General features: G+C 61.9%; 54 protein-coding genes, 3 tRNA genes and 1 riboswitch (1 of these 58 running past the window's edge). Of the genes, 39 read left to right on the forward strand and 18 right to left on the reverse strand.

Annotated features, from left to right (window positions below):
• Window positions 1–190 precede the first annotated feature (190 nt).
• Window positions 191–718 (forward strand): hypothetical protein, encoded by a 528-nt coding sequence (locus ENJ54_09115; protein ID HFC09991.1) that lies wholly within the window; start codon window positions 191–193, stop codon window positions 716–718.
• Between the two features lie 42 nt (window positions 719–760).
• Window positions 761–1963 carry a murein L,D-transpeptidase gene (locus ENJ54_09120; protein HFC09992.1) on the forward strand — a complete coding sequence of 401 codons (1203 nt, stop codon included), beginning with the start codon at window positions 761–763 and terminating at the stop codon, window positions 1961–1963.
• Between the two features lie 2 nt (window positions 1964–1965).
• Here ENJ54_09120 and ENJ54_09125 read toward each other — a convergent pair whose 3' ends face one another.
• The 3 genes from ENJ54_09125 to ENJ54_09135 are packed head-to-tail and all read right to left on the reverse strand — an operon-like array spanning window position 1966 to window position 4124.
• A complete protein-coding gene (locus ENJ54_09125) occupies window positions 1966–2592 on the reverse strand; it encodes a ribonuclease HII (GenBank protein HFC09993.1) in 627 nt (208 codons plus the stop codon).
• Window positions 2573–3307, reverse strand: coding sequence for a glycosyltransferase family 2 protein (locus ENJ54_09130; GenBank protein HFC09994.1), 735 nt, complete (start codon window positions 3305–3307; stop codon window positions 2573–2575). The genes ENJ54_09125 and ENJ54_09130 overlap by 20 nt, the downstream gene beginning before the upstream one ends.
• Before the next feature lie 31 nt (window positions 3308–3338).
• Complete coding sequence (locus ENJ54_09135; GenBank protein ID HFC09995.1) at window positions 3339–4124, reverse strand: hypothetical protein; 786 nt, start codon at window positions 4122–4124, stop codon at window positions 3339–3341.
• A gap of 145 nt (window positions 4125–4269) precedes the next feature.
• On the opposite strand from ENJ54_09135, the gene ENJ54_09140 reads away from it, so the two are divergent.
• A complete protein-coding gene (locus ENJ54_09140) occupies window positions 4270–4722 on the forward strand; it encodes a D-tyrosyl-tRNA(Tyr) deacylase (GenBank protein HFC09996.1) in 453 nt (150 codons plus the stop codon).
• Window positions 4723–4823: 101 nt separating this feature from the next.
• Window positions 4824–6437 (forward strand): NAD(P)H-hydrate dehydratase, encoded by a 1614-nt coding sequence (locus tag ENJ54_09145; protein HFC09997.1) that lies wholly within the window; start codon window positions 4824–4826, stop codon window positions 6435–6437.
• A 92-nt stretch (window positions 6438–6529) separates the two neighbouring features.
• Here ENJ54_09145 and ENJ54_09150 read toward each other — a convergent pair whose 3' ends face one another.
• Genes ENJ54_09150 through ENJ54_09165 form a run of 4 tightly spaced genes read right to left on the reverse strand, consistent with a single transcriptional unit; the run spans window position 6530 to window position 9921 of the window.
• Window positions 6530–7522, reverse strand: coding sequence for a DegV family protein (locus tag ENJ54_09150; protein HFC09998.1), 993 nt, complete (start codon window positions 7520–7522; stop codon window positions 6530–6532).
• Window positions 7491–8384, reverse strand: coding sequence for a methyltransferase domain-containing protein (locus ENJ54_09155; protein ID HFC09999.1), 894 nt, complete (start codon window positions 8382–8384; stop codon window positions 7491–7493). The genes ENJ54_09150 and ENJ54_09155 overlap by 32 nt, the downstream gene beginning before the upstream one ends.
• Before the next feature lie 2 nt (window positions 8385–8386).
• Complete coding sequence (locus tag ENJ54_09160; GenBank protein ID HFC10000.1) at window positions 8387–8956, reverse strand: 3'-5' exonuclease; 570 nt, start codon at window positions 8954–8956, stop codon at window positions 8387–8389.
• Window positions 8953–9921 carry an aldo/keto reductase gene (locus tag ENJ54_09165; GenBank protein ID HFC10001.1) on the reverse strand — a complete coding sequence of 323 codons (969 nt, stop codon included), beginning with the start codon at window positions 9919–9921 and terminating at the stop codon, window positions 8953–8955. Before ENJ54_09165 ends, ENJ54_09160 begins: the two co-directional genes overlap by 4 nt.
• 201 nt (window positions 9922–10122) lie before the next feature.
• On the opposite strand from ENJ54_09165, the gene ENJ54_09170 reads away from it, so the two are divergent.
• The 5 genes from ENJ54_09170 (at window position 10123) to ENJ54_09190 (ending at window position 11992) form a co-directional block, all read left to right on the forward strand.
• Complete coding sequence (locus ENJ54_09170; GenBank protein HFC10002.1) at window positions 10123–10416, forward strand: hypothetical protein; 294 nt, start codon at window positions 10123–10125, stop codon at window positions 10414–10416.
• A gap of 6 nt (window positions 10417–10422) precedes the next feature.
• Window positions 10423–10809: a response regulator gene (locus ENJ54_09175; GenBank protein HFC10003.1), complete on the forward strand. Its 387-nt coding sequence runs from the start codon at window positions 10423–10425 to the stop codon at window positions 10807–10809.
• A gap of 18 nt (window positions 10810–10827) precedes the next feature.
• The gene (thpR, locus tag ENJ54_09180; GenBank protein HFC10004.1) at window positions 10828–11430 is read left to right on the forward strand and encodes an RNA 2',3'-cyclic phosphodiesterase; all 603 of its coding nucleotides are present in this window, start codon (window positions 10828–10830) and stop codon (window positions 11428–11430) included.
• 88 nt (window positions 11431–11518) lie between these two features.
• Window positions 11519–11851 (forward strand): ribosome silencing factor, encoded by a 333-nt coding sequence (gene rsfS, locus ENJ54_09185; GenBank protein ID HFC10005.1) that lies wholly within the window; start codon window positions 11519–11521, stop codon window positions 11849–11851.
• 66 nt (window positions 11852–11917) lie between these two features.
• A tRNA-Gln gene (locus ENJ54_09190) sits at window positions 11918–11992 on the forward strand.
• A 34-nt stretch (window positions 11993–12026) separates the two neighbouring features.
• Here the strand turns inward: ENJ54_09190 and ENJ54_09195 are convergent.
• Genes ENJ54_09195 through ENJ54_09205 form a run of 3 tightly spaced genes read right to left on the reverse strand, consistent with a single transcriptional unit; the run spans window position 12027 to window position 15884 of the window.
• Window positions 12027–12797 carry a TrmH family RNA methyltransferase gene (locus ENJ54_09195; GenBank protein HFC10006.1) on the reverse strand — a complete coding sequence of 257 codons (771 nt, stop codon included), beginning with the start codon at window positions 12795–12797 and terminating at the stop codon, window positions 12027–12029.
• Window positions 12798–12813: 16 nt separating this feature from the next.
• Window positions 12814–14298 (reverse strand): hypothetical protein, encoded by a 1485-nt coding sequence (locus ENJ54_09200; GenBank protein ID HFC10007.1) that lies wholly within the window; start codon window positions 14296–14298, stop codon window positions 12814–12816.
• A gap of 11 nt (window positions 14299–14309) precedes the next feature.
• Entirely contained in the window at window positions 14310–15884 is a 1575-nt protein-coding gene (locus tag ENJ54_09205; protein HFC10008.1) for a hypothetical protein, read from the reverse strand.
• 81 nt (window positions 15885–15965) lie between these two features.
• Between ENJ54_09205 and ENJ54_09210 the strand changes: the two genes are divergently transcribed.
• The 8 genes from ENJ54_09210 to ENJ54_09245 all read left to right on the forward strand — a co-directional run bounded on the left by ENJ54_09210 (window position 15966) and on the right by ENJ54_09245 (window position 23423).
• Window positions 15966–17162 carry a glycine C-acetyltransferase gene (locus tag ENJ54_09210; protein HFC10009.1) on the forward strand — a complete coding sequence of 399 codons (1197 nt, stop codon included), beginning with the start codon at window positions 15966–15968 and terminating at the stop codon, window positions 17160–17162.
• A gap of 556 nt (window positions 17163–17718) precedes the next feature.
• Window positions 17719–18363 carry a peroxiredoxin gene (locus tag ENJ54_09215; GenBank protein ID HFC10010.1) on the forward strand — a complete coding sequence of 215 codons (645 nt, stop codon included), beginning with the start codon at window positions 17719–17721 and terminating at the stop codon, window positions 18361–18363.
• A gap of 145 nt (window positions 18364–18508) precedes the next feature.
• Window positions 18509–19753: a beta-ketoacyl-[acyl-carrier-protein] synthase II gene (gene fabF / locus ENJ54_09220; GenBank protein ID HFC10011.1), complete on the forward strand. Its 1245-nt coding sequence runs from the start codon at window positions 18509–18511 to the stop codon at window positions 19751–19753.
• A 12-nt stretch (window positions 19754–19765) separates the two neighbouring features.
• Complete coding sequence (locus tag ENJ54_09225) at window positions 19766–20881, forward strand: ketoacyl-ACP synthase III (GenBank protein ID HFC10012.1); 1116 nt, start codon at window positions 19766–19768, stop codon at window positions 20879–20881.
• Between the two features lie 74 nt (window positions 20882–20955).
• A tRNA-His gene (locus tag ENJ54_09230) sits at window positions 20956–21028 on the forward strand.
• Between the two features lie 66 nt (window positions 21029–21094).
• A complete protein-coding gene (locus tag ENJ54_09235) occupies window positions 21095–21553 on the forward strand; it encodes a response regulator (GenBank protein ID HFC10013.1) in 459 nt (152 codons plus the stop codon).
• Between the two features lie 114 nt (window positions 21554–21667).
• Window positions 21668–22036, forward strand: coding sequence for a DUF192 domain-containing protein (locus ENJ54_09240; GenBank protein ID HFC10014.1), 369 nt, complete (start codon window positions 21668–21670; stop codon window positions 22034–22036).
• On the forward strand, window positions 22026–23423 hold the full coding sequence (locus ENJ54_09245; GenBank protein ID HFC10015.1) for a LysM peptidoglycan-binding domain-containing protein: 1398 nt from the start codon (window positions 22026–22028) through the stop codon (window positions 23421–23423). Before ENJ54_09240 ends, ENJ54_09245 begins: the two co-directional genes overlap by 11 nt.
• A 12-nt stretch (window positions 23424–23435) precedes the next feature.
• On the opposite strand, the gene ENJ54_09250 is transcribed toward ENJ54_09245, so the two are convergent.
• Complete coding sequence (locus tag ENJ54_09250; GenBank protein HFC10016.1) at window positions 23436–23684, reverse strand: DUF2007 domain-containing protein; 249 nt, start codon at window positions 23682–23684, stop codon at window positions 23436–23438.
• A gap of 91 nt (window positions 23685–23775) precedes the next feature.
• On the opposite strand from ENJ54_09250, the gene ENJ54_09255 reads away from it, so the two are divergent.
• From ENJ54_09255 to ENJ54_09340, 18 genes are all read left to right on the forward strand, one after another.
• The gene (locus ENJ54_09255; protein HFC10017.1) at window positions 23776–25332 is read left to right on the forward strand and encodes a hypothetical protein; all 1557 of its coding nucleotides are present in this window, start codon (window positions 23776–23778) and stop codon (window positions 25330–25332) included.
• 13 nt (window positions 25333–25345) lie between these two features.
• Window positions 25346–25786 carry a hypothetical protein gene (locus tag ENJ54_09260; protein HFC10018.1) on the forward strand — a complete coding sequence of 147 codons (441 nt, stop codon included), beginning with the start codon at window positions 25346–25348 and terminating at the stop codon, window positions 25784–25786.
• A 9-nt stretch (window positions 25787–25795) separates the two neighbouring features.
• Window positions 25796–25868: transfer RNA gene (locus ENJ54_09265), tRNA-Arg, on the forward strand.
• A gap of 73 nt (window positions 25869–25941) precedes the next feature.
• Complete coding sequence (locus ENJ54_09270) at window positions 25942–26466, forward strand: thiol peroxidase (protein HFC10019.1); 525 nt, start codon at window positions 25942–25944, stop codon at window positions 26464–26466.
• 63 nt (window positions 26467–26529) lie between these two features.
• Complete coding sequence (locus ENJ54_09275) at window positions 26530–26937, forward strand: Hsp20/alpha crystallin family protein (protein ID HFC10020.1); 408 nt, start codon at window positions 26530–26532, stop codon at window positions 26935–26937.
• Window positions 26938–26981: 44 nt separating this feature from the next.
• On the forward strand, window positions 26982–29573 hold the full coding sequence (gene lon / locus ENJ54_09280; protein ID HFC10021.1) for an endopeptidase La: 2592 nt from the start codon (window positions 26982–26984) through the stop codon (window positions 29571–29573).
• Window positions 29566–29937, forward strand: coding sequence for a response regulator (locus ENJ54_09285; GenBank protein HFC10022.1), 372 nt, complete (start codon window positions 29566–29568; stop codon window positions 29935–29937). The genes lon and ENJ54_09285 overlap by 8 nt, the downstream gene beginning before the upstream one ends.
• Before the next feature lie 39 nt (window positions 29938–29976).
• Complete coding sequence (locus tag ENJ54_09290) at window positions 29977–31716, forward strand: PHP domain-containing protein (GenBank protein ID HFC10023.1); 1740 nt, start codon at window positions 29977–29979, stop codon at window positions 31714–31716.
• A complete protein-coding gene (locus tag ENJ54_09295; GenBank protein ID HFC10024.1) occupies window positions 31713–32171 on the forward strand; it encodes a GNAT family N-acetyltransferase in 459 nt (152 codons plus the stop codon). The genes ENJ54_09290 and ENJ54_09295 overlap by 4 nt, the downstream gene beginning before the upstream one ends.
• Before the next feature lie 48 nt (window positions 32172–32219).
• The gene (locus ENJ54_09300) at window positions 32220–32717 is read left to right on the forward strand and encodes a MogA/MoaB family molybdenum cofactor biosynthesis protein (protein HFC10025.1); all 498 of its coding nucleotides are present in this window, start codon (window positions 32220–32222) and stop codon (window positions 32715–32717) included.
• A gap of 58 nt (window positions 32718–32775) precedes the next feature.
• A complete protein-coding gene (locus ENJ54_09305; GenBank protein ID HFC10026.1) occupies window positions 32776–33834 on the forward strand; it encodes a bifunctional phosphoglucose/phosphomannose isomerase in 1059 nt (352 codons plus the stop codon).
• A 66-nt stretch (window positions 33835–33900) separates the two neighbouring features.
• The gene (locus tag ENJ54_09310) at window positions 33901–36126 is read left to right on the forward strand and encodes a hypothetical protein (GenBank protein ID HFC10027.1); all 2226 of its coding nucleotides are present in this window, start codon (window positions 33901–33903) and stop codon (window positions 36124–36126) included.
• A 33-nt stretch (window positions 36127–36159) separates the two neighbouring features.
• A complete protein-coding gene (locus tag ENJ54_09315; protein HFC10028.1) occupies window positions 36160–40974 on the forward strand; it encodes a hypothetical protein in 4815 nt (1604 codons plus the stop codon).
• Window positions 40971–41456, forward strand: a complete 486-nt coding sequence (locus tag ENJ54_09320) for a Cys-tRNA(Pro) deacylase (GenBank protein ID HFC10029.1) — start codon at window positions 40971–40973, stop codon at window positions 41454–41456. The genes ENJ54_09315 and ENJ54_09320 overlap by 4 nt, the downstream gene beginning before the upstream one ends.
• 171 nt (window positions 41457–41627) lie before the next feature.
• Entirely contained in the window at window positions 41628–42734 is a 1107-nt protein-coding gene (locus ENJ54_09325; protein HFC10030.1) for an amino acid ABC transporter substrate-binding protein, read from the forward strand.
• A gap of 84 nt (window positions 42735–42818) precedes the next feature.
• A complete protein-coding gene (locus ENJ54_09330) occupies window positions 42819–43997 on the forward strand; it encodes an ABC transporter permease subunit (GenBank protein HFC10031.1) in 1179 nt (392 codons plus the stop codon).
• A gap of 5 nt (window positions 43998–44002) precedes the next feature.
• Window positions 44003–45211, forward strand: a complete 1209-nt coding sequence (locus tag ENJ54_09335; protein HFC10032.1) for an amino acid ABC transporter permease — start codon at window positions 44003–44005, stop codon at window positions 45209–45211.
• A 67-nt stretch (window positions 45212–45278) separates the two neighbouring features.
• On the forward strand, window positions 45279–46052 hold the full coding sequence (locus tag ENJ54_09340; protein ID HFC10033.1) for an amino acid ABC transporter ATP-binding protein: 774 nt from the start codon (window positions 45279–45281) through the stop codon (window positions 46050–46052).
• Window positions 46053–46303: 251 nt separating this feature from the next.
• On the opposite strand, the gene ENJ54_09345 is transcribed toward ENJ54_09340, so the two are convergent.
• The 5 genes from ENJ54_09345 to ligA all read right to left on the reverse strand — a co-directional run bounded on the left by ENJ54_09345 (window position 46304) and on the right by ligA (window position 52655).
• Window positions 46304–47251 (reverse strand): SH3 domain-containing protein, encoded by a 948-nt coding sequence (locus ENJ54_09345; GenBank protein HFC10034.1) that lies wholly within the window; start codon window positions 47249–47251, stop codon window positions 46304–46306.
• Window positions 47252–47360: 109 nt separating this feature from the next.
• A complete protein-coding gene (locus tag ENJ54_09350; protein ID HFC10035.1) occupies window positions 47361–48815 on the reverse strand; it encodes an RtcB family protein in 1455 nt (484 codons plus the stop codon).
• Window positions 48816–48907: 92 nt separating this feature from the next.
• Window positions 48908–49321, reverse strand: a complete 414-nt coding sequence (locus tag ENJ54_09355) for an archease (GenBank protein ID HFC10036.1) — start codon at window positions 49319–49321, stop codon at window positions 48908–48910.
• Window positions 49322–49408: 87 nt separating this feature from the next.
• Window positions 49409–50599 carry a methyltransferase domain-containing protein gene (locus tag ENJ54_09360; protein HFC10037.1) on the reverse strand — a complete coding sequence of 397 codons (1191 nt, stop codon included), beginning with the start codon at window positions 50597–50599 and terminating at the stop codon, window positions 49409–49411.
• Between the two features lie 34 nt (window positions 50600–50633).
• On the reverse strand, window positions 50634–52655 hold the full coding sequence (gene ligA, locus ENJ54_09365) for an NAD-dependent DNA ligase LigA (GenBank protein ID HFC10038.1): 2022 nt from the start codon (window positions 52653–52655) through the stop codon (window positions 50634–50636).
• Between ligA and ENJ54_09370 the strand changes: the two genes are divergently transcribed.
• Window positions 52602–53279, forward strand: coding sequence for a PaaI family thioesterase (locus ENJ54_09370; protein ID HFC10039.1), 678 nt, complete (start codon window positions 52602–52604; stop codon window positions 53277–53279). The two genes, ligA and ENJ54_09370, sit on opposite strands and share 54 nt — an antisense overlap.
• Window positions 53280–53342: 63 nt before the next feature.
• On the opposite strand, the gene ENJ54_09375 is transcribed toward ENJ54_09370, so the two are convergent.
• On the reverse strand, window positions 53343–53540 hold the full coding sequence (locus ENJ54_09375; GenBank protein ID HFC10040.1) for a hypothetical protein: 198 nt from the start codon (window positions 53538–53540) through the stop codon (window positions 53343–53345).
• 12 nt (window positions 53541–53552) lie between these two features.
• The gene (locus ENJ54_09380) at window positions 53553–54485 is read right to left on the reverse strand and encodes a DMT family transporter (GenBank protein HFC10041.1); all 933 of its coding nucleotides are present in this window, start codon (window positions 54483–54485) and stop codon (window positions 53553–53555) included.
• A 209-nt stretch (window positions 54486–54694) separates the two neighbouring features.
• Between ENJ54_09380 and ENJ54_09385 the strand changes: the two genes are divergently transcribed.
• From ENJ54_09385 to ENJ54_09395, 3 genes are all read left to right on the forward strand, one after another.
• A complete protein-coding gene (locus ENJ54_09385) occupies window positions 54695–55105 on the forward strand; it encodes a ferredoxin family protein (protein ID HFC10042.1) in 411 nt (136 codons plus the stop codon).
• Between the two features lie 190 nt (window positions 55106–55295).
• Window positions 55296–57098 (forward strand): DNA mismatch repair endonuclease MutL, encoded by a 1803-nt coding sequence (gene mutL, locus ENJ54_09390; protein ID HFC10043.1) that lies wholly within the window; start codon window positions 55296–55298, stop codon window positions 57096–57098.
• A 140-nt stretch (window positions 57099–57238) separates the two neighbouring features.
• Window positions 57239–57381: riboswitch (SAM riboswitch) on the forward strand.
• Between the two features lie 100 nt (window positions 57382–57481).
• Window positions 57482–57671 carry the start of a methionine adenosyltransferase gene (locus tag ENJ54_09395; protein HFC10044.1) on the forward strand. Its footprint extends 1022 nt past the window's final position, so only the first 190 of its 1212 coding nucleotides appear in the window; the start codon lies at window positions 57482–57484; its stop codon lies beyond the right edge, outside the window.

Here is a 57671-nt window from a genome sequence, read left to right on the forward strand (position 1 = left end):
CAGTGATGGTGTAGCCGGAAAGGGGTTCGCTGCCGGTGATGGCCACCACGGCGCTATCGCGGCACCAGCCGCCGCTGCTGCTGCACTGCAACTGGGCCGCGACGGTGGCCGGAGGGAGGGATTCGTTGTGGCATGAATCCTCAACTCGAAGGTAAGGAAGGCCGATAGCGAGGATTGAGCCAACCAGTTTTTGCACCTCTCAATAACAAGGCCCACTGCTCAGGCTCCGCCCACGTGGGGAAAAGTGGTATTATTTTACCGGAAGGGAGGGCAGAACGTGCGAAGCAAATCTGACTTTGCCGCCGAAATTCGCCGCTGGGTGGGAGAAACTGCCTACCGGCGCGGCGAGGTTTACGCACGCGAGGGGCGCGTGCGCCATCCACGGCGGCAAGAGCGTGTGTTAGAAGCCCTGTGCCAGGGACAAGCCGTTTTGCCCTATCAGGTAGAGGTGCGTCTGGGCGAAGACGGCAGCATCCTCCACGCCCGTTGCACATGCCCCGTGGGCAGCGCGGGGCGCTGCAAGCATGTGGCCGCGGTGCTGCTCCTGTGGCATACTCACCCCGAAGCCTTTGCCCCCGCGCCACCGCTGGCCGCCACCCTTGCCCACTGGAAAAAAGAGGACCTCATCCGCCTCATCCTACGCATGGTGGCCCGCTACCCCGACCTGGCGCTGTGGGTCATGCACGAGGGCCAAGACCATCCACCGCCCCCAGGGTGACTTCCGGCAAAGCGCTATGCGCCACATGGTATAATCCCCCGCATGAAAGCCCACCACTGGTCAACAGCCGCCCTGCTGGGGACGGCTTTTCTTTTCCTCGCTGTGCTGTTTTCCCAAACGGCTGTGGTGCGCGCGGTCCCTCCTACACCCACGCCAACCCCTACGCCGGCGACTTCCCCCACCGTGCCGGTGCTGTGCTCCCCCGGCGTTTACCCTGCCGATTATGCCGTGGATTGCGCGCCCTGGGGTCCTTCAGCCTACCTCAGCCACATGGCCGCACTGGGTTACACCTATCCCCCGCAACCTCTGCCTGCCCATCCGCTTCCCTCTTCGTGGGATAGCCTCCCCGGCAAATGGCATTACGCCCAGGTGCTGCGTGACGGTGGGCGGACGCTTTACCCCAGCCTGAAAGACGCCGCCGCGGGCACCCGCGGGCGTCAACTTCCACCAGGGTTTGTGTACGTTTCCTACTACCGCACTGCTTCCTATCAGGGCAAACTCTTCTACCTGGTGGACGAAGAAGGCTGGTGGATGCGCAAAAACGACCTGTGGGCCGTCGCACCTTCCAAATTCCGCGGGGTGATTCTGGGACGCACGCCTTCACACCCCTTTGGATGGGTGTTACAGCCCCTCAAAACCAAGCAGACCCCCGGCTACACCCACGAAGATTACACCCACCACCGGCTTAACCGCTACGACATCGTGCAGGTTTACGACACACGCGAAGCCAACGGGATGAAATGGTACATGATTGCCCCCAACGAATGGATTCCGCAGCGGCTGCTGGCGTTGGTTTTCCCCCGGCAAAGCCCACCGGAAGACGTGAGCGGCGAGCGATGGATTGAAGTCAATCTCTTCGAGCAAACGCTGGCGGCTTACGAGCACGGTCGGATGGTTTTCGCCACGCTGGTATCGACCGGCCGTCCACCGTTTTGGACCAGGCCCGGCGTGTTCCATATCTACAAAAAACTTCCAAGCACGCGTATGCGGGGGGCTTTTGCCGCTGACCGTTCCGATTATTATCAGTTGGACGATGTGCCGTGGACGATGTATTACGACGAAAGCCGGGCACTCCACGGCGCATATTGGCATGACTATTTCGGCTATCGTACTTCTCATGGCTGCGTCAACCTGACGATCGCTGACGCTCACTGGCTATACGAATGGGCGCATATCGGCGACATGGTGTACGTCTGGGATCCTTCCGGCAAAACGCCCCTGGAAGGCGGCGGGGGCGGGCCGTAGCCTCAGGGCTTGCGCCGCCGGTTGCCGGTAAAAGTGTGCCGATGCACGGGGGAAAAGCCATATTGCGCCAACGCCGCACGATGCTGTGCCGTGCCGTAACCTTTGTGTTGCGCCAGCCCGTATTGTGGGTAACGCTTGCCCAACCGTTCCATCCAGGCATCGCGATGGGTTTTTGCCAGCACCGAGGCCGCGGCAATGCTCAGCACCTGCTGGTCGCCCCGCACCACCCCCACCTGAGGCAAAACGCACGTCGGCAGCCGCAAATAATCCAGCAGCAAAAAATCGGGCGCGGGGCGCAGCCACCCCAACGCCCGCTGCACCGCGACGTAAAGTGCGGGCAAAATGCCCCAGGCATCAATCTCGGCTGGCGAAGCATAGCCCACCGCCCAGGCCAGCGCCTTTTCTTGCACCTTCCGGGCCCAGAATACCCGCTGGGCGGGGGTCATCATCTTGGAATCAAACACGCCCGCGAGCGCATCGGGTTCCAGCGAGGGGGGCAGAACCACCACTGCCGCCGCAACCGGCCCCGCCAACGCCCCCCGGCCAGCCTCATCAACGCCCGCCACATAGCGATAACCGCTTTCCCACAACGCTCTTTCGAGGTGCAAATCAGGTCTCGGGCGCGTCATACCGTCCCCTCAATGCCCGCCAGCGGATGGTCAACAAATCGACCGCCATACCCAACGAATCGTGCACCAACCGCACCCGGCTATCGGGGTCGAAATACCAGGTAATGGGCACTTCCACCACGCGATAGCCGCGCCGCCGGGCAATGAACAGAATTTCAACATCGAAAGACATGCCTTCCAGCGTCTGATGACGGAAAAGGTCTTCCGCCACGGCGCCACGAAAGCACTTGAAGCCACACTGGGTATCGCGGAAACCCGGCAACGCCAGCGCCTGCACCATAAGGTTGAAAGCCCGGCCGACGATATGCCGATAGGCCGGCTCTCCCACCCGCCGGGAAGCCGGCAACTCGCGCGAGGCAATCGCCACATCGAAATCGCTCAACTGGGGCGGCAGAAAGCGCGGCAATTCCTCAATGGGCATCGACAAATCGGCGTCGGCCAAAAAGCGATACTCGCCGCGCGCTTCCAGCATCCCGCGACGCACCGCCAGCCCCTTCCCCCGCCGCGTTTCGTGGAACACGCGGACGACCTCAGGGTGGGCTTCCTGAAAACGGCGGGCCAGCGCCAAGGTAGCGTCGGTCGAGCCGTTTTCCACGATTACCACCTCGGCGTGATAGGGCTGTTGCGCAAGAAAACCCAGCACCTTCTGCAAGGTGCCGGGAAGTCGACGGGCCTCATTGTGTGCCGGAATGACAATGGAGAGAAATGGGGGCATAAGGCACGTGTGGGCAGGGGGCAAACCACCATCAGGTGGCGGTGGCAAGGATGTAGAGGATAGCGCACATGAACGTCAGAAGCACCAACGCTGCCAGTACACCCAAAACAGCCCACTGGCGCGGGGTAAAGTTGAAATACCGCTCGGCCTTGCGCACAGCCTTAGGGGGCGCAGCGGCCTTGCGGCGACGCTGCGGCTTGGGGCGTGTAGCCACCAGGGGTTTAGGGCGAAAAGCGTCGGTCAGGTTCAGCAAATCGGTGGGGGTGAGCACAGTCTCGGCCTTGGTCAACTTGAGAGCATGGCGCTTCAAGCCATCCAGCAGCAAAGGCGTCACGTCGGGACGCACAGCATCTACATCGGCGCCGGTGTTTGCGAACACCATTAGCGGCGTCACCTTGACGGGTTGGCCGGTCTTCTTTTCCAAAAAGGCCGCCACCCCCGCGCTCAAATCTTTGATCACCTGCACCATATTCGGTTTGCCGGGGCGATAGCGACGATTACCACCCTGCATCACCTCCCACTGGCCTTCCCGAATGCGGAAAAAACCCGCTTTCGGCCAAACGTAGAGCAAAAACACACCCGGCGGCCCCAGCACGACCGGCGGCAACGGCGTTTCTTCGCCCGGAAGGCGAAACCCCCGCACCACCGTAAAGCGGTTATCCAACACGCCAGCCAGCACCCGCAAAACGGTATCTTCAGCCTGATGGCGCTGGTACCACTTCCAACCGTGCTTCAAAATCGCCTGCAAACGGGTTGCCCAGTCCGCCTTTTGCTGCCCCCGCTTGGGCTTGAGCGGTGAAAGGTCAATGAGTTTCATGGCATATTCCTCGCGAGAAAAGGCCTCGGTGTGCTGCTCGTATTATAGCAGAAGAAGGCAATACGCTCCGCTTTTGGGTACAATACAGAAGTCCGGGCAGCAAAGCCCGCATTTCTCTCGTTCCACCCCACTCCAGGAGGCCAAAATGCGCGTCTTACTTCAGCGTGCAAAATGGGGGCGCGTGCTGGTTGGCGGGCACCCCATTGCCGAAATCGGGCCAGGCGTCGTGCTGCTGGTGGGCATCACCCACAGCGACACCGAAGAAGAGGCCCGTTATCTGGCGCACAAAATTGCCCATCTTCGCATTTTCGAAGATGAAGAAGGCAAACTCAACCGTTCTTTGTTGGACACCCAGGGCGAAGCCCTCGTCGTTTCCCAATTCACCCTCTATGCCGACACCCGCAAAGGTCGCCGGCCGGCCTTTGTCGCGGCCGCGCGGCCGGAACACGCCCGCCCGCTGGTGGAACGCTTTGCCGCACTGCTTCAGGCCGAAGGCGTGCCCGTGCAAACCGGCGAATTTGGTGCCCACATGCATGTGGAACTCTGCAACCACGGCCCGGTGACCATTTGGCTGGAACGGGAACACCCTCAGCCGTAAATGGAGAACCGGCTTCTCCGAAAAGCCGCATCCTCTCTTTCCAATTCCTCCAGCGTGTGGTACAACAACACCGCAAGGCTCAACCTTGCCGGGAGGCAGTCATGAAACTGGTTACAGTGGAAGAAATGCGCGCCATCGAACAACAGGCCGATGCCCACGGCTGGACCTACGCCCAAATGATGGAAGCCGCAGGGGTGGGTCTGGCGCGCGTGGTGGCCGAAGCCTACACCCAACTGGCCGAGCACACCGTTTTAGGGTTGGTCGGCGGCGGCAACAACGGCGGTGATACGCTGGTCGCGCTGGCCGAATTACAGCGCCTGGGATGGCAGGTGGCCGCCTATCTCGCACGGCCACGCCCCAATGACCCGCTCGTGGCGCGCGTCGCCCACGGTGGCGGGTGGATTCTGGAAGCCGCCGACGATCCGCGTCAGGAAACCCTCCGCCGCGCCATTGCCGACCATGCCGTGCTGCTCGACGGCCTGCTGGGCACCGGAGCACGCCCCCCACTGCGCGCAGAAACCGCCCGCATTTTAGCCGCGGCCAAAGAAGCCGCCACGGCTCACGGCGTCATCGTCGTGGCTGTTGACGTACCCTCCGGTATTGACAGCGACACCGGCGAGGCTGCCGAAGCCACCTTGCCCGCCGACTTGACCGTTACCATGGCTGCCGCCAAGGTCGGCATGGCCCAGATGCCAGCGTTAGGGCTGGTGGGGAACGTTGTGGCCGTGGATATTGGCCTGCCCGAAGGGCTGCCTGCCTGGGAAGCCATCCACCGTTATTGGGCCGAAGCCGAGATGGTGCGCGCCCTCCTTCCACCGCGCCCTGCCGAAGCCCACAAAGGCCTCTTCGGCCACGCGCTCATTGCAGCGGGCTCGGTCAACTTCGCCGGCGCGCCCCTGCTGGCCGGAAAAGCCGCCTACCGCGCCGGTGCAGGGCGCGTGACCCTGGCCGCTCCAACCCCACTCCACAATGCGCTGGCCGGCGCTTTGCCAGAAGCCGCCTGGCTGTTACTGCCTCACGAAATGGGGGTTTTGGCCGAAGATGCGGCCGACGTGCTGCAAAAAGCCCTGCCGCGCGCCACCGCACTGCTGCTTGGGCCCGGGCTGGGGCAAGAGCAAGCCACCGCCGATTTTCTGGCGCGGCTCCTGGGCGCCAAACGCCAGGGGCGGGGAACGCTGGGCTTCGTGCCCGCCGAGAACAACGCCAAAGCCAGCGAGAACCACCTGCCGCCGCTGGTGGTCGAAGCCGATGCGCTCAAACTGCTGGCCCGCCTGCCCGATTGGCCGCAGCGCCTGCCCGGTCCGGCAGTTTTGCTGCCTCACCCCGGCGAAATGGCTACCCTCACCAACAGCACCCCTGAAGCCATCCAGGCCGACCGGTTGGCTGCGGCCGAAAAATACGCCAAAGCGTGGGGGCACATTGTGGTGCTGAAAGGCGCGGGCACCGTGGTCGCCAGCCCCGACGGCCAGACGGCGGTCATTCCGGTAGCCACACCGGCGTTAGCGCGCGCGGGCAGCGGCGACGTGCTCGCGGGCATGGTGGTGGGGCTGCTGGCGCAAGGGCTGTCGCCGTGGGAAGCCGCCGTTGCCGGGGCCTGGCTACATGCCCAGGCCGGGCTTTTCGCGTGGGAAAACACAGGCACCACGGCAAGCGTGCTGGCGCGGGAAGTCGCCGACGCCCTGCCGCGCGTGTTCAACGCCATCGGTTACGGCTAATCGCCGCGATCAGGCTTTGCCCTCTTGAGCAGCGAGGCGCCCTTGGGAAGAAAGGCGCCTCGCTGCGTTCCCATGAAAAAACTGCTGCCCGTTTATTCCCATTGCACTGTCACGCCCAGCAAACCAGGGCCGAAGTGCACGGCCAAAGCCGGGCCAAAATCCACCACCAACGGGTCGCCCTCAAAGCCCAGCGCCGCAGCGGCTTCCGGCGCCCAGGCGCGCGCCTTGGCCTCGATGCCACCATGCACCACCGCCATCCGCTTGACGGGGCTTTCCCCCTTAGCCGCCTGCAGCAACGCCAACACTCGCTTCAACGCGCCGCGGTAAGTGCGCTCGGTGGCCACAGCCTTGGGCACGCCATCCAGCAAGCCGACAATTGGCTTCACCTGCACCGCGGCCTGGGCAGCGGCCTCCGCCCCCTGGGTACGGCCTGAGGCCGTCAGGTGCTCCACTTCGGTCACCGTGAAAAACAAACGGGAATGCGCTTTGACCGCCGCGATGGCCGCCAGGGCTTCTTCGAGGCCGCCGCCCGCTCGCACGGCTTCCACGGCCTCGATGAGCATGAAGCCCATCTGCATCGAGGTTGTTTCGCTATCCACCACGTGTACCCGAATGCGGTCAGAGACCATCTGCGCGGCCAGTTCCGCCGATTGGCAGGTGCCCGAAGCCTTGGCCGTGACATGGATGGAGATCACGTCGGTGTAACCTTCCTCAGCCAGGCGTGCGTACACCCGCCGGAAGTCCTCCGGCGAAGGCTGCGAGGTCGTCGGCATGTTGCCGGTTTCCTGCTTGAAGGTTTGCAGCCGACGATAGAACTCGTCTGGCGCGATCTCCTCATAATCCTTCAGGGCTGTTTCCCCAAACATCACATACACGGGAACGACCTCAATGCCATAAGCAGCGGCCATTTCCGGTGGCATATTGACGGTGCTATCGGTTACAAATGCAATAGTCATGGGTTTCTCCTTCCAAAGGGTCTGCAAAGAAAAACACCGCATCCCGTCAAGAGATGCGGTGCCTATGCGCTTCCTGCGTCCTGAGCAACCGTTGCACTTATGCCTGGGCAGGCTTGGTCGCAACGACATCGGCCATGCCGCTGGTGGTCACGACTTCCACCCTGGCTTCCGGGGGCAAAAACGCCGCAATTTGCTGCGGCAACAAGAAGTGCGAGCGCATCAAAAGCACCTTCTCGCCCAACGCCAAGGCCTTGACCAGGGGCAAGTTGAAATCAGGCTCTTCAATGACCAGGCGCCCACCGGGCGCCAGCACGCGCCAGAGTTCTCGCACGCTGGCTTCCTGCTCGAAAACGTGGTGCAGGGCATCAACCATCACAATGCGGTCGAATGTACCATCAGGGAAAGGCAATTGCTCGGTAAGGGCTGCGGCGGCCTGCAAGCCCTCCTTTTCCAGGGCATAGCGCAACATGCCCACCGAGAGATCAGCCACCACCACCTGCCGCGCCGGCTTCAAGAACTGCGCCACCCGCCCGGTGCCGCCGCCGGCATCCAACACGCGATGCTCGGGAGCCAGTTGCAGCACTTCCAGCAAATGGTGCGGGTCTTGCGGGTGAATCAGGCGCTCGTACCAGGGGGCAATGAGGTCAAAATGGAAATCCGCGCCGTAATGCGAGGCCCGCCAGCGCCACAGCAACGCCCCCCCAAGCGCCGCCGCGAAATCAATTAGCAAGACGCCCCACCACACACCGAGGCTGCCCAACCAAACCGCCCGCAACATCAGTTGGGCACCGCCCAACATCGCTGTCGCCAGCAAAGCCGTGCCATATCCCAAGCGGCCACTACCCAGATAACCCACGCCGAAATAGAGCGCCGCCTGAAGCAGGAAAGCCAGCCCCACGGCCCGCGGCGCTGCCCGGCCCCACAGCGCAGGCAGAGGCAGCAACGCCAGTAAGAACCAAAGCACCGTCAACCACCATGATGGTTTCCGCACGGCTACCCCCACGGTAAGGCTTGAGCGGCAATCTTGCGATGGACTTCGCGCGCCAGCAAGGTATCATCGAGGGCGCGATGGCTGTTGGGGATGGGAATGCGCAACTCCCGCCCCACTTGCTCTAACCGCCAGCGTCGCAGGCTGCCATCGGGCGCGCGCTGGCCCTTGAACTCGGAATAGAGCATCAGCAAATCGCCGAACTCCGCCCCTGGCACTTCAAAAGCCATGCCATAGCGGGCGGCGGTTTGCTGCATCAGGCGCACGTCGTAATCGGCGTTGTAAATCAACACCAAACGACCTGCCATCGCGGCCTGAATTTGCGGCCATGCTTCCGGCCAGGTGGGCGCGCCCTGCAACATGGTCGTGGTCAAGCCGTGCACACGCGACGCATCGGGCGGCACTTCACCTTGCGGGCGAATGAGCGTGTTGACCAACGGGCGGCCATCGGCATCCACAATGGCAATTTCGATGACTTCCGCACCTTCATCCAGGCCGGTGGTTTCGGTATCCAGGTAAACCGGTTGCCGTTTCAGCCACGCTTTGGCCTGCCGAATGGCATCCCAGCGGCTCATGCATCTTCCTCCGGTGCATTTTGCAAAATGGCCTCAATGCGCTCCAGCACCTCATCGCCGAGTTTGTCTAAAGCCTCGGCGGCACCCAGGTTCTCTTCCAGTTGGTCCATGCGGGTCGCGCCGGTAATCACGCTGGAGACCTCTTTGCGGCGCAGCAGCCAGGCGATAGCCAGTTGGGCTGTGGTGATGTCCAGGTCGGCAGCCAAAGCAGAAAGTTGCCGCACTTTTGCAATCACCTCGGGCGTAATCCGGTCGCGAATCCAGCCCATGTTTTCCAGCGAGGCCCGGCTGCCCTCGGGGATGCCATCGTTATACTTGCCCGTCAGAATGCCGGAATAAAGCGGGCTCCACGTGGTCAGGCCAATGCCAAAGCGCCGAGCCACCGGTGCGAGTTCCATTTCCACGCGGCGGCGGTGCAGCATGTTGTACTGCGGCTGCTCCACCACCGGCGGGATGAGGTGGTGCTGACGCGCCAGGCCCACGGCCTCCACAATCTGCGCTGCCGTCCATTCCGAGGTGCCCCAGTAGAGGATTTTCCCCTGCTGGATGAAAATGTTCATCGTGTAAACCACCTCTTCCACCGGCGTATCGGGGTCAAAGCGATGGCAATAATAAATATCCAGGTAATCGGTCTGCAAGCGCCGCAGCGAAGCATGCAGCGACTCGCTCATGTGCTTGCGCGACAAGCCGCGTCCGTTGGGCCCAGGCATCGTAGGCCAAAACACCTTGCTGGAAAGCACCAAGCCCTCACGCGGCAAGCCTTGAATGGCCTTTCCCATGATGATCTCCGCCTGGCCGCGGGCATACACATCGGCATTGTCGAAGAAATTGATGCCGCGGTCATACGCTGCATGCACGAGGTCGGTGGCTTCCTGCTGGGAAAGTTGATTGCCAAAAGTGACCCACGCCCCATAAGAAATTTCACTTACTTTGATCCCCGACTGACCCAAACGTCGGTAATGCATTTTAACCTCCTGGCAGAAACTAAGCGTTAGAATGACCTAAATTATACCAGCCATTCCGCATTTTCCGTCTCCAGAGGCAAGCCTTACCACCCCCTCCCGTTGCGTCCCTTGCGCCCCAACATCGCCCAATTTTAGCCTTGCATTCCAGGGTATCTTATGCTAAAGTGTAAGCGAGAGCCTTGGAAAGGCAAGGAGGCCACAATGAACGGCGAATGGGAACAAATGGCTGAAGACATCCGCCGCTCGCTGGAAGCCATCACCCGCGCCCATGCCAGCGCCGAGGCATTGCAGAAAGAGCCCGGCCACCATACGCTGCAAGCCTATCGGCAGGAACTGCAGGCCCTCATCAAAGAGCTCAAAACGCTGGATTACCTGGTGCATCATGAAATCGAGGTCGCCGTCGAAGACATTGGCGACTTGCTCAATCGGGCATTGGTCGGGCGCAAAGCGCCTTATCGCCACAGCCCCGAAATCCACAATGCTGAGGATGAATGACAGCCAATGAGCAGCACTACCCTCGAGATATTCATCGTCGAAGACGACAACGACACTGCCGACATGCTGGCCGAAATGGTGCGCCTGAGCGGCTATCGCGTGCGCCTTTACCACGGGGCGCACACGGTGCTGGCCGCGTTACGCCACACCAAGCCTGCCGCCATGATTTTAGATATCATGATGCCAGACATCTCCGGCCTGGACGTCTTGCGGGAAATCCGTAACGATGCCCGCTTGCAAGCGCTGCCGGTGATTTTGCTTTCTGCCAAAAGCACCCCGCTGGAAATCGAAGAAGGGATGCAAGCCGGTGCCAACCTGTACCTCACCAAACCCGTGAGGTTCGACGAACTCCAGCGCGCCATCGAAGAAGTGCTGGCAGTCAACACGACATAACCTTTGCGAGGTCGCCTGATGAGTGTCATTCGCGCTTTCATTGCCATCGATTTGCCGGAAGAAGTCCGCCAGCGCCTTTCCCGCGTTTCGCACAAACTTCAGCAACAGCTCCAACCCTACCCCATCCGGTGGGTGCCTCCCAAGAACATCCACCTGACGCTGAAGTTCCTGGGCGACGTCTCAGAACACAACCTGCGCATGCTCACCCACTTGCTTGCCGGGGAAGTGGAAAGCCACCGCCCCTTTGAATTTGGTGTGGGCACGTTGGGCGCTTTTCCCGACATCCGACGGCCACGGGTGATTTGGGTGGGCATCGAAGCCCCCGACGAACTGGTCGCCCTCCAGCGCGGCATTGACCATGCGATGGCAAAACTGGGCTACACCACCGAGCGCCGCCCCTTCCAGCCGCATCTGACGCTCGCGCGGGTTTCACGCAACGCCACCGGCGCTGAAGTGCGCGACATCAGCCACGTGCTTCAGAAAACCACCGTAGGTTTTCTGGGAAGCACTCGCGTCACCGAAGTACACCTTTACCGAAGCGATTTGCAACCCCACGGCGCGGTTTACACCCGCCTGTTTACCACTTCACTCAACGCCGAAACCCCACCTGCGGTGGTTTAGCCCCATTTCTCCGCCGCAGGCAGCCGTCAGGCTCGCCTTTTCTGACTATGCGAAACACCGCCCCAACCAAGGAGGTCGCTTGGACGCTTTGACGTTTGCTCACCACCTCGTGGACGCCCTGGAAGAGCACAAGGGGGAAGACATCGTGCTTCTGGACATTCACAACCTGGCCCCTTTCGCCGACTACTTCGTCATCTGCTCAGGCGGCAACGACCGCCTTCTCGACGCCCTCGCCCGTGCCGTCCTCGACGAAGGTCGCAGCGCCAAAATTCATGGGCGCGTCGAAGGCACCGCCCGCTCGGGCTGGATTTTGGTCGACTTCGGCGAAGTCGTCGTACATCTCTTCGCCCCCGACCTACGCGCTTACTACCGTCTGGAAGACCTGTGGGCTGAAGGCAAAACGCTGCTGCACGTCCAATAAAGCCCTTTTTTTGCCGCCAAAAAACTGGACGCTTCTCCACGCCTGTGGTAGAATGACGCCCGCTGTTGGGGGCTCGTCTAATCGGCAGGACAGCGGACTCTGGATCCGTATGTGGAGGTTCGAGTCCTCCGCCCCCAGCCAAACACCCGACCATTGTGGCCGGGTGTTTTTCGTTTCAGGGGACAGGGTCAGCCAGTTCTGGCGGCAACGGCAAGCCACGGCGGCGGTAAAACGCCCGCTCTAACACCGCGTGCCGTTCCACAATCCGCCGATACCAGCGCAACGTCAATTCTTCCCGCTCAGCCTCGCTCAACGGCCAGGGGGCTTCGGCGCGATGCAGTGCCGCCCGCAAATGCGAAAGCGTTATCGCCACACTCACCGAAATGTTGAAACTTTCGACAAAACCGTACATGGGCAGGCGTAACGAAGCATCGGCATGTTCCAAAGCGTAGGGGCTAAGCCCTTCTCGCTCATTGCCGAAAAGGAAAGCCAGGGGCCTATCCAGCGGCACGTCTTCCAGGCTCCAGGCCTCGCCGTGGGGCGAAGTTGCCACAATGCGATAACCGCGCGCCCGCAGGGCTTCCAACGCGGCTGCCGTTGCCGGGAATTCCGCTGGCATCTCGTGCTGGCGCTCCAGCGCGGCGGGATCGGCTGCTCCCCACGGGCTGCGGAAGCGATGCAAATCGACCCATTTGTGCGCCCCCAGCGCCACATCGGGGTTGACCTTGTAGGCGTTCCAGTTCTCGGCAATGTAAACATCTTGAATGCCCAGCGCGTCGGCCGTGCGCAGGGTTGCGCTGGCATTCTGAGGCTGATAAATGTCTTCCAACATAAAGGTGATGTAGCGCGTTCGCCAACGCAGCACCTCGGCAATTTTGCGGCGCTTGTTTTCGGTGACAAACTGTCCCAAAAAGGCAATTAACTCACGGCGTAAAGCAACGTCCATGCCTCCTCCTTACAACTTAGCGTCCATAAAGCACACTGATGTGGTCGCGATACAACACCCGCCAGCCGCGGATGAGCAACAACCTGCCCAACGGCGTATCGGGCGGCATCAGCACCAGGCGCACATCCCAGTAATCCAACACCGCCTCCCAACCGGGCTTGACTTCTGCAACCCGCAACCATTGCCCAATGATCTCGTCGCCATACAAATCGGCGCGGCCATCGATAAAGACCGGGTAATCGGGCGCCGCCCACAACAAATATGCACCCCAGCCATAATCGTTGAAAAGGCGGCCCTGCGGACGCTCAGTTTCCAGAAATGCCGCAGCCCCCACCGGGAAATTCTTCGCCGTGGCGCTGGCGTTCACCTGAGGCAGTGCCATGACCCCTACCTTGCCAAAAGCCACCAACGCCGCGAGGCCAATCAGGGCAAGGTTGAGTCGCGGGTGAATGGGAGCAGGCGGGCGCTCTTCCCGTGCAGGCAGCCAGGCCGTCACATCCCGCCGCAGGAATTCGGCATGGCGGGCCAACATCGGCACGGCCACCACCGCAAACAAGGCCACATTGCGCACAGCCGTCAGGGCCATCATCAGCATGCCGCCCACCAGGAACGCATGCTCTAACGTGATGCGGCGAGCCGAAGCCCCTACCACCCACAGCAAAGCCACCAGCAGCGTCAGCATGGGAAGCAACGACGATTTATGGAAATCGGGGGCCTGCCATTCCGAAATCTTGCGCAGGGCGTGAATACCCAGCGTCTTGAACGGGTAGCCATACATTTCCAGGCCATAAGGATTCACCAAAACAGCCAGCACCAGCGCCGCCCCCACAGCCGTGAGGGCGAGTAACCACCGCCAGGCAGCCGCCGCCGCTTGCGGGCCTTCCCGCCAACGCCGTACGCCCCACCGCAACAAAGCAGCCGCCCAATACACGCCCCACCATACCAGCCCCATGATAAACGCACCGTGCCCATTGGCCCACAGCACCATCAAAAAAGGCAACCAAACAAGCAAGCGAGCGCCGCGCCGCCTGGCACGCGCCAATAGCCAAAGGAACAACGCCGAAAGCAAAAAGGAAAGCAAATGCGGACGGGCGCTCCAATAAATGGCCGAAGTTGCTGCCCCCAACGTCACTGCCGCCGCCTTGATCAACGGATGCACCGACACATCCAGTTCCCGCAAAGTAAGCCACACCAGCCCCCACGCGGCCACTACAGTGAGCGCCACGGCCACATTCAGCGCCCCCAGCCCCCCCAGGCGATACAAGCCATACATCAGCAACTCAACCGGCCAGCCTGGGTAATGCCACGCCTCGCCCAACCGAGTATACGAAAAAGGGTCAACGTTTGGCAGAGCATGATGCACCCAAATCCATTTGCCGGCGCTCAGGTGCCACCACGTATCCGGCGAAACGGTATAACGCCCTGCCATCGCCATCACCATCAGGAGCGTCAGCACAGCCAAAAAGCGTTCCAGAGTACGGCGTCGTTCATCTTCCATCATCTACTCCTCGTTCAACGCGTGCAGGCGCTCAGCACTGTACCCGGCAGGGGCGCATCAAGGGCATAAAAAACCACATGATCAGCCACCACCGCCTCTTGCCAGGTCACCCCATGCTGGCGCAGTAGCGCCCGCAAGCAAGTTTCCAGCCGGGGATGCTGCGGCACCACCAGTGCCACCCGACGCGCTGCCGCCACCTGCGCGTCATACGGTGGGTAGCGGTCGTCGCGCGGCGTGTAGCGCAAATCACGATGATAAGGCAAGCGCGGCACGAAAATCAGGCGCTCAGCGGTCAAAAAAGCCAGGGGGTAGGCCACCCAATAAGTCGTATAGCCGCGCGTCTCGCCGTGGGCTTCCAAAAACGCAGCCAACTGGGGCACAGCATCGGGGGCAAGACGGGCATCAGGGGCAAACTGGGTGGTCATCCGGTAAGGGTTCGCCGCGGCCTGGGCCGTACCGACAGCATAAAACAGCACCAGGAAGCCCACCACCCCCCAGCCAAGGGGCCTTCCCCGCCACCGCAGGCGCGGGAAAGCGCCCGCCAGCCCCAAAAAGAGCATTTGCGTGACCGGCAGGAAATAGCGCCCTGACGGGTCAGTACCAAAAGCCGTCAACACAAAACCCGCCCCAACGGCCAGCACAACCCCGAGAGGCAGCCACCATGCTTTCCGCCAGGAATGCCCCGCCCGCCACCACAGCATCGCCGCGGCGAAATACGCCCCTACCGCCCCTACAGCCAACACCGGCGCCAGCAAACGCACACCCCACGGCGGACGCAAGCCCAACGTCACTGGCAAGCCAAACAGCAGGGCATAAAGGGCATGACGGGCCGCGCGTGCCAGCCAGCCAACATGCTCCACCGCCACAGCGCTGCCGGTCAATTCGCGCAACAGCGCCGCCCAACCGTGCCGCAGGCCGTAAGCCCACCACGGCCACGCGCCCACCACCGCGCCGCCCAACGCTGCCGCCGCCAACAACGCGCTGCGCTGCCATCCCAGCCGCCGCCAACGGAACAGCAAAAACAAGCCCGCGGGCACAGCATACACCAAGGTCAGGCCAAAAGCCCACAAGCCCACGCCAGCCAACACGCCCCACAGCGCAGCCCCGGCAGGGCGCTCAACACCTTCCCCCAGCGCCAGCCACAACAGCGCCGTGCCCAATAACAACGCCTCACCATACCCCCCCAGGCTCACCGTGGTGTAAAGCGTCATATTCACCGTGGGCACGGCCATCAAAAGCGCCGCGGCCAGCGCACTTTCCCAATGGCCAAAAAGCCGCCACGCCAGCGCCGCGGTCAACACTACCGTCCCGGCATAGAGCAGCACCTGCACCAAGCGAATCACCCACACATACGCGCCCAACACTGCAAAACCCGCCGCCACCAGAAAGGCGTCCAGGCTCCCCATGTAAGCCTGACCGTAAAAGAAAGTGGGGCGCCCGCCCTGCAATATATGGCGCGCCATCAAGCCCACCACCGCCTCGTCGGCATTGAACGGGAAGGCCTGCTGCCACAGCCAGAAAACCTTCCAGGCCACGGCGAGCAGCACCGCGCCGCCCAACAACCATCGCCAGCGAATGTGTGCCGTCATGGCTCTATTGTAACAGCCCCTCGGCTGCCTTTGTGCTATACTGAAAGCGTAACACCCATCCCATCTCACGAGGGTACCGCGATGGAAACCGAACTTCCTCCCAAACTGCAATGGATTGAAGACGAACTCCAAAAACTGCGGGAAAGCGGGCTCTACACCCACATCCGCACGCTGGAATCGCCGCAAGGGGCCTGGCTGGTCGTGGACGGCAAAAAGGCCCTCAACTTCTGCTCCAACAACTACCTTGGGCTTGCCAACCACCCCCGGTTGGTGCAGGCCGCCAAAGAGGCCATCGAAAAATACGGGGTAGGCCCCGGCGCGGTGCGCACCATTGCCGGCACCATGAGCCTGCACGTGGAACTGGAAAAGCGCCTGGCCGCGTTCAAGGGCGTGGAAGACGCCATCACCTTCCAGTCAGGTTTCAACGCCAACTTGGGCACCATCCCGGCGCTGGTCGGGCGGGGCGACGCGATTTTCTCCGACGAACTCAACCACGCCAGCATCATCGACGGCAGCCGCCTTTCGCGCGCCCAAATCATCCGCTACGAACACTGCAACCCCGCCGACCTGGAAGCCAAACTCAAAGCCCACCGCCATGAATTCAACCACGCACTGGTCGTCACCGATGGCGTCTTCAGCATGGACGGCGACATCGCGCCCTTAGATAAAATCTACGAAGTCACCAAAAACTACGACGCCATCCTGATGGTCGACGACGCCCACGGCGAAGGCGTGTTAGGGCGCGGCGGCCGCGGCATTGTGGACCACTTCGACCTGCACGGCAAAGTCGACATCGAAGTCGGCACCCTCTCCAAAGCCTTTGGGGTGGTGGGCGGCGTGGTGGCCGGCAACGCCAAAATCGTGGAATGGCTGCGGCAACGCGGTCGCCCCTTCCTCTTCTCCTCGGCCATGACCGTGCCCGACACCGCCGCCTGCCTGGCCGCGGTCGACCTGTTGGAAGAATCCACCGACCTGGTGGACAAACTTTGGGAAAACACCCGCTACTTCAAAGCCGAGATGAAGCGCCTGGGCTTTGATACCGGCCAAAGCGTCACCCCCATTACGCCCATCATGTTAGGGGAAGCCACCTTAGCCCAGGAATTCAGCCGCCGTCTCTTTGAGGAAGGCGTGTTTGCGATGGCCATTGGCTACCCCACCGTACCCAAAGGCAAGGCCCGCATCCGGGTGATGATTTCCGCTGCCCATGAAAAAGAAGACCTCGACAAAGGCCTCGAAGCCTTTGCCAAAGTGGGCCGGGCACTGGGCGTGATTTCGTAACCAACGCCCTCCAGCAAACCCTCCCAGCGACCTGACAGTGTGTCAGGTCGCTGCTTTTTAACGCATAATCAACTCAGATGTTGGGTTTAGACTCCTCGGCAAGGCTCAGCAGGGAATGGGCAAGATTCGCCACCAGCAGGGCGGATGGTGCCTTCGGTAATAACTGAGATGTGGTTCGAGAACGCATTAACGAGCACGCCCCAGGCGCACACCTCGCCTGGGGCATACCCGACCAACTCGGAAGGAGGAAAACACACTCGTCGTTCGGCTCGCACAACTCGCTGCTATTCTACCCTTCCCGCCGAAATGCGTTAGTGACGAACATCACATATTTGAGGTGAGCATTGGCCCCTAACTTCACCCTTTGGGCAGCCGTGCTTCAACGATTGCTCCGCAACTCCGCGCCACGCGCTTATCCGAACCGCGACTTTCTTAGAAAAGCGTTAGAAAAATTTTCTCGCCCTGCCACGGCTTGACAAAAAGCGACCTCACAAGTAAACTATAAGCGTAATAACTTTATACGCATTCCAAATAACTTCACACAGGAGGAAGTACCATGGAAATCAAACGCATGCCCCTTATTGGCGACCCGTTCCCTCAAATGGAAGTTGTCACCACCCACGGCAAACTCAACCTGCCTGAAGCCTTCAAAGGCAAGTGGTTCGTGCTCTTCAGCCACCCCGCCGACTTCACGCCAGTATGCACCACCGAGTTCTACGCTTTCCAAAAGCGCTACCCCGAATTCCGCAAACTGAACACCGAACTCATTGGCCTGAGCGTTGACCAGGTTTTCGCCCACATCAAGTGGGAAGAATGGATTGAAGAAAAACTGGGCGCGAAAATCGAATTCCCCATCATTGCCGACACCGGCGCGGTGGCCGAAACCCTGGGGCTGATTCACCCCGGCAAAGGCACCAACACCGTGCGTGCCGTGTTCATCGTTGACCCCAAGGGCATCATTCGCGCCATTCTCTACTACCCGCAAGAACTGGGGCGCAACATGGATGAAATTCTGCGCATGGTCAAAGCCTTCCAGGTTTCCGACGCCCAGGGCGTGGCTATGCCCGCCAACTGGCCCAACAACGAACTCATCGGCGACAAGGTCATTGTGCCGCCCGCCAGTGATGTCAAGACTGCCGCCGAGCGCCCCAAGCAGTTCGACTGCTACGACTGGTGGTTCTGCTACAAAGAGCAAAAATAACCTCCCCAACCTTTCCCCCTAACCTTTTCTCCTCCTTCTTCACGGGCTGGCCTGCGCGCCAGCCCGTGCCGCGTACTGCAACCTTTCGCCCCGCCGCGTGTTATAGCACCACGAAAACCCCCAAACTCGGAAGGAGATTTTTCTCATGCACACACACCGCGTCGTCATCACTGGCCTGGGCACCCTCAATCCCTTAGGCAACGACGTCCCGACCACGTGGCAACACGCGCTGGAAGGCCGTTCAGGCATCGGCCTCATTACGCTGTTCGACGCCAGCAAACACAAAGTGCGCATTGCCGGCGAGGTCAAAGGCTTCGACCCCAAAGAACATTTCGGCAGCCGCGACGCGCGGCGGTTAGACCGTTACAGCCAACTTGCCATCGTCGCCGCGCGGGAAGCCGTTGCCAGCGCCGGTTGGCAACTGGACCACCTCAACCGCGACCGCATCGGCGTGATCATCGGTAGCGGCATTGGCGGCATTGGCACCTTTGCACACGAAATGCACGTTTACGAAACCCGCGGGCCGGGGCGCGTCAGTCCTTTCCTCGTGCCCATGATGCTCGCCGATACCGCGCCGGGGCTGATAGCGATTGAATTTGGCCTGCGGGGCCCCAACTTCGCCGTGGTGGCGGCTTGCGCCAGCGGCACCAACGCCATCGGCGAGGCCTTCCAGGTCATCCGCCGCGGCGATGCCGACGCCATGCTTGTGGGGGGGGCCGACGCGGTCATCATTCCCCTCGCGATGGCCGGCCTGGAAGTCATGACCGCACTTTCCAAACGCAACGACGAACCCGAAAAAGCCTCCCGTCCCTTCGACGCCAACCGCGATGGCTTCGTGATGGGTGAAGGGGCCACCTTCCTGGCCCTGGAAACCCTGGAGCACGCCCAGGCTCGCGGCGCGAACATCATCGCCGAGGTCGTGGGCTACGGCGCGACCAATGATGCCTTCCACATCACCGCCCCCGACCCCGACGGCAGCGGCGCGGCGCTCTGTATCCGCAACGCGCTGGAAAGCGCCGGGCTGAAGCCCGAGCAAATCAGTTACATCAACGCCCACGGCACCAGCACCCGCCTGAACGACAAAAGTGAAACCGCAGCCATCAAAGCCGTCTTCGGCGAGCACGCCTACCGCATTCCCGTGTCTTCCACCAAATCTATGACCGGCCACCTCTTGGGCGGCGCAGGCGCGCTGGAAACCATGTTCTCCGCCCTCGCCATCCGCGACGGCATCCTGCCGCCCACCATCAATTACGAAACACCCGACCCCGAATGCGACCTGGATTACGTGCCCAACCAGGCGCGCCGCGCCGATGTCCGCTATGTGCTTTCCAACTCTTTTGGCTTCGGCGGCCACAACGGCAGCATCATCCTCGGACGCTTCGAAGGGTAACCGGAGGTCGGCATGACCCGATACGCGCACATCACCGGCTGGGGTGTGGCATTGCCGGAGCACGTCTTGACCAATCAAGACCTGGAGCAAATGGTCGACACCAGCGACGAATGGATCGTCAGCCGCACAGGCATTCGAGAACGTCGCATCGCCGCCCCCGACCAGACCACCGCCAGTCTGGGCGCCGATGCCGCCATCGAAGCCCTCAAAGTGGCCGGTCTCAAACCCACCGATGTGGATCTCATCATCGTTGCCAGTTCTTCGCCAGAACACATCTTCCCGGCCACGGCCTGCATCGTGCAAGATATTCTCGGCGCGACCCGCGCCGGGGCTTTCGACTTATCGGCAGCATGCACCGGCTTCATCTTTGCCCTCAACATGGCCGCCCAGGCCATTCGCTCAGGCAGCATCAACAACGCGGTGGTCATTGGGGCCGAAACCCTTTCCCGCATCGTGAACTGGCAAGACCGCAACACCTGCATTCTTTTCGGCGACGGGGCGGGGGCTTTCGTGCTACAGGCTTCCAGCGAACCGGGCGGGGTGCTGGAAGCCGTCATGCACGCCGACGGCTCCGGGGCCGACGTACTCATGCTGCCCGCAGGCGGCAGCAAACTGCCCACTTCGGCCGATACCGTCGCCCACGGCCTTCACTACGTCCGCATGGATGGGCGGCCGGTGTTTCGTTTTGCCACCCGCGTGATGGCCGAAGCCACGCGCGAAGTGGTCGAAAAGGCCGGGCTGTCGTTAGACGACATTGACCTCATTGTACCCCACCAGGCCAACTACCGCATTCTGGAAGTCGCCGCGCGGGGGCTCAAAATGCCGATGGAAAAGTTCATGATCAACCTGGACAAATACGGCAACACCTCTACCGCCTCGATTCCGATTGCTGCCGCCGAAGCCGCCGAACAGGGCCGCCTGCGCCGGGGCGATAAAGTGGTGCTGGTGGGCTTCGGCGGCGGGTTGACCTATGGGGCGCTGGTTGCCGAATGGACGGGGCCTCTCCCCAATCGCCCCGAAGTCAACCCCGAGCGCTACCGCCTGTGGGCCAAAGTACGTTCCACCGGCCTGCGGCTCAAGCGCAAGGTGCTTGCCAAAACCCTGGGCGACGACAAACTGGGCGGGTAGCCGAAGGGTGTTGCGAGATGGTCTAACCCTTCCCAGCCGCGGGCGGTCATGGTAAAATACCGCCGCTCGTTATGGTGGCTGTAGCTCAAGTGGCAGAGCACCTGACTGTGGATCAGGATGTTGTGGGTTCAAGTCCCATCAGCCACCCTGGCCCATTCGCTGATGCCCCGGCTCGGCATGAGTGGGGGCTGTTTTTGAAAGAGGGGCGACACCATGACCACACGGGTCTTGTGCATTGAAGACGAGCCCGAAATGATCGAACTCATCCGCCTCATCCTGGCCCGAGGCGGATATGAAGTGTTGGGCGCAGAAAGTGGTCTCGACGCGCTGGAACTCCTCGCCACCACCCCCGACATTGACCTGATTTTGCTCGACCTGATGATGCCGGAAATGGATGGCTGGGAAGTTTACCAGCGGCTTAAGGCCGACGAGCGCACGCGCGATATTCCTGTGATTGTCGTGACCGCCAAAGCCCAACGCATTGATCGCGTGCTCGGGCTCTACATTGTGGGCGTGGACGACTACATCACCAAGCCTTTCTCGCCCAAAATGCTTTTAGAGAGCGTCAAACAAATTCTGGAACGCAAAAAAGGCAACGGCGCCCAAAACTCCACCAGCCACTCGCCACCCGAAGCCGACAAATCGCCCCAAACCCCATCAGAAAGTGCTTGACCCCCCTTATTTTTTCAATGCCATCATGTCCCCAAACATTCACGGCAGGCCACCCGCCTGCCGTGGCTTTTTTGCCCCCACCCGATGGTATAATCCCCGCCGGGAGCAGCCCTCATGTCACACTACCGCGTGCAAAACCTGACCCACCCCTTTGAAACCCCTTTGCACGTTCAGCCTTGCGAAAGTTTCCGCTGCCGCCTGCTGGGGCTGATGGGGCGACGCGACCTTTCCCCACACGAGGGCCTGCTGTTTCGCTGGCCCCGCGAAGGGCGGCTTGAAACCGCCATTCACATGCTGTTCATGCGCTTTCCCATCGCCGTCATCTGGCTAAATGCCGCGCAAGAAGTCGTTGACGCCCGCCTCGCCCGCCCGTGGGTGGACTTCCTGGTACCGCGCGCCCCAGCCCGCTACGTGCTGGAAATTCACCCCTCCCGCCTGCCCGATTTTGCCCCCGGAGATCACATCGCCTGGCATGTTGCCTAAAACCCTTCGCACCCTCTTGCTCACATTGCTGCTGGCCCTCATGGTGTTGCCCGCATCCGCAGCACGCGCCCAAGGCCAGGCCGAGACGCCTTATTACATCGTGCAACCCGGCGACACCCTCTCGGCCATTGCCTATCGCTTTGGGGTGGATATGAAAACCCTGGCGCAGGCCAACGACATCGCCAACCCCGCTGACCTGAAAATCGGGCAAAAACTGGTCATTCCGGGGCTGGAAGGCGTGCACGGCCAGCTCAGCACGCGCACCGTCGCCTTCGGCGACTCGCTCACAGGGCTTAGCCGGGTGCTGCATCTGCCAGAAAACACCCTCATGCGGCTCAACCGGGTAGTTTCGCCCTACCAACTGTTTGCCGGGCGCTCGCTCATCGTCCCCATCACCGCCGCCAAGCAAAAGACCTTCCCTCAACGGATCTTGACAGGGCAACATTCACTGCTGGAAACTGCCCTCCAACATGGCCAAAGCCCCTGGGCGCTGGCCCTGACCAACCAGTTACCGGGCACATGGGCCACCCTGCCGGGCGACGTCCTCGCCCTGCCCGGCACCAGCAGCCCGCCCACCGCTTCCGCCTTCCCCCAACAACTGACGGCGAAAGTGCTGCCCTCGCAGTGGACCCAGGGCCGCACCGGCGAAGTGCGCCTGGAAGCCCCCAAAGACGCCCAAATTACCGGCACATTTGGCGAACACACCCTCCATTTCTTCTTCTGGAAAGCCCAAACGTGGGTGGCTTTGCAGGGTGTGTTTGCCCTGGCCTCCCCCGGGCTTTACCCGCTCACCCTGGACGTCACCCTGCCCGATGGGCGTGCCTTCCGCTTCGACCAGGCTATTCGCGTACAACGCGGCCAATACGCCTACGAGCGGCTCATCGTGCCTGCCAGTCTACTCAACCCGCAACTCAACAAGGAAGAAGAAGCCCGCTTCGAAGCCCTGACCGCACCCGCCACCCCGACCCGCTACTGGCAAGGCGTTTTCAAAGCCCCCGAAGCCCCGCCGCTCGACACCTGCCACCCCTCTTACTTCGGCACCCGCCGCAACTACAACGACACCTTTTATTGGTATCACACCGGCCTGGACTTCTGCGGGCGCGTCGGCACGCCCATTTACGCCCCTGCCGACGGCGTGGTGGTGTTTGCCGGCCAGACCGAAATCCACGGCAACGTCACCATCATCGATCATGGCTGGGGCGTCTACACCACTTACTGCCACCAATCGGAAATTCTGGTCAAGAAAGGCCAGCGCGTCCACACCGGCGAACTCATCGGCAAAGTAGGCCGCACGGGGCGCGTCACCGGCCCACACCTTCACTGGGAAGTGTGGGTGGGCGACGTGCCAGTGGACCCGCAAGAATGGCTCTCGCAAGCCTTCCCGTAAAAAGCAGGCTGGCTAAGGGGCGCTATCGTCCTCAAAATCGCCGCGGAAGAAAGCATCAACCACGGCACGCGCATCGGCTTCACGACTTTCCGGCACGGCAATCTGAATCTCCCCCAGCGGGCCTACCTGCAACCCCAAGGCGCGAGCCGCAGGCTCTTGCAGCAATCGCGCCGGGATGCCCTGGGCTTCCAGCAAGCCGCGCAAAATATCGGCCTGCGCCTGATTGTATGTGGTCAACACCACCGTCCATCGCTCGTTCATGCGCGCTCCTTATGGGCAGAATGCTACGCGAAAAGCGCGCAGCGAGATAGAGTATAATTGAAAAGACAATAACTGTGAAGCGAGGCCAACAATGATTCGTGAAACCTACTGGGAAGACCTGAGCATCACCGCCGAAGACATCGAAGCCCTTTACAATCATCTGCTGGAAACCGAAACCCCGCTAACGCCTGAGGAACTGGCAGCAGCGTTGGTGGCCTTCCGCCTGGAAGAGGAACAGCGGAAACTGGAGCGCCAGCGAGGTGGGGGCGCGACCATTTACCTCCCCAAAGCCCACTATGAAGTCGGCCAGCAACTGGTGTTTCCCGCCCTGGATTGGGACGAAGGCAAAGTGGTTGCTGTGCGGGAAGCCCACAACCCGACCATGCCGCCCTTCGAGGTCATTCGCGTGCGGTTTGCCGACGGGCGCGAGCGGGAATTTGCCGCCGGGCTGGAAGAGCACATTCTCAACGAACCGCCGCAACTGCGCGACGACGACCCGCTGCGCAACCCCGAAAGCGTGCTCGCCACTTATGGCAGCGCCTTGGCCGAGAAAATCGAAGCCGCGCTGGCCGAAAACGACGAATTCGTCCGCATTGCGGGCAAATGGTTCCCGCGGGCGTTGCTGCTCGACGTGCACGTCGGCTTCCTCAACCTGGCCGAAGCCGTGCTGGACATGCATGGCGGGGGCCCTTTGCCAACGGCTGAAATCATCAAGCAAATCGATTTCCCTGCCGACAACCCCAAACTGGCCGAATTTTCGCTCGATTACGCCCTCCAGGAAAGCGACCAGTTCGACGAAGTCGGCCCGGCGGGGCAAGTGCTCTGGTTCCTGCGCAGCATGGAACCGCAATGGGTGCAGGAAACGCCCCCTTACCTGCATTACCACCCCCTGGATTACGACCGCGACGCCCTCACCCCCGAAATGTTGGCCCTGGAAGCCGCACTGGGCGACGAGCTTTCCCCCGAAATTGCCCCCGCCGACACCGAGAAGGTCGAACTCACCCTGATCTACCCCCACTGGCGGGCAGGCACGCTGCCCCTGAGCGCCAAAACCCGGGCACTCTTCCCCACCGCTTACCAGGCGCCCCGGGTGCGCTTCACCTGGGTCGACGCCCAAACCGGCGAAGAATTCCCCGGCTGGGTGGTGCGTCCCGGCAAATACGTTTATGGGCTGAAAGCGTGGTACCAGAAAAAAGAACTCATGCCCGGCAGCCTGGTGACCCTCAAAGCAGGCAACGCCCCGGGGGAAGTGCTGATTCAGGCCCACACCCACCGCCCCCAGCGCGATTGGGTCCGCAGCGTGCTGGTCGGCCGCGACGCCCAACCCGTGTTTGCCATGCTAAAGCAGATCGTCAGCGCTGAATTCGACGAGCGCATGGTCATCGCCGTGCCCGACCCTGAAGCGCTGGATAACGTTTGGGAAGAAATCGCGCGCAAGCGCACGCCGCTGGAAAACCTGGTGGTCTCGATGTTGCGTGAACTCGCCAAACTCACCCCCCAAGGGCACGTCCACGCCGCGGGGCTGTATGCCGCGGTCAACACCGTGCGCCGTTGCCCGCCGGGGCCCATCTTTGCCTTGCTTGCAACCCGCCCGTGGTTCGTCCACGTGGGCGACCTGTACTTCCGATTAGACGAATCTGCCATTTGAAACGGAGAAAGCCATGCCACAGGGAAAACGCCGCAGTCTGGTAAAACCCACCCTGGATACCCCCTTCCACATTGATTTCTCGTGGTGGCAAGCCCACACGCGCGATTGGCGCTTCTACATGCACCGCTTGCTGTGCGCCGAACACCAGAAGCAATTCGAAGACTGGAAAGAAACCACCCCGGTGGACTGGGTTGACCCCGAAACCGCCGAAGTCCACCCTGTGGACGGGATGCAATACGTGCTCATGACCCATTGCGCCCAACAGCCCGAATTCCTGGACGCCCACGTGCCGCTGGTCGACGCGATCTTTCGCATGTTGATTGCCAACGGCAACCGCCCGATGACACCGGTGGAACTGGCCGAGCGCCTCAACCGGCCAGCCCAGGCACGCACCATTTTGCGCACCCTGACGGGCAAACGCGATTACCTCGGCATCAGACCAGTGGAAGAATGAGCCTTCTCTGCCCCCGTAGCTCAATGGAAAGAGCATCGGACTTCTAATCCGACGGTTGCAGGTTCGAATCCTGTCGGGGGCGCTGGCGGCCGCCCAGGCGACCACCTGACCAAAACACTCACCCAACTCAATGACCCAACTCGGAAGGAGTTTGCATGTTAGAGCGCAAAGGTCTCATCAAATTCGGGGATAACGACATCACCGTGATCGGCCCCGATATCACGCCGGGGCAACAAGCGCCGGAGTTCACCGCCCACACCCGCGACTGGCGCACGGTTTCCGTGCTGGCCGAAACCGCGGGCAAGGTGCGCATCATTGCCGCGCTGCCTTCCATCGACACCCCCGTGTGCGACCTGGAAGGCCAGAAATTCAACGAAGCCGCGACCGCTCTCAGCGATGATATCGTCATCGTCACCATCAGCGCCGACCTGCCCTTTGCCCAACAGCGCTGGTGCGGCGATCACGGCATCGAGCGCTTGCTGGTCGTCTCGGACCACATGGAGATGGCATTCGGCAAAAAATACGGCTGCCTGATGAAAGAGGTTCGCCTGCTGCGGCGTGCGGTGTTCGTCGTCGACCGCAACGACAAAGTAGTTTACGCCGACTACATGAAGGCCTTAGGTGACGAACCCAACTACGACGAAGTGCTGCAAGCCGCCAAAGCCGCCCTGGCGGCATAAGCCACACACCGCCTTGCAGATTGCCCGGCGGAAGCTCTGCGGTTCCCCATCAGGAGGTGCGCCATGTTCTCCCTCTTGAGCGCCGTTCCCACCGAAAGCGATGACCCGGAAGGGGCATGGCTGCTCGACATTCGCTGGAAGCACTACCCCAGCACGTGGCGACCTCCCACCGATGTTTTCGAGACCCCCGAAGCCATCATCGTGCGGGTGGAAATCGCCGGTATGCGCACCGACGACTTTCGTCTTTCCCTGGAAGCGCAGACGCTGGTCATCAGTGGCATTCGCCACGACCCCGACCTGGGTTCGGCCTACCACCGCCTGGAAATCCCCTTCGGGCAATTTCAGGTGACGGTCGTGTTGCCCGCACCGGTCGACGAAGCCCGCGTGGAAGCCGAGTATCGCGACGGCTTCCTGCGCATCCGCCTGCCCAAGCGGCGCGCCCACACCGTCGCCATCCGCCCCGGCCAATGACCCCATCTCTGAGGAGAGCACCGATGCCTGCATCGCGTTGGCACATGGGTTGGGAAGACATCGCCCAATGGCTCGAAGAAGATGCGGCCTGGGAACAGGCCGTGCTCCCCTTTTTGCACCGCATCCTCGGCGGCAACCAGGGTGATGAAGCCGCCCAGCCCCCTGACGAACACCCTCAGCCACCCGAGCCCCAAGAGCCGGAAATCTTCGAGATTCCGGTGCTGCCCTTGCGCGGCACGGTGGTGTATCCGCAAACCGGCACCCCGCTCACCGTGGGGCTGCCCCGCTCCATCCGCCTGGTGGATGACGTGGTGGCCGGCGACCGCCGCCTGGGGCTGGTGGCTTCCAAAAAGCCCGAATTAGAAGAGCCTTCCCCCGACGACCTTTACACCATCGGCACCATCGCCACCATCCACCGGCTTTTCCGCGCGCCCGACGGCACCGTGCGCCTGCTGGTGCAGGGGCAGCAGCGCATCAAGGTGCTGGAATTCACCCAAACCGAGCCGTATTTCGTGGCACGGGTGCAGGTCATTCCCGAAACGGTCGAGCAATCGCTGGAAGTCGAGGCCCTCGCCCGGCAGGTGCGAGAACACTTCCAGGCCATTGCCGAGATGGTCTCGTCCATCCCGAAAGACCTGGTGGCGTCGGTGCTCTCGCTGGAAGACCCGCTGCAACTGGCTTACACCGTCGCCAACTTCCAACGCATGAGCCTGGAAGACGCCCAGGCCATTCTGGAACTGGACTCGGTGGTCGAAAAACTGCGCAAACTGCTCGGCATTTTGGCGCACGAAGTCGAAGTGCTCGAACTGGGGCAGAAAATTCAAAACGAGGCGCGTTCCCAAATCGAGCAAATGCAGCGGGAATACTTCCTGCGCGAGCAAATGAAGGCCATCAAGCGGGAACTTGGGGAAGAAGACGAACAGGCCGCTGAGGTCAAAGAATTCCGGCAAAAGATTGAAGAAGCCGGCATGCCCGAAGAGGCCAAAAAACAGGCGCTGCGCGAACTCGACCGCCTCGCCCACCTGCCCAGCGCCGCCGCGGAATACAGCGTCATCCGCACCTACCTGGACTGGCTGGTTTCGCTTCCCTGGAACCGCCTCACCGAAGACAACCTCGACCTGCACCATGCCCAGGAAGTGCTCGACAAAGACCACTACGGTCTGGAAGACGTCAAAGACCGCATTTTAGAATACCTTGCGGTGCGCAAACTGCGCTTAGAGCGCAAAGAGGCGCTGGAAGCCCGCGTGCCCGACGACGCCATCCGCCATGATCGGGAAGGCGCCATTTTGTGCTTCGTGGGCCCGCCAGGGGTAGGGAAAACTTCCTTAGGGCGTTCCATTGCCCGCGCGATGGGCCGCGAATTCGTGCGCATTTCCCTGGGCGGCGTGCGCGACGAAGCCGAAATCCGCGGCCACCGCCGCACCTACATCGGGGCCATGCCCGGCCGCATCATCCAGGCGCTGCGCCGGGTGGGCACCCGCAACCCCGTCTTCATGTTAGACGAGGTAGACAAACTGGTCTTCGACTTTCACGGCGACCCGGCCTCGGCGCTGCTGGAAGTGCTCGACCCCGAGCAAAACGCCGAATTCCGCGACCACTACCTCGAAGTAGCCTTCGACCTCTCGCAGGTGCTCTTCATCACGACGGCGAACTACCTCGACAACATCCCCGCCCCCCTGCGCGACCGGATGGAGATCATTCCCATCTCGGGCTACACCGAAAACGAAAAGGTGGAAATCGCCAAAGGCTACCTCATTCCGCGGCAAGTGCACGAAAACGGCCTCTTCCCCGAAGAAATCACCTTCACCGACGATGCCTTGCGGGCCATCATTCGCTCCTACACCCGCGAGGCAGGAGTCCGCAGCCTGGAGCGGGAAATCGGGAAAATTTGCCGCAAGGTGGTCCGCCAGATTGCCGAAGGCGCGACCGAGCATGTTGAAATCACCCCCGAAAAGGTGCGTGAGTTTCTGGGGCGGCCGCGCTACTATGGGCTGGAAGAAGTCGCACAACGGGTGGCCATTCCCGGTGTGGCAATCGGCCTGGCGTGGACACCGGCAGGCGGCGATATTCTCTTCATCGAGGCCACCAAAATGCCCGGCAGCAAAGGCTTCATTCTTACCGGGTCGTTAGGCGAGGTCATGCAGGAATCGGCGCGGGCAGCACTTTCCTTTGTGCGTTCACGCGCCGCCGAGTGGGGCATTCCCGAAAATTTCTTTGAAAAAACCGACATTCACCTGCATGTGCCCGCAGGTGCCCAGCCGAAAGACGGCCCCTCGGCAGGCGTCACCATCGTCACGGCCCTGGTCTCGCTGCTCACTGGCCGCACCGTGAAGCCCGAAGTGGGCATGACCGGCGAAGTCACATTGCGGGGGCAGGTGCTGCCTGTGGGCGGCATCAAAGAAAAAGTGCTCGCTGCCCATCGCGCCGGGCTGAAAACCGTCATCTTGCCCAAACGCAACGAAGCCGATCTGGAAGACCTTCCCGACGAAGTGCGCGCTGCTCTCCATTTCGTATTTGCGGAAACCGTCGACGACGTCCTTCAAGCGGCATTACCCCCTGCCACCACCAACGAAGCGGGCCAAGAGGCCCCTGCCACGCCGCCCGACGCTTCGCAAGGAGCCTCCTCCAATGACTAAAATCATGCTGGTGGAAGACGACCACACCATGCGTTCCCTCCTCAAAACCCTGCTGGAAATGGAAGGGTTCGAGGTTATCTTTGGGCCCGGCCATGCCGACGCCCTGCTGGAAGCCCTCCGCGCCGCAAAACCTGCCTTGCTGGTGATGGATGTCCACCTTGCCGGCGGCATCAACGGCATTGACCTGCTGGATTCCATTCGCCAGGACAAGGAACTGCAACATACCCGTGTCGTCATCACTTCAGGGATGAACTACGACGAAGCCGCCCTCGCGGCAGGCGCCGATGGCTTCCTGCAGAAGCCTTACATGGTCGACGACCTGCTCAACCTCATTCGTCAGACCCTCCCCAAAACCTCCCACTGAAACCTGCGGCGCGCTTGCGCCGAGAGAAAGGATACCCCCGTGGCACGAAAACGATCGCCCAAACGGCATTGGTACGTCGTAGATTTGCACCTCCACACGCCCGCATCCAGCGACTACCAGCAGCCGGAAATCTCCTACTTAGATATCCTCCGCAGGGCCGAAGCCCTGGGGCTGGACGTCATTGCTTTCACCGACCACAACACCGTTGCCGGTTACCGGCACATGCAAGAAGAAATTCACCAACTGGAACTACTGGAAAAACTCAATCGCCTGCTACCCGAAGAAAAAGCACGACTGGAAGAATACCGCCGCCTGCTGAGCAAAATTCTGGTGCTCCCCGGCTTCGAGTTTACCGCCACATTAGGCTTCCACATTTTGGGCATCTTCCCTCCCGAAAAGCCCGTGCGGGAAATCGAGCACCTGCTTCTCACCCTCAACATCCCCCCCGAAAAACTCGACCAGGGCTCGGCCACTGTGGGCGCCACCAGCGACGTGCTCACCGCCTACCGCATGATCGACGAAGCCGGTGGCCTGGTGATTGCCGCCCATGCCAACTCCAGCAACGGCGTGGCTGCCCGAAACGTGCCGGGGCAAACCAAAATTTCCTACACCCAAGACCCTCACCTGCACGCCCTGGAAGTCACCGATCTGGAGAAAAAAGGCCGCCACACCACCGCGGCGTTCTTCAACGGCACCAAGCCGGAATACCCGCGGCGGATGCACTGCATTCAGGGCTCCGATGCCCACCGCCTGATTGGCGACGGGCGCAACCTCGGTGTGGGCGACCGGGCAACCGAAGTGCTGCTGCCGGAAGTCAGTTTCCAGGCGCTGAAAGAGCTCTTCCTGAGCAACGACTTTGCCCGCCATCGCCCGCACCGCCCTAAAGCCCCGCAGGAAGACTTCATCCAGCAGGCCCGCGAAGAAGGCGCCAACCTGATTCAGGCCTTCCACGAGCGCATGACCGTGCGCGGCGGACGGCTGTATGCCATCATTGCCGATGTGTGCGCTTTTGCCAACACCAACGGCGGCACGCTTTACATTGGCCTGAGCGACGACCCCAAAAAGCCGCCCGTAGGCATCGACAACCCTGAACAAGCCGCGGCGGAACTCGCACGTCAGATTTCCGAACGCATCATTCCACCTCTGGAAGTCACCATTGACACCCACGAGACACTGGGGAAGAAAGTGTTGCGGGTGCTGGTGCCGCGCGGCCCTGAGCCGCCCTACGCGGTGGATGGCAGCAAAATTTACATCCGCGCCGAAGCAGAAACCGGCCTTGCCGTGCGGGATGAAATTGTCGAACTGGTGCTGCGCGGGCTGCAAGAGAAAGAAGACGCCGCCCCCACCAAAGCGGAAACCGGCAGCCCCACACGGCGCGCCACCATCCGCCCGGCACCGGTAGACGAAGTGCCGCCGTTGCCCAAAGATGCACCCCGCACCGGCGTGGAAGTGGTTTCGGTGATGGAACGCGATGGCACCAAATACTACACCGTGCGCGACCTGCGCAATGGCAACGTCGTCAAAAACGTCACCACCTCTTCGGCGCGCCGCCTGTGGCACTACGCCATCAGCCGCTACGCCAAACTGCCTGCCGACCTGAGCAAGGTGCGCGGCATTCACTGGGAAGGCGACCGCGGCGTGATGCGGAAATACAAGCAAGGCAAGCAGTGGCACTTCGACCTGGTGCAACGTACCCCTGAAGGCAACCGCTTCTTCTTCGGCGTTACCGAAGACGGCCTGACCGAGCCGTGGCGGCCTGTCGTGGGGTTGGAAGAATGACCTTGAGCACGCCCTACACCCTCCGCACCTTCCGCTTTCCTGAAGATTACCCCGCCGTCTACAACCTGTGGGCCAACGCCGGGCCGGGCATCCAGTTGCGGGTTTCCGACGAACCGGAAGAAATCGCCAAAAAGGTCGCCCACGACCCCGACCTGTTCGTCGTTGCCGAAAACGAAAACGGCGAGATTATCGGCGCGGTGATGGCCGGGTTTGATGGGCGGCGCGGGCTGATTTATCACCTCGCCGTGGATGCCAACTACCGCCAGCACGGCCTCGGCACCGCCCTGATGGACGAAATCGAAAAACGCCTGCGCGCCAAAGGCTGCCTGCGCGCTTACCTCATGGTCGTGCCTGGCGAAAAAGAAGTGCTGGCTTTCTACCGCAAACGCGGCTGGGAAAACCTCCCCGTCATCACCCTCGCCAAAAACCTCACCTCTGACCATCCAAGCAGTTGACTAATTGACCAGTTGACTAATTGACTAATTGACCAATTGACCAACCTCATGCTCCGTTTCGCCATCCTCACCGTCTCCGACCGTTCCGCCCGCGGCGCGCGGGAAGACCGCTCCGGCCCCGCGCTGGCGGATGCCGTGCGTGCCCGCGGCTGGGAAGTCGCCCACACCGCCATTTTGGCCGACGACCTGCCTGCCCTGCGCGACACCTTAGCCCGCTGGGCCGATAGCGACGCTTACGACGTCATCCTGACTACCGGCGGCACCGGCTTCGCCCCACGCGATGTCACCCCGGAAGCCACCTTAGCCGTGGTGGAACGCCTCGCCCCTGGCCTCGCGGAAGCCATGCGCGCGGCCAGCCTGCAAATCACCCCCCACGCGATGCTCTCCCGCGCGGTCGCGGGCATCCGCGGCGCGACCCTCATCATCAACCTGCCCGGCAGCCCCAAAGCCGCGCTGGAAAACCTGGAAGTGATTGCTCCGGTGCTGCCCCACGCGGTTAGCCTGCTGCGTGGCGACCCCGAAGCGGAAAAAGGGCATCGGGTGTAAATTGCAAATTGCAAGTTGCAAGTTGCAAGTTGCAAAAATCCCCCCATTGGAGTGCATCATGAAACTTGACGACTTCCCCCGCTTCCCCGAAGTGGACAAAGAAAACATGCTCGCCGAAATCGACAACCTGCCCACACAACTGCAGCAGGCGTGGGAACTGGGACACACCTTCCCCATGCCGGAGACCGAGGGCGTGCAGCACGTCATTATCGCGGGCATGGGCGGCTCGGCCATCGGCGCCGACCTGCTCGCGGCCTACGCTGAGCCGCTGGCCTCCGTACCCATCACTGTGCGGCGCGACTACGACCTGCCCGCGTGGGCACAGGGCGACCACGTGCTGCTCATCGCCTCTTCGCATTCCGGCAACACCGAAGAAACGCTGAGCGCCTTTGCCGCCGCGCAGGCACGGGGCTGCCGGGTGCTCGCCGTGACCACCGGCGGCAAACTGGCCGCCCAGGCCGCTGAAGCGGGCCACACGGTGTGGCAGTTCGTCCACCCGGGGCAGCCGCGCGCCGCGGTGGGCTATTCCTTTGGGCTACTGCTGGCGCTGTTTGCCCGCGCGGGCTGGCTTCCCAACCCCGAAAGCGAAGTCCAGGCCGCGATAGCAGCCATGCAAGCCCAACAGGCTTCCCTGAAAGCCGAAGTACCCACCGAAAGCAACCCGGCCAAGCAATGGGCGCTGCGGCTGGAAGGCAAATGGCCGGCGGTGTTCGGCAGCGGTGCGCTCGCGCCGGTTGCCCGCCGCTGGAAGGGGCAAATCAGCGAAATCGCCAAAGCCCTGGCACAGTTCGAATTCCTACCCGAAGCCGACCACAACACCTTGGCCGGCCTGCACAACCCCAAGGCGCTCTTCCCGCAGACCATCGCCATCTTCCTCACCGCCGCGGGCGAACACCCCCGCAACCAGTTACGGGCGCGCCTCACCCGCGATGTCTTCCAGCAGCATGGCCTGGAAGCCGCGCTGGTGGAAGCCCGCGGCGAAGGCCGCCTCGCGCAGCAATGGACGGCATTGCACCTCGGCGATTACATCGCCTATTACCTCGCCATGCGCTACGATACCGACCCCACGCCGGTCACCGCCATCGAAGGCTTCAAGGCAGCCCTGAAAAAAGCCTGATGCACTCCCCGGGCGGCCCTCGCGCCGCCCGATGCATTTAACCAAGCCGGTGGTAAAATAGCCTCCATGCTCAGCCTGCTGGACTACCTCAAAGGCCGTCTGGCCGCTCGCTTACCCAAAACGCTGCGCCCGCGTGGCTGGCAGCCGCTTTCCGACGAAGCAGCCGCCGCCCTGTGGGAAGCCGCCCGCCGGGGCACGACGCCACCCCAAGCGGGGACGTTCCTTCCCCCGGCTGCTCCCACAGCCGCGGCCTCCTCGCCCCGTCCCGCGGCCGCGGCTGGCCCCTCGGGCGAGCAAGCCGCCTCACCCATTCCGGTCAAACGCTCCCGCAGTGGAGCAGGCTTCCCCACCGCACTGCTGGCCGGGCTGCTCCTGGCACTGGTGGCCCAACGGCTGATGGAACCTCCCGGCCGCAACTGGCAACTCGGCATCACGGTATACGCCTTCGCCCTCGCGGCGTGGGGCGTGGCCCTGATTCGGAAACAGTGGCGCCTGCCCGACATCCGCACCGCCGTATGGGAAGGCAACGCCGATGGCCCCATTGAAGTACGTATCGTGCCGCTCAGCGTGGGACTGGTGCTGGCTTTCATCGCTTTCCTGGATTTTGGGGGCAACCGCTTCACGGCCTTCAACACCACCATCTGGCTGCTGGGCACGTTTTCCATCGTCGCGGCTTTCTGGAACCCGCCGCCGTGGAAGCAATGGCTGTCGACGCTGCGCCGCGGCCGCTGGTCGTGGACGTTCTCGTGGTGGCACCTCGCCTTGCTGGCGGTAGCGGCCGTGGCGGTGTATTTCCGCTACGTGCATCTCATCAGCGTACCGGCGGAAATGTTTTCCGACCATGCCGAAAAACTGCTCGACATCGCCGACGTGCTGGCCGGGAAAACGCGCATCTTCTTCCCACGCAACACAGGCCGGGAAGCCATCGAGATGTACCTCGTGGCGGCCATCATCAAATATCTGGGCACGGGCTACTCCTTCCTCAGCCTGAAACTGGGGATGGTGACGATGGGCTTACTTGCCCTGCCCTTCATTTACCTGCTGGGGAAAGAACTTGGCGGCAAAGGGGTGGGGCTGTGGGCAACGCTTTTCGCCGCCTTCGCTTACTGGCCGAACATCACGGCCCGGGTGGCCCTGCGCTTTGCCCTCTACCCGGCTTTTGCCGCCCCCACGCTCTACTTCTTCGTGCGCGGCCTGCGTCACGGGCGGCGGAACGATTTTCTTTGGGCTGGGCTGTTCCTCGGCGCCGGGGTGCACGGCTATTCGCCCTTCCGGCTCATGCCCCTGACGGTGGGTGCAGCCCTGCTTGTTTACTGGCTATACGAAAAAGAGGGAGCAAAACGCACCCGCGCTTTCGTCGGCTTCCTGCTTACCGGGCTGCTTTCCTTTATCGTCTTCCTGCCGCTCTTCCGCTACATGCTGGCGAACTGGCAGATGTTCTTCTACCGCAGCGCCACCCGCTTCGGGCAACTGGAACGCCCGTATCCCGGCAACCCTGTCGCCATTTTCTTCAGCAACCTCGCCAAGGCGCTCATCATGCCGTTTTGGGATGATGGCGAAATTTGGGTACATTCCATTCCTCATCGCCCGGCCTTAGACTGGGTCAGCGGGGCGCTGTTTGCCCTGGGGCTGGTGATCGTAATTGTCCGGCTGGGGCGTCGCCGCCATTGGGAAGATGCTTTCCTGCTGGTCAGCATTCCGCTACTGATGATGCCATCCATTCTCTCGCTGGCCTTCCCCAACGAGAACCCATGCCTCAACCGCACCGGCGGGGCTTATGTGGTGATTTTCATCATCGTAGGCATGGCTGCCGACGCGCTCTATCAGGCCCTCAAACGCTGGCAGCCGCGTTTCGGGCGCTGGGCAGGCGTGGCGCTGGTTGGATTGCTGGCGTTGGTGGCCGCGCGCGCCAACTACGACCTGGTATTCCACCAATACGCCGACGAATTTCGCGCCGGCGCGTGGAACACCACAGCCATTGGCGAGGTGATTCACGGTTTTGTCGCCCTGGGCAACAACCCCCACAGCGCGTGGGTCATTCCCTACCCCTATTGGGTCGATACGCGCCTCGTCGCCATCAACGCCGGACTGTTCCCGGAAATCCCCGACACCGCTCTGCCGCCACAGCGCATTGCCGAAACGCAAAGCGTGCCAGCGCCCAAACTCTTCATCCTTAAGCCGGAAGACAAGCAATCGCTTGACACGCTGCAACACCTCTATCCCAATGCCATCGTGCGGCTGCACACCAGCCCATTGGAAGGCAAGAATTTCATCGTGTTTTTCGTGCCGTAAAGCCGCCTTTTGCCTTTGCGCTTCGCCAAAACCATGAACGCCACTCACCTTCCCCAACCTTCTTCCGAACCCACCGCAGGCCCCGCGGCGCCCCCTGCAAAGGCCACAGGAACGCGCCGCCGCGGCCAAGCGGGGTGGCTATACGAAGCAGCCCTCGTCGTCATCCTTCTCCTGGCCCTCTATCTCCGCACGACCGGCCAAAACTGGGATGGCGAGCAGCACCTCCACCCCGACGAGCGTTTCCTCACCATGGTCGCCAGCGCCATCGAGCCGGTGCACAGCCTGCGAGAATATTTCGACACCGCCCATTCCACCCTCAACCCCGCCAACAAAGGCTTTGGGTTCTACGTTTACGGCACCTTACCGCTCTTCCTGACCCGTTTCGTGGGGGAAGCCTTCCACAAAACCGGTTATGGGCAGATTCACCTCGTAGGGCGCACCCTTTCAGCGCTGGCCGATGTGCTGCTGGTGTTTTTGGTCTACCTGGTGGCCGCGCGCCTCTACGACCGCCGCATTGGCGTGCTGGCAGCGGCTTTCAGCGCCTTTACCGTCACGCAAATTCAAAACGCCCACTATTTCACCGTCGATAGCATCTTCAACCTGCTCACTTTTGTCACCGTCTGGCTGGCGATAGAAATTGGCCGGAAGCCGCCGGACCGCCCCTTGAAAGATGACTGGTGGCTGTTCGCGCTTTTCGGGCTGGCGTATGGCTCGGCCTTGGCTTCCAAAATCAGCGCCGCGCCGGTGGCATTGCTGCTGCCCGCGGCAGGGCTATTACGCCTTGCCCGTCTCGACCGCCGGGCACAGGAACGCGAAACGCCGTGGCTGCTCGGCCTGCTGGCACTGGGCGGCGGCATCGGGCTGCTGACTTTCCGCGTTTTCCAGCCTTACGCCTTCGCCGGGCCGGGCTTCATCAGCGGCCTCAACCCCCACTGGCTGGACAACCTGCGCGCCCTGCGCGCACAAACCAGCGGCACCGCCGATTTCCCGCCCGCCATGCAATGGGCGCGGCGACCAATCTGGTTCGCCTGGCAAAACCTGACCTTTTGGGGCACCGGCCTGCCCTACGGGCTGGCTGCGTGGGCAGCCTTCCTCTGGCTGGGGTGGCGGCTGTTCCGCAAGCAAGAAAAGCCTCTCGGCTGGCTGCTGTGGGGCTGGACGGGCTTCATCTTCGCGCTGGAATCGGCCATGCCCAACCCCACCATGCGCTATCTGCTGCCAGTGTATCCGGGCCTGGCGGTCATCACCGGGTGGGGAGCGGTGCGGCTGGCTGAACGCCTTCCCCGACGGCGGCGCTTCTGGGCTATTGCCGGCGCGACGGTCGTGCTGGCGCTTACCGCAGCATGGGCCTTCGCCTTTGTCAGCATCTACCACCGCCCCCACACCCGCATCGCAGCCACCGAGTGGATTTTCGGCCACATTCCCGGCCCGCTCACCCTCACCATCCACACCCCCGGCGGGCAGACCGAGCCGCAGCTGCTTCCCGTTCCCAAAGACTGGACCATTCTGCCCGACACGCCGCTCACGATCACCTTCCGCGCGCGCGCGACGGGCGCAGTTGAGGGGCTGAACCTGTATCGCGTCGTCGCCCCCACCCCCGTCGACCTGCAACCCCTCACGCTCACCGCCACTCTCACACCCGCCGGCCAGGATACGGTACTCGCCCAGGGCAGCCTGGGCGTCACCCCGCAACCCAATACCGCGGCGCCACCGCAAAACCTGCACATCCCGCTTTCCCCCAGTGTCAATCTGCGCCAGGGAGAAGTTTACACCATCGTGGTCAGCACCGACCACGGCCGCGCCTGGGTACTTTCCCCTGCCCTTGCCAATGAAACCTCGTGGGACGACGGCCTTCCCTTGCGGATGGATGACTACGACCCCTTCGGCGGCATCTACCAGGGGCTGAACTTCGAGATGTATTGGGATGACAACGCCAAAAAGCGCACCCGCATGGAAAACATTCTCGACGGGGCCGACTACATTCTGATTACCTCCAGCCGCCAATGGGCCAGCCTGCCCCGCTTGCCGGAACGCTACCCCCTGGTCAACGCCTATTACCGCCATTTGATAGGCTGCCCCCCCTGGGAAACCGTAGAACACTGTTACGACGTCGCCCAGGTAGGCACCTACCACGGCGATTTAGGCTACGATTTGGTCGCCGTGTTCGAATCTGATCCCAGCCTGGGCCCGGTGCACATCAACGACCAGCCTGCCGAAGAAGCTTTCACCGTTTACGACCACCCCAAGGTTTTCATCTTCCGCAAAAACTGGGAAACCTACAACCCGGCGCACGTGCGGGCTGTGCTGGGAGCGGTTGACCTGGACCATGTGATGCACATCTTGCCCGGGGAAGCCCCGCCCCACCCGGCCAACCTGATGCTTCCACCTGCCCGGTGGGGGCTGCAACAAATCCGCGGGACTTTCCAGGCGCTTTTCCCCCACGGCTCGCCGCTCAACCGCTTCCTGCTGTTGGGGGTGTTGGCGTGGTATCTGCTGATTGCGCTGCTGGGCTGGGTGGCGTGGCCACTGCTCCGCCCCTTTTTCGCGGCCTTTCCCGATGCGGGCTACCCCGCGGCGCGCCTGGGGGGGATGCTGCTCTTTGCCTACCTGGCCTGGCTGTGGGGCTCGGCGGGCTTTACGGTCAGCCGGGCAGCCCTGGCAGGGGTGTTGCTGGTGCTGGCCGCCGCTGCGGCCCTCGCCGCCCACTTGCAATGGCCGGGCCTGCGAGACGACCTCCGCCGCCGCAAGCGGGAAATCCTTTGGGCAGAGATCTTCTTCCTGGCGTTCTTCCTGCTCGATTTGTACATCCGCTGGCAAAACCCCGATTTGTGGCATCCGTGGCGGGGCGGCGAAAAGCCGATGGATTTATCGTTCTTCACCGCGGTGCTGAAAAGCGCCACTTTCCCGCCTTACGACCCCTGGTTCGCCCACGGTTATATCAATTATTACTACTGGGGCTTCGTGCTGGTAGGGATGCCCGTCAAGTTGCTTGGTCTCGCGCCGACTTTCGCGTACAACCTCATCCTGCCCACCCTGTTCGCGACGGTTGCGCTGACGGCTTTCGCCTTCGTGCGCGGGCTTTATGCTGCCTTAGGCCGCCCGTCGCCACGCCCTCGCGTGGTAGGGCTGGCTGGCGCGGTGGGGCTGGTGCTGCTGGGCAACCTCGGCACGGTGAAGATGCTGTGGCAGGGCTTCCAGAAACTGGCGGCTCCCGGCGGCGACATTGCCCACGCCAGCATTTTCAAGCACATCTTGTGGGCTGTGCTGGGCTTTCTGCAAACCTTAGGCGGGGCACACCTGCCTTACAGCATCGGCGATTGGTATTGGATTCCCAGCCGCGCCATTCCAGCGCCAGGCGAGATCGAGCCGATCACCGAGTTCCCTTTCTTCACCTTCCTCTACGCTGACCTCCATGCCCACCTGATGGCGTTAGGGCTTACCCTGCTGGCCCTGCTCTGGGCCGCGGGGCTGCTGCTGTGGACCCGGAAACACAAGCCTTCATGGCAATGGTGGGTTGGTTCGTTCACCTGGGGCGGGCTGATTATTGGCGCCCTACGCCCCACCAACACCTGGGACTGGCCGACTTACCTCGGCCTGGGGATGCTGGCGGCGGGCTATGCTGCCTGGCAAAGCCGCGAAGGCGCGCCCCAGAAACGCCGTCTCGGGGCTGCGGTGGCGGCCGCAGCCTGGCTGGCACTGGCGGCGATTCTCTTCTACCAGCCTTACGCCCAGTGGTACGCTCAGGGCTATACGAAGTTCCATATCTGGCATGGCACCCACACGCCCATCGCTTCTTACTTCGTGCACTGGGGGCTGTTCCTTTTTGTGTTGATTTCCTGGCTGGCGTGGGAAACCCGTCGCTGGTTGGCCGAAACGCCGGCAGTGGAAGGCCTGCGATGGTGGCTGCACACAGGCCACACGTGGGCGCCGCTCGCCGCTTTGCTCACCGTGGGCGTCGCGGCTGGCGTGGCGCTGGGCTTCCACGCGCCGATCGCCTGGGTCGTGGTGCCCCTGCTGGCATGGACAGGTGCATTGCTGCTGCGGCCAGGCCGGCCATTGCCCCAGCAAATTGTACTGGTTATGTTGGGCGCAGGGCTAACACTGACCCTGGTGGTCGAAATCATCGTGCTGGAAGGCGACATCGGCCGCATGAACACTGTCTTCAAGTTCTACTTCCAGGTATGGACGCTCTTCAGCCTGAGTGCGGCTATTGCGCTGGGTGACCTGGTCGCGACTGCCTGCCGACAACGCCCGCGCTTGCGACAATGGTGGGGCTTCGCGCTGCTGGCGTTAGTGTGGGGTGCGGCGCTCTTCCCCGTCATCGGCGGCGCGGCCAAAATGCAAGACCGCATAGCCGACCAGGCACCGCACACCCTCGACGGCATGGCTTACATGCGCTACGCTCACTATTTCGACCAAAACACCAACATGGATTTAGCGCAAGACTACGACGCCATCCGCTGGATGCAAACCCACGTGTCGGGCACGCCGGTGATTGTCGAAGGGCACACCGTGGAATACCGCTGGGGCAACCGCTTCACGATTTACACGGGGCTTCCCAGCGTGGTGGGCTGGAACTGGCATGAGCGCCAACAGCGCGGTGTGGTGGACCCCACGTGGGTGGAACAGCGCGTAACCGAAGTAGCAGACTTCTACACCACCACCGACCCGCAACAAGCCCTGAACTTCCTGCGCAAATACGGTGTGCGTTACATCATCGTCGGGCAACTGGAACGCGCCTACTACAACGGGCCTGGGCTGGATAAATTCCCGCAATACAATGGCACCTTGTGGCAACGGGTTTACCAAAAAGGACAAACGACCATTTATGAGGTGTTTCCGCCATGAGCAAGAACAACGTCACCCGCCTGTTAGACAAACGCGGCATTCCCTACACGGCCTACGACCTGCCGCGCGAAAAACTGGGGGCGCTGGAAACCGCGCGGCTGCTGAACGTGCCGCCGGAACGGGTGTTCAAGACCATCGTGGTGGTGCGCAGCGGGCGCGGCAAGCCGATTTTAGCCGTGGTATCGGGCACGCAAGAAGTGGATGTCAAAGCCGTCGCTCAGGTAGTCGGAGAGAAAAAGGTGCGCGTGCCACCTCAGAAGGAAGCCGAGCGGCTCACGGGGTTGCAGGCAGGGGGCATTTCCCCGCTCGCGCTTTTAGGGCGCGGTTTCACTGTCATCCTCGACGCGAGCGCGACCGAGGCTGAATTCCTGCACATTTCCGGGGGCCAGCGGGGGCTCAACCTGCGCTTACAGGTAGAAGATTTTCTCCAACTCACCGGCGCCCGCGTGGCTCCGATTGGCCGCGAGCGCCCTCAAGCGTAAAAAAAGCGTAAACAAGCCCAAAAGTGACCTTGCAGTAACTTCCCCTTTTCCCCTATACTTTAGTACCGCTTCCCAAAGTGGAAGTGCGCGACTTGTTTCATCCCCGTGGGTTAACCTTATCACAAGGTAATACACCCCCATTCTCACCTTTCCCTAAAAGGAGGAGGTCGTATGACGAAGCGTATTTTCTATGTTTTGGGCGTGCTGGTTGTGCTCGGCATGCTCCTGGCTGCCTGCGGTAGCAGTGGGCAAAGCGCCCCCGAGGCGGTCAAGACCGTGATCGTGACCGTAGAGGCGCAGGGCGGCAACACCCCCAGCGGCTACGGCGCGACCCTCAAGGCCGTGAAAGAGCGCGGGCACCTTATCTGCGGCGTGAACGCCCAACTGCCCGGCTTCGGCTACGTGGACGATCAGGGTAACTACAAAGGCTTTGACGTCGACTTCTGCCATGCAGTGGCAGCAGCCATCTTTGGCGACCCCAACAAGGTGGAATTCCGCCCGTTGACCGCCAAAGAACGCTTCACCGCCCTGCAGACCGGTGAGATCGATGTGCTCATCCGCAACACGACCTGGACGCTGACCCGCGACACCGAACTGGGCGCCAACTTCGCCGCGACCACCTTCTACGACGGTCAGGGCATCATGGTGCGCAAAGACAGCGGCATCACCAAACTGGAAGACCTGGAAGGCGCAAAGATCTGCGTGGCCACCGGCACCACCACCGAACTGAACCTGGCTGACCAGATGGCCGCTCACAACATTGACTACACCCCCGTGGTGTTCGAAACCGCCGACCAGGTGTTCGGTGCTTACGAAGAAGGCCGCTGCGACGCTGTGACCACCGACAAGTCCGGTCTGGTTTCCCGCCGCGTGACCCTGAAGAACCCCGACGACCACGTCATTCTGGACATCACCCTCTCCAAAGAGCCGCTGGGCCCGGTGGTCCGCCAGGGCGACGATCAGTGGTTCGACATCATCAACTGGGTTGTCTTTGCAACCTTCACCGGTGAAGAAGAAGGCATCACCTCGAAGAACGTTGATGAAATCAAAGCCACGACCAAGAACCCCAACGTCAAGAAATTCCTCGGCCTGGAAGGTGAAATGGGCCAGAAACTCGGCCTGAGCGACGATTGGGCTTACAACATCATCAAGATGGTCGGCAACTACGCCGAGATTTACGACCGCAACCTGGGCCCCGGCACTCCCTTCAACCTGCCGCGCGGCTTGAACGCTTCCTGGAAGGACGGCGGCTTGCTTTACGCCCCGCCCATCCGGTAAGACAGGCAGTCATAAAGGGAAGGGGGTGCCGCAGGGCACACCCTTCCCTTTTTTGTTTTAGAAGAGCCCCGCCTGGAGGTCCGTATGAACGAAACGAGCATTCCCTTTTGGCGAGATGAACGGGTTCTGCAGTGGATTGCGCAAATTATCTTTCTGGTAGCGGTGGTGGGCTTCCTGTGGTATCTCTACCACAACATGATTACCGCCCTGGCTCAGCGCGGCCTGCTGCCCAGTTTTCATTTCCTCAGCCTGACAGCAGGCTTTGACATTGGTGAGCACCTGATCCCTTACAGTCGCAGCAGCACATACGGCCGAGCCTTTCTGGTGGGCATTCTCAACACCATTGAAGTCAGCGCCCTGGGCATTGTTTTCGCTACGATTTTGGGCGTCATCCTCGGTGTGATGCGGCTTTCCACCAACTGGCTCATCAACAAGATCGCAAGTATTTATATTGAAATCATCCGCAATATTCCGTTGCTGGTGCTGCTGGTGTTCTGGTACACCGGCGTATTTTTGCAATTGCCGCGGCTCAAAGAGGCAAAAATTCTGCCCGGCCCTACCATCGTCAGCAATCGCGGCATCGCCATGCCCTGGGGAAAACCCACGGCGACCTGGCATACTTATCTCTACATTTTGCTCATCGGGTTGATTCTGGCAGCGATTGTGTGGTGGCGGCTCACGGCCATCGGCAAACGCACCGGTCGGATGCCGCTGGTCACGGTTTGGTCCACTTTGACTTTTCTGGGCGTGGCCGCGCTGGGCTGGGTTGGTCTGGTGCTCTTTGCCCATCAAGCCCCCCTTGCCCTCGATACGCCTTACATCAAAGGACTGCGAACGGTCGGAGGGCTGGAACTGACCCCCGAGTTCATGGCGTTGTTCTCAGGGCTGGTGTTTTACACCGCAGCCTTCATCGCCGAGGTGGTGCGCGCCGGCATTCAATCAGTTTCCAAAGGGCAAATCGAAGCCGCTCGGGCATTGGGGCTCAACGGCTTCCAAACCCTGCGGCTGGTCGTGTTCCCCCAGGCGCTGCGGGTGATCGTGCCGCCAATGACCAGCCAGTACCTCAACCTGACCAAGAACTCATCGCTGGCTGTGTTCATCGGCTTCCCCGATCTGTATTCGGTGGCAGGCACCATCCACAACCAAACCGGGCGCGCGGTGGAAGTGACCACCTTGATGATGGCTGTGTACCTCTCCTTTAGCCTGGCCACCTCAGTGTTCATGAACTGGTATAACAAGAAAATCCGCCTGGTGGAGCGTTAGCCATGATGAACCGAAACCAAGAACAATACACCAGCGGCGAAGTGCTGGCCCCGCCCACCGAACGCTACACCGTCATCGGCTGGCTGAAGAAAAACCTTTTCAGCACGTGGTATTACACCCTGCTGACGCTGTTCACGCTGTATATACTTTACATCATCATCAAACCCACCCTGATCTGGGTCTTCACTCAAGCGCAGTGGCAGGTAGTGGTGGTCAACCTGCGGCTGTTCATGGTGGGGCAATACCCCGCAGACCAAATTTTCCGCATCTGGATTGCACTTCACCTGCTGGCTTTCACGGTCGGCCTGGCGTGGGCTATCTGGTTACCGCGCTCCCGCCGCATCGGGGCCTTCCTGCTGCTCATTCCGCTGGGGCTGGCAGCCTTGCCCTTCATCAGCACCTTCTCCCACATCAACTGGGTAATTTTTGACATTGCGGCGCTGGCAGGCTGGGGACTGGGCACCTGGAAGCCCAAAGCCATGCGGCGGCCACTGCTCGTGTTGCTGCTGGCTTACTTTCCCATCCTCATCCTGCTCATCCTGGGCGTACAGCCCATCTTGAAAATCGTCAAAACCAACCTGTGGGGCGGTTTGCTGTTGACGATGCTGCTGGCCGTGGTGGGGATTACCGTTTCGTTTCCCCTGGGCATTTTGCTGGCGTTAGGCCGTAAATCGGAATTGCCCATCGTCAAACTGTTCAGCATCCTTTACATCGAGATCATTCGCGGCGTGCCGTTGGTAACCGTGCTGTTCATGGCCCAATTGATGCTGCCGCTGTTCCTCCCCCCTCAGATCAAAATCGACAACGTCATCCGTGCTATGGCAGGCATCGTGCTGTTCGCCGCCGCCTACATGGCCGAAAACGTGCGCGGCGGGCTCCAGGCCATCCCCAAAGGGCAATACGAAGCCGCGTGGGCATTGGGCTTGAACGGCTTTCAGACCACCTTCTTCATCATCCTGCCTCAGGCCCTGCGGAACGTGATCCCCGTGCTGGTCAACCAGTTCATCGCCCTCTTCAAAGACACCTCGCTGGTGGCAATCGTGGGCCTGTTAGACCTGTTGGGGATTGCTTCGACCGTCCTTGCCCAACCCGAATTCATTGGCAAGCAACGCGAAGTTTACCTGTTCATCGCCCTGATTTACTGGGTGTTCAGTTACGCCATGTCCTACGCCAGCCGCCGCCTGGAAGTGGCGCTGGGCGTGGGTGAACGCTAAATTCGGAGGCAATAAAATGAGCACATCTGTGGTCGAGGTTAAAACCACACCTGAACAAATTTTGGAAATGCCGGAAGAACATCGCGCAGAGGCCATCGAAAAAGGCGAAATTCCTATTGTGTTGGCCCATGAAGTCCACAAGTGGTACGGCAACTTCCACGTGCTGCGCGGCATCAACATGGAAGTCTACAAAGGCGAGGTGATCGTGATTTTCGGGCCTTCCGGCTCAGGGAAGTCCACTTTCATCCGCACCATCAATCGGCTGGAAGAGTACCAAAAGGGCAAAATCATCGTTGACGGCACAGAACTCAGCCGCGACATCCGCAACATCGAAAAAATCCGCATGGAAACCGGCATGGTGTTCCAGCAATTCAACCTCTTTCCCCACCTGACGGTGTTGCAAAACATCACCCTGGCCCCCATTCAAGTGCGCAAATGGCCCAAAGCCAAAGCCGAGGAAGTCGCCATGCAACTGCTGAAGCGCGTCGGCATTCCCGACCAGGCCAACAAGTTCCCCGGCCAGCTCTCAGGCGGCCAGCAGCAGCGTGTGGCAATCGCCCGGGCTTTGGCAATGCAACCGAAAATCATGCTCTTCGACGAGCCTACTTCGGCGCTCGACCCCGAAATGATCAAAGAAGTGCTCGACGTGATGGTGGAACTGGCCGAAAGCGGCATGACGATGCTGGTGGTCACCCACGAAATGGGCTTTGCCCGCGCCGTGGCCGACCGGATGTACTTCTTCGACCAGGGGCAAATCGTCGAAAGCGGTTCACCGGAACAAATTTTCACCAACCCTCAGGAAGACCGCACCAAACTGTTCCTCTCGCAGATTTTGCACTAACACCCTGCGCCTTCCCCCACAATTGCCCATTGAGCAAACACAACCGGCGGGCTACAAAAATAGCCCGCCGGTTAGCATTTTTACAAGCCCTGGTGTTCAACCTTCCATCGCCATCAACGCAGCCTTTGCTTTCGCCAGCAATTTCACTGGCACAAACATTCGCGCCTCAGCATTGATGCAAATCACAAATTCAGATCCTCACTCCAACACTCTCTCAACACCAGCCTACGTTGCATTCACAGCAATACTACTTATGGGCACTCGGCCAGGGTGTGGCACGGCTTCAACCAATACACATCACCGCCGCCCTCCGCGGTCCAGCCCACAATCCCGCTGCGGTTGAGGCGCACCTTCCACCAGGTCCAACCGTCGCGGCACACCGGCCCAAACAGCACCTTCATCGATTCACCAGGCTTGGCACGGTCGAGCACTTCCCCTTGCTTCGCCGGGATATTCCGCACGCGGTTGGGCAAAGGCGGCGAGAAAGCCACGTAGGCATATTCACCCACAGTCAACTGGGGCGGGGGGGAATCCGGGCAAAAGCGCGGCGCAGGCGTGGGCGTAGGCAGCGGGGTAGGATACACCGAAGCCTGCACATCCATGCTCTCGCACGCCAGCCCCTGGAAGAAAGCACGATCGCCCTCGGTCAACGGCAATACTGCCGTAATGCGATAGGGCGGGTGATCCTCATAGAAAAAGAGCACCGCCTCCACATCACCGGAAGCCAGCCGCCACAGCCAGGGGCGCCCCCCTTCATAGTGAAGGCCGCCCAACACCACCTCGGTGGCCTGCGGCGTATGGCTTACCGCCCAGCATGGCAACGCCGACGTCGGCGCACCATCCACCAAGGTTGCCGCCATCTGCGTGGCCTTGACTTCCCAACTGTAATCGGTGCCGTAAAAACCCGTCTTGACGCTTTCGCTCATCAACGCTGCCAACGCCTGCACATCGTGGCGGCGCAACGCCTCCTGCAACTGGCGCACGCGTTCGGCCAGCGGGAAGGGGGTAGGCGTGGGGGAAAGCGCGGGCGTCGCCGTAGGCGGCTCTGCCGTCGGCCGAGGGGGCATTGTAGGGGAAGGCGTCGCTGTAGGTGCTGCCGTGGGGGTAGCAGGCGCAGTTCCCCCACCACAAGATCCTAACAGCCACGCGCCCAAAACGCCCAAAACCAGAAATCCAAAGAAACGCGTCGTGATTCTCATCGGTATCATCTCCATCGTGGAATTTCACACGAACACAGAAAGAGCGGAACGCCAGCGCCTTGCGGAAAGGCTTTCGCCTTCCACTGGCGGGGTTTCGCCGTGCTCTATTCTACCCCTTGATGACCGCTAAGGGCACCAGCCGTGCTACCTTGCGCGCCAGCCCTGCACCGACCACGCTTCCCACCACCAAATCCACATCCTTGTAGGCAAAAGGGGCTTCCTCGGCCAGGCCACGCATGGAACCCGCGCGCACGTGAATGCCTTCGGCTTCCAGTTCTTCCAGCAATTGCGAACCCCGCACCCGCTTCTTGGCCTGCGAGCGGCTCATCATGCGGCCTGCACCGTGGCATGTCGAGCCAAACGCCTTGCGCATACCGCCTTCGGTGCCCGCGAGCACCCACGACGCGGTGCCCATACTCCCTGGCACCAGCACCGGCTGGCCTATCGGGCGGTATTCCGGCGGCAGGTCGGGGCGCCCAGGCCCGAACGCGCGGGTCGCGCCCTTGCGGTGCACGCACACCTTCAGCCGCTTGCCGTCCACGGTATGGGTTTCCACCTTGGCGGTGTTGTGGTGCAGGTCGTAAACCACCCGCAACCACCATACGCTTTGGTCGTAAACCCCACGCAACACCGTCTCGAAAGCCGCCCGCGCATGGTGCGTAATCAACTGCCGGTTCACAAAAGCAAAATTGGCCGCACAGCGCATCGCGGCAAGGTAATCCTGCCCCAGGCGGGTGGAAAGGGGCGCATAGGCCAGATCGCGGTCGGGCAGCGCGCGTACATACGGCTCTTTTTGCAGCGCCCGGACGTAGTCGGAACAAATCTGATGCCCAAAGCCCCGCGAGCCGGTGTGGATGAGCAAAGTGACCTGGCCTTCTTCCAGGCCAAAAGCCTGTGCGGCTTCCGCATCATAGACCGCATCCACCAGGCCGATTTCCACGAAATGGTTGCCCGCGCCCAGGGTGCCCAACTGAGGGCGTCCGCGCTCCTTAGCGCGCTGGCTCACCTTGCCGAAATCCGCACCATCCATCACGCCCTGGCTCTCGATGTGCCGCAGGTCGGCGGGCACGGCATAGCCGTTTTCCAGGGCCCAGCGCACTCCGCGGTGGCACACCGCGGCCAAGTCTGCGTTGGAAACCCTGATACTGCCGCCCCGCCCCACCCCGCTGGGAATGCGCGCATTGAGCGCGTCGGCCAGGTCATCAAGGTAAGGCGCAACCATCTTGTAATTCAAGCGGGAAGCCAGCAGGCGCACGCCGCAGCCAATGTCGTAGCCCACGCCGCCAGGGGAGATCGCGCCGTCAGGCCAGCGGGTGGCTGCCACCCCGCCAATGGGAAAGCCATAGCCCTGATGGACATCGGGCATCACGGCCACGAACCCCACCAACCCCGGCAAACTGCGCGCCACGTTGACCGCCTGCATCAGCGCCTCGTCCCGCAGCGCGTATTCCAGCAGGCGCTCACCCGCAAACAACCGCACCGGCACCTTCATCTTCTTGCGGAAAGTGGTCGGAATTTCCCAGGTGTAGTCGTCAATACGGCGGAGGTCGTGTTTGTGAATCATGGTCGGGTGGTCGGATAGTCAGGTAGTCGTTTCGTCGGGTAGGAAGCCAAACAGCTCAAAGTGGCATTTGAAACCGTGACGGTTTAAAGTCGTTACACGTCTACAACCACAACCGCGTGCCAGCCGGTGGGCGTGCGGCGGGCTTGCAGGTTGTGATAGGTGGCGGCTTTGACTTCTTTTTCAACGCTCCGCAGGGGGAAGCCCACTAACGTGCCCCGCACGGCCTGGCCGTCCCAGGTCAGGCGCTCAGGGCGAAACCAACGCCCGCGGGTATCGCGCAGGAAAAGCAGTTCGTTCAGGAATTCCACCAGGGCAGTTTCGGGGTCTTCGGCGGGGATGGCGACCGCCTGGCGCTCGGGCGGGGCGGCTTCGTCCACCGTCACGCCGCTGAGGGCTTCCAGTCCGCGCGCCGCCTGCCGCAGCAGTTCAGGGAAGTCGGGCGCCCAGATTTCCAGCGCCCAATCGGCGGTGTGTTCGCGTTCGCGGAAACCGGCTCCAGAGGCCATGACAACCCTTCGCGACAGAAAGCGGGCGCCAAGCACGCCAAAAAGACGCCAAGGTCGCCAAGAAGAACCAGGTAACCAGGCAACCTTTCACGAATCACCTACCTCTACCACCAGCCCCTTCAAATAGGCGCTTTCGGGGTAATTGAGCGCCACGGGGTGGTCGGGACCCTGGGTGAGGCGGGCAACAATGCGGGCTTCCACCCCGGCATCCACCGCGGCGTCGGCCACAATTTTCTGAAAAAGCGCGGCATCCAGGCCGCCGGAGCAGGAAAACGTCACCAGCAAGCCGCCGGGGGGCAACAGGTGGAAGGCCAGGCGGTTGATGTCTTTGTAGCCGCGCGCGGCCCGCTTCACCTGCGCCGCGGTGGGGGCAAATTTCGGTGGGTCAAGGATGACCATGTCGAACTTTTGCCCTTCGGAATGATATTTCCGCAGCAGGTGGAAGACATCGTCCTGCACGAAGGCTGCTTTGGCCACGGGCAGGCCGCTGAGGGTAAGGTTTTCCTGCGCCAGTGCGAGGGCTTCGGCGGAAGTATCCACCGAAACCACCTCGGCAGCCCCGCCGGCGAGGGCATATACCGCGAACCCGCCAGTGTAGGCAAATGCGTTGAGCACCCGCCTGCCCCGCGCGTGCGCGTCCACCCAGGCGCGGTTTTCCCGCTGGTCGAGGTAAAAGCCGGTCTTGTGCCCGTGCCGTACATCCACCCAAAACGCCCTGCCGTTTTCGGCTATACGAACGCGATCGGGCGGTTTGTCGCCGTGCAAGGCGCCCGTGCGCGGGGCTAAACCTTCCAGGCGGCGTACTTCGGCGTCGGAACGCTCGTACACCCGCGTCGCTCCCGTGGCTTCCACCAGCGCGGCGGTGATGGCTTCCCGCCAGGCTTCCGCGCCCGCACTAAGGAACTGCACTACCACGGTGTCGCCGTAGCGGTCGGCAATCACACCAGGCAGACCGTCGGCTTCAGCAAAAACCAGCCGGTACGCGTCCGTGTCCGGGCCAATCCACGCGGCGCGGCGGGCTACCGCGGCCTGCACGCGGCGCTGGAAAAACTCCGGGGCGATGACGTCGCTTTCCTGCCATGACCACACCCGGGCACGGATGCGAGACGTGGGGCTGTACGCGCCCCAGGCCAGGAACTGGCCGCGGTGGTCGGCAATCACTACGGTGTCACCGGGAGCAGGATTGCCTTTGACTTTGGCCACCGCGCCGGAAAACACCCACGGGTGGCGGCGCAAGAGCGCTTTTTCGCGTTGGGGTTTGAGAATGAGGGTAGGCATGGGAGAGATATGGGGGGATTGGGGGATTGAGGGATTAAGGATTGGGGACAGCAAGGGCGTAGAGTTCTTCTTCGGTGATGGTGGGCACGCCCAGTTTTTGGGCTTTGGCCAGTTTGCTGCCCGGGTTTTCGCCCACCACCAGATAGTCGGTCTTGCGGCTGACGCTGTTGGTCACTTTGCCGCCGTGCGCCTGGATGAAGGCTTTGACCTCGTTGCGCGGGCGGGAAAGGGTGCCGGTGATGACAAAGGTCTTGCCCGCGAAGGGCTGGGCGGCTTCGGCGGGGGCGGTTTCGGCTTCCTGCCGCGGCCACACACCCGCTTTGCGGAGTTTTTCCAGCATCTGGCGGTTGTGGGGGGCGCGGAACCAGGCCACGATGTTCTCAGCCACCACCGGGCCAATGCCTTCCAGTTGCTGCAATTCTTCCACGGTGGCGCGACTGAGCGCGTCCAGGTCGGGGTAATGCGCCGCCAGCAGTTGCGCCACCACCTCGCCCACCCCGCGGATGCCCAGGGCGGTAATCAGCCGTGCCAGGGGGCGGTTTTTAGAGGCTTCAATCGCCCGCAGCAGATTTTCAGCCTTCTTTTCGGCAAAGCCTTCCAGCGGCAGCAGATCTTCTTTCTTCAGGTAGTACAGGTCGGCGGCGTCCTCCACCAGCCCGGCTTCCGCCAACTGCAGCACGATTTTCTCGCCCAGGCCTTCGATGTCCATCGCCCCGCGAGAGACGAAATGCTCAATGTTGCGCACCCGCTGGGCCGGGCAGGCGGCGTTCACACAGTAGTAGGCCACCTCGCCTTCGGGGTGCACCACCGGCTCGCCGCACGAAGGGCACACCTTCGGCGGCTCGTAGGGGCGTTCTTCGCCGGTGCGGGCTTCCACCACCGGGCCGATGATGTAAGGAATCACATCGCCAGCCCGCTTCACCCACACCCGGTCGCCGATGCGGATGTCTTTCTCGCGGATGAAGTCGAAATTGTGCAGGGTCGCCCGCTCCACCACCACCCCGCCGACTTCCACCGGCTCCAGCACCGCGTAAGGCGTGAGCACGCCCGTGCGCCCCACGTTCACGCGGATATCCAGCAGTTTGGTGGAAACCACCTGCGCGGGGAACTTGATGGCGATCGCCCCGCGCGGGTCTTTCCCCACCACACCGAGAGAAGCCTGCAGCGCGAGGTCGTCGATCTTGACCACCACGCCGTCAATTTCGTAGGGCAGGTCGTCGCGGCGGGCGGCAAAATCTTCGTAAACCCGCCACACGCAATCCAGGTCGGGGCAGCGGTGGCTTTCCACCACGGGGAAGCCCCACGCGCGCAGGCGTTCCAAGGTGCCGTGCTCGGTGGCGGGCGCTTCGCCCTCCGCGGTTACGATGGCATAGCACTGCAACGTCAACGGGCGGGAAGCCGTGACACGCGGGTCGAGTTGGCGCAGGGAACCCGCGGCGGCGTTGCGGGGGTTGGCGAAGGTCTTTTCGCCGGCGGCTTCCAGGCGGCGGTTGAGGGCTTCAAAATCGGCTTTGAGCATCAGCGCCTCGCCGCGCACCACCACATAAGGCAACGGCGGCGGACCGTCAGGCGCCGCGGGAATGCGCAGGGGCAACGCCCGAATCGTGCGCAGGTTGGCGGTGATGTCTTCGCCCACTTCGCCATCGCCGCGGGTCGCGCCCTGCACGAAAACGCCGTCGCGGTAATGCAGCACCACGGTGAGGCCGTCCAGTTTGGGCTCCACCACAAAGGCAGCCTCGCGCACGCGCGGGTCGAGGCGGGCAATGCGCTCTAACCACGCTTCCAGGTCTTCCCTGCTAAAGGCGTTGGCAAGGGAAAGGATGGGCGCGGGATGCCGTACCTTGGCAAAGCCTTCCGCGGGCGGCGCGCCGGCGCGCTGGGTAGGGCTGTCGGGCGTGACCCAGTCGGGGTGTTCCGCCTCGATGCGCCGCAGTTCGGCCATCAGGCGGTCGTATTCCGCATCGCTGATGACCGGAGAAGCCAGCACGTAATAGCGGTAATTATGGTAGCGGATTTCCCGCTTCAGTTCTTCGTAGCGTTGGCGGTCAGTAGTCATCATAGTCGGGTAGTCGGGTGGTCGGGTAGTCGGGTGGTCGGGTGGTCGGGCAGTTCAATTATAGCAGGGAAAGCAGCCAGGCTGCCGGGCAACCGGCCTCCCTCGCGGTACAATACCCCCATCCCAACCCAGGAGAAGCCCATGCGCCCCGAAGTGATGGCCTACATTCAGGAAAACGGCACGCTGCCCACCGATCCGCAGGCATGGCTGGAAGCCATGAACGCCGCCCGCCCTTTTACGGTGGCAGGTGCGCTCAACATCCACTTCACCGACGTCGGCGACGACTTCGCCGTGCTGGAAATGCCCATCACCGACGCCGCCCGCCAGCCTTTTGGCCTGCTGCACGGCGGGGTCAGCCTGCTGCTGGCCGAAACTGCCGCCAGCGGCCACGCCACCTGGAAAGTCGATTTGCGGGAACGCGTGCCGGTGGGCGTGGAGGTCAGCGGCTCACACCTGCGCTCGGCCACCGAGGGCACGGTGCAGGCGGTTGCGCGGGTGGCGCAACGCGGGCGGCATTTCATCGTCCACGAGGTGGAAATCCGCCTCAAGGGAAGCGACGAGGTGCTCTCGCTCTGTCGCGTGCGGAACTTCTACAAACCCAGCCGAGAACAAAACCGCAGATGACACAGGCAGCAACCCGACGGCGCCCACCTGCATCATCTGCGGCCATTCAACACCGGCTGCTGCCTATTCGGCTTCTTTCGGCTTCCAGGTGGGCGCTGCCCGCGTGAGCACTTCGCGCGACACCTTGTTCATCTTGCGGCATTTGGGGCAACGCACCTCATAATAAGTGAGGTCTTCCGCGTGGAGCATCTCCAGCGCGGCTTCCGCTTGCTTACGACTGATGTTGAGGGGGGCTCCGCAGTAAGTGCAATGGATTTGCATGGTGACCTCCTTTCACGGCGCTTCCGGAACCGGCGCTTTCTTCTCATGCAACGCGGCGACAGCAATGCCGCCTAAAATAAGTATAGCACCAATCAGCGTGAGTGTCGTAGGCACTTCATGCAGGAAAATATAGGCCAGCAGCGTTGAACCCACCGGCTCGCCCAAAAGGGTAATGGCAACAAACGCCGCAGAAAGATAACGCAGCGCCCAATTGAACGAGGTATGCCCTACCAACTGCGGCACCAACGCCAGAAGCAGGAACCAGAGATAAGTTTGCGCGTGATAGCCCGTGACAGGCTTGTGCATCACCAAAACCAGGGCATCGAGCACAAGGGCCGCCATGCCATAAGTCAGGCCAATATACACCAGCAAAGGCGTCTTGGCCCGCAAACGCCGCCCGATGAGAAAATACCCCGCGGCTGCCCATGCGCCCATCAATGCCAGGAAATCGCCCCACAATGCCCCGCCGGCAAAGGCTGCGCCCCAATTGCAGGTCAATCCCGTACAGGCATCGCCAACGCCAATCAAGCCGCCACCCACCAACGTCGCCAACATCCCTACCAAAATCGGCGCCGTCAGGCTTTCCCCCAGCACCAACGGCGAAAGCAAGCCTACCCACAGCGGCGTGGTGGTGACCAGCACCACCGAACTTGCCACCGTGGTGTAAGCCAGCGATGAAATCCAGGTGGCAAAATGCACTGCCAGGAAAGCCCCCGACACCAGCGCCAGCGCGAGTTCACGCCGAGAAAGCGCCCGCAAGGTTTCCCGATGGCGCTTCAGCATAGGGAACAGCAAAAGCGCGCCGGCGATACTCAAACGGTAGGCGGCAATCACCAACGAAGGTGCGTCTTCCTGCGCGTAACGGATGAAAATCGAGGCCGTCGAAACGGCCAGAATCCCTATCGTCAGCACCACCACGGGGAAAAAACGCTTCTCGCTCACAATTTCCTCCTTCGGGCGCAAGTTGCGGCCATTTTATCATGGCATTCCAGCCCCTTCAGCCCCCAATTTTTATGACAGACACCCAAATAATCGCCCTCCACCTGCTTTTTGAGCACCTTCCAGGTGACAAAAGGCATACCCAAATCCCCCAATCTGGATTACAATAAACGCGCATTCGTTAGCATTGATTCCCTCACGTGGAGGTAAAAAACATGGCCTACGTAATTACCGCTCTCTGTCTGCGCGACGGCGCTTGCACCGAGGTCTGCCCGGTGGAATGCATCGTCCCCGGCAAACCGGTCGATGAATGGCCGCTGTACTACATCGACCCCGATACCTGCATCGACTGCGGTGCGTGCGTGCCCGAATGCCCGCTGGAAGCCATCTTCCCCGAAGACGAAGTGCCTTCCGATTACGAAGCCAAGGGCGGCGAGAAACTCAGCATGCCCGCTGGCACCGAAGGCTTCGACGAAGTGTACGACGAAACCGACCACAACGGCGAACCTGTTCACCTGGAACACACCAAGACCCTGGAAGCGGGCGAAGTGGTCGACCTTACCCCGGCCATCGAGTGGAACCGCGCCTTCTTCGAGGAAGGCCCCGGCTACGAAGCAATGGATTAGTCACCCGGGCAAGATATGCTACAATGTGGGCGGTCGCAAGACCGCCCCTTGTCGTTAACCCCACCCGCTTCCAGCGCTTCGCGCTTCGACTTCACTCCCGTTGGTCGTTCCGCTCAGCGCGAAGCGCGTGACCCGACCACACGACTTTCCGACCACGCGACTACCCGACTATCCGACTATCCGACCAACTATGCCCATCCATCCCCTCCCCCCTGAACTGATTTCGCAAATTGCCGCCGGCGAAGTGGTGGAACGCCCCGCGTCGGTGGTCAAAGAACTGGTGGAAAACAGCCTCGACGCGGGCGCAAAGCAAATCACCATCACCGTGCGGGGTGCGGGCCGCGTGCTGATGGAAATCGCGGACGACGGCCACGGCATTCCCGCCGCCGAACTGCCCCTGGCCGTCGCCCGCCACGCCACCAGCAAACTGCAAACCGCGGAAGACCTGTTCCGCATCCACACTTTGGGCTTCCGCGGCGAGGCACTGGCTTCCATCGCGTCGGTTTCCCGCTTCACCATCACGTCGCGCACCGCCGACGCCGCAACCGGCGCGCGGCTGCGCATCGAAGGCGGCCGAGCGTTGGGGCCGGTGGAGCCTGTGGGCGCGCCCGTGGGCACTACCGTGCGCGTGGAAGACCTGTTCTACAACGTGCCCGCGCGGCGCAAATTCCTCAAATCCGACGCGACCGAAAAGCGGCGCATCGACGCGCTGGTCACCCGCTACGCGTTAGCCTACCCTGAAGTCCGCTTCCGCCTGACACAAGACGGCAAGCCCGCGCTGCAAACCGCGGGCAACGGCAAGCGCCGCGAAGTGCTGGCCGCGCTCTACGGGCCCGACATTGCCCGCCGCATGTTGGTCGTGGAAGACCAGGCCCCCGACATGCGCCTCACTGGCTTCATCAGCCCGCCCGACATCACCCGCGGCCAGCGCCGCGACATCATCTTCTTCGTCAACGGCCGCCCGGTACAGGATGCCACCCTGAGCGCCGCGCTCATCAAGGCTTACCACACCCTGCTGATGGTCGGGCGCTATCCCATCGCGGTGCTCTTTCTGGAACTGCCGCCCGAAGCAGTGGACGTCAACGTCCACCCCACCAAGGCCGAAGTGCGCTTCCGCAACCCCGACGCGGTCTTCCGCGCGGTGCGCCACGCGGTGCGCCGCACCTTGCTGGCCTACACGCCCATCCCCAACATGGAACTACCGCCCGCGACGGAACCCAAACCCGCGTGGCTGCGCGGCGGCCAGGGTGAAGCCACGGCGTTCCCGTGGGAAGCCGACACACCCACCGCGCCCGATGGATTTAGCCCGCGCCCTCCAGCAGAAAACCCGCCCGCGGGCACAGACGCGTTCCCGGCAGCAGTTCCGCCGGGTTCCCCCGAACCCTCACAGCCCACCCTGCCCGGCAGCCGCCTGCCCCTGCTGCGCCCCATCGGGCAAATCGCGGCCACCTACATCGTGGCCGAGGGGCCTGACGGCCTTTACCTCATCGACCAGCACGCCGCCCATGAGCGGGTGCTGTTCGAGAAATTCATGGCGCAGCAGCAGGAAGGCATCCCCGCGCAGGCGCTGCTGGAGCCAGTGACGGTGCACCTGCCACCCCATCAAGCCCGCCTGCTGGAAGAGCAACTGCCCTATCTGGGGCGCTGGGGCTTTCAAGTGGAGCCGTTTGGGCCCAACACGTTCAGGGTGCGAGCGGTGCCCAGTTTGCTTTCCAAAACCAACCCTGCCGACGCGTTGCGCGCGCTGGTGGAAGATTTCGAGGAAGACGAAACACCACTGAAGAACGAAATCGAAGCCCGCATCATCGCGCGGGTGTGCAAGCGGGTGGCGGTCAAGGGCGGGCAGGTGCTTTCGCCGCAGGCGCAGGAAGCCCTGATTCGCGACCTGGAAGCCTGCCAGAACCCACGTTCCTGCCCCCACGGGCGGCCTACCATGATTCACATCAGCGTGGACGCGCTGGAAAAGCAGTTTGGGCGGCTGGGGCCCAAATAGGGGAAGGGCGGGCCGCACACGCTTTCCTGCGCCGCCCTGCGCCTTCCCCACAAAACACACAACCTCTTCTGCGCCCATTGACGCCCTATCGGCCACGTGGTAAGATTGCGCCAACCTGAAACACAATCTCATACGCGGCACTCTTATCCAGAGAGGTGGAGGGACCGGCCCTGTGAAGCCTCGGCAACCTGAGCCTGCGCCGCCCTGCCAGCGGGGACGAGCACGGCAGGCCGCAACGCTCAAGGTGCCAATTCCGGCAGACGGATGTTCTGGAAGATGAGAGGGCAGCCGCGCAGCCCTGTTGGGATGCCTCTTGCCCTTTCTTTCCAGGAAAGGGCAAATTTTTTTGCCTCTCGCGCCGCGTGATATACCCAGGAGGCCCTATGAGCACCACTTTCATGCAATCCCCTTCCCTGTTGTTTACGTCGGAATCGGTCACCGAAGGCCACCCCGACAAAATGTGTGACCAAATCAGCGACGCCGTCCTCGACGCCTTCCTCGCCCAAGACCCCTACGCCCGCGTGGCGTGCGAAACCGCGACCAAAACCGGCTTCGTGATGCTCTTTGGTGAAA

The sequence above is a fragment of the Chloroflexota bacterium genome, assembly GCA_011322445.1.
Taxonomy (GTDB): domain Bacteria; phylum Chloroflexota; class Anaerolineae; order Anaerolineales; family DRMV01; genus DRMV01.

Coding starts and splice junctions, on each gene's coding strand:
- ENJ54_09385 (HFC10042.1), top strand. CDS start 54,695: ATGGCCTACGTAATTACCGCTCTCTGTCTGCGCGACGGCGCTTGCACC.
- ENJ54_09170 (HFC10002.1), top strand. CDS start 10,123: ATGAACGGCGAATGGGAACAAATGGCTGAAGACATCCGCCGCTCGCTG.
- ENJ54_09345 (HFC10034.1), bottom strand. CDS start 47,251: ATGAGAATCACGACGCGTTTCTTTGGATTTCTGGTTTTGGGCGTTTTG.
- ENJ54_09350 (HFC10035.1), bottom strand. CDS start 48,815: ATGATTCACAAACACGACCTCCGCCGTATTGACGACTACACCTGGGAA.
- ENJ54_09225 (HFC10012.1), top strand. CDS start 19,766: ATGACCCGATACGCGCACATCACCGGCTGGGGTGTGGCATTGCCGGAG.
- ENJ54_09215 (HFC10010.1), top strand. CDS start 17,719: ATGGAAATCAAACGCATGCCCCTTATTGGCGACCCGTTCCCTCAAATG.
- ENJ54_09375 (HFC10040.1), bottom strand. CDS start 53,540: ATGCAAATCCATTGCACTTACTGCGGAGCCCCCCTCAACATCAGTCGT.
- ENJ54_09195 (HFC10006.1), bottom strand. CDS start 12,797: ATGGACGTTGCTTTACGCCGTGAGTTAATTGCCTTTTTGGGACAGTTT.
- lon (HFC10021.1), top strand. CDS start 26,982: ATGGGTTGGGAAGACATCGCCCAATGGCTCGAAGAAGATGCGGCCTGG.
- ENJ54_09300 (HFC10025.1), top strand. CDS start 32,220: ATGCTCCGTTTCGCCATCCTCACCGTCTCCGACCGTTCCGCCCGCGGC.
- ENJ54_09130 (HFC09994.1), bottom strand. CDS start 3,307: ATGCCCCCATTTCTCTCCATTGTCATTCCGGCACACAATGAGGCCCGT.
- ENJ54_09305 (HFC10026.1), top strand. CDS start 32,776: ATGAAACTTGACGACTTCCCCCGCTTCCCCGAAGTGGACAAAGAAAAC.
- ligA (HFC10038.1), bottom strand. CDS start 52,655: ATGACTACTGACCGCCAACGCTACGAAGAACTGAAGCGGGAAATCCGC.
- ENJ54_09255 (HFC10017.1), top strand. CDS start 23,776: ATGATTCGTGAAACCTACTGGGAAGACCTGAGCATCACCGCCGAAGAC.
- ENJ54_09370 (HFC10039.1), top strand. CDS start 52,602: ATGGTAGCGGATTTCCCGCTTCAGTTCTTCGTAGCGTTGGCGGTCAGT.
- ENJ54_09125 (HFC09993.1), bottom strand. CDS start 2,592: ATGACGCGCCCGAGACCTGATTTGCACCTCGAAAGAGCGTTGTGGGAA.
- ENJ54_09310 (HFC10027.1), top strand. CDS start 33,901: ATGCTCAGCCTGCTGGACTACCTCAAAGGCCGTCTGGCCGCTCGCTTA.
- ENJ54_09135 (HFC09995.1), bottom strand. CDS start 4,124: ATGAAACTCATTGACCTTTCACCGCTCAAGCCCAAGCGGGGGCAGCAA.
- ENJ54_09260 (HFC10018.1), top strand. CDS start 25,346: ATGCCACAGGGAAAACGCCGCAGTCTGGTAAAACCCACCCTGGATACC.
- mutL (HFC10043.1), top strand. CDS start 55,296: ATGCCCATCCATCCCCTCCCCCCTGAACTGATTTCGCAAATTGCCGCC.
- ENJ54_09315 (HFC10028.1), top strand. CDS start 36,160: ATGAACGCCACTCACCTTCCCCAACCTTCTTCCGAACCCACCGCAGGC.
- ENJ54_09250 (HFC10016.1), bottom strand. CDS start 23,684: ATGAACGAGCGATGGACGGTGGTGTTGACCACATACAATCAGGCGCAG.
- ENJ54_09330 (HFC10031.1), top strand. CDS start 42,819: ATGAACGAAACGAGCATTCCCTTTTGGCGAGATGAACGGGTTCTGCAG.
- ENJ54_09150 (HFC09998.1), bottom strand. CDS start 7,522: ATGTCGTTGCGACCAAGCCTGCCCAGGCATAAGTGCAACGGTTGCTCA.
- ENJ54_09205 (HFC10008.1), bottom strand. CDS start 15,884: ATGACGGCACACATTCGCTGGCGATGGTTGTTGGGCGGCGCGGTGCTG.
- ENJ54_09140 (HFC09996.1), top strand. CDS start 4,270: ATGCGCGTCTTACTTCAGCGTGCAAAATGGGGGCGCGTGCTGGTTGGC.
- ENJ54_09175 (HFC10003.1), top strand. CDS start 10,423: ATGAGCAGCACTACCCTCGAGATATTCATCGTCGAAGACGACAACGAC.
- ENJ54_09240 (HFC10014.1), top strand. CDS start 21,668: ATGTCACACTACCGCGTGCAAAACCTGACCCACCCCTTTGAAACCCCT.
- ENJ54_09320 (HFC10029.1), top strand. CDS start 40,971: ATGAGCAAGAACAACGTCACCCGCCTGTTAGACAAACGCGGCATTCCC.
- ENJ54_09340 (HFC10033.1), top strand. CDS start 45,279: ATGCCGGAAGAACATCGCGCAGAGGCCATCGAAAAAGGCGAAATTCCT.
- ENJ54_09295 (HFC10024.1), top strand. CDS start 31,713: ATGACCTTGAGCACGCCCTACACCCTCCGCACCTTCCGCTTTCCTGAA.
- ENJ54_09360 (HFC10037.1), bottom strand. CDS start 50,599: ATGCCTACCCTCATTCTCAAACCCCAACGCGAAAAAGCGCTCTTGCGC.
- ENJ54_09335 (HFC10032.1), top strand. CDS start 44,003: ATGAACCGAAACCAAGAACAATACACCAGCGGCGAAGTGCTGGCCCCG.
- ENJ54_09120 (HFC09992.1), top strand. CDS start 761: ATGAAAGCCCACCACTGGTCAACAGCCGCCCTGCTGGGGACGGCTTTT.
- fabF (HFC10011.1), top strand. CDS start 18,509: ATGCACACACACCGCGTCGTCATCACTGGCCTGGGCACCCTCAATCCC.
- ENJ54_09200 (HFC10007.1), bottom strand. CDS start 14,298: ATGATGGAAGATGAACGACGCCGTACTCTGGAACGCTTTTTGGCTGTG.
- ENJ54_09270 (HFC10019.1), top strand. CDS start 25,942: ATGTTAGAGCGCAAAGGTCTCATCAAATTCGGGGATAACGACATCACC.
- ENJ54_09285 (HFC10022.1), top strand. CDS start 29,566: ATGACTAAAATCATGCTGGTGGAAGACGACCACACCATGCGTTCCCTC.
- thpR (HFC10004.1), top strand. CDS start 10,828: ATGAGTGTCATTCGCGCTTTCATTGCCATCGATTTGCCGGAAGAAGTC.
- ENJ54_09245 (HFC10015.1), top strand. CDS start 22,026: ATGTTGCCTAAAACCCTTCGCACCCTCTTGCTCACATTGCTGCTGGCC.
- ENJ54_09235 (HFC10013.1), top strand. CDS start 21,095: ATGACCACACGGGTCTTGTGCATTGAAGACGAGCCCGAAATGATCGAA.
- ENJ54_09325 (HFC10030.1), top strand. CDS start 41,628: ATGACGAAGCGTATTTTCTATGTTTTGGGCGTGCTGGTTGTGCTCGGC.
- ENJ54_09145 (HFC09997.1), top strand. CDS start 4,824: ATGAAACTGGTTACAGTGGAAGAAATGCGCGCCATCGAACAACAGGCC.
- ENJ54_09160 (HFC10000.1), bottom strand. CDS start 8,956: ATGAGCCGCTGGGATGCCATTCGGCAGGCCAAAGCGTGGCTGAAACGG.
- ENJ54_09355 (HFC10036.1), bottom strand. CDS start 49,321: ATGGCCTCTGGAGCCGGTTTCCGCGAACGCGAACACACCGCCGATTGG.
- ENJ54_09210 (HFC10009.1), top strand. CDS start 15,966: ATGGAAACCGAACTTCCTCCCAAACTGCAATGGATTGAAGACGAACTC.
- ENJ54_09275 (HFC10020.1), top strand. CDS start 26,530: ATGTTCTCCCTCTTGAGCGCCGTTCCCACCGAAAGCGATGACCCGGAA.
- ENJ54_09165 (HFC10001.1), bottom strand. CDS start 9,921: ATGCATTACCGACGTTTGGGTCAGTCGGGGATCAAAGTAAGTGAAATT.